This is a genomic window from Streptantibioticus parmotrematis, from assembly GCF_019890615.1.
In the GTDB taxonomy this organism is placed as follows: Bacteria; Actinomycetota; Actinomycetes; order Streptomycetales; family Streptomycetaceae; genus Streptantibioticus_D; species Streptantibioticus_D parmotrematis.
The window spans coordinates 57,672-114,108 of the sequence record NZ_JAINVZ010000009.1; the positions used below are offsets into that span (position 1 = coordinate 57,672).

General features: G+C 72.8%; 53 protein-coding genes and 1 riboswitch (1 of these 54 running past the window's edge). Of the genes, 20 read left to right on the forward strand and 33 right to left on the reverse strand.

Features of this window, described 5'->3' with window-relative positions; genetic code table 11:
- Window positions 1-141 precede the first annotated feature (141 nt).
- Window positions 142-921: a class I SAM-dependent methyltransferase gene (locus K7472_RS15125; RefSeq protein ID WP_222978163.1), complete on the reverse strand. Its 780-nt coding sequence runs from the start codon at window positions 919-921 to the stop codon at window positions 142-144.
- A 352-nt stretch (window positions 922-1,273) separates the two neighbouring features.
- Between K7472_RS15125 and K7472_RS15130 the strand changes: the two genes are divergently transcribed.
- The 4 genes from K7472_RS15130 to K7472_RS15145 all read left to right on the forward strand — a co-directional run bounded on the left by K7472_RS15130 (window position 1,274) and on the right by K7472_RS15145 (window position 6,676).
- Window positions 1,274-2,104: an ATP-binding cassette domain-containing protein gene (locus tag K7472_RS15130; protein ID WP_222978165.1), complete on the forward strand. Its 831-nt coding sequence runs from the start codon at window positions 1,274-1,276 to the stop codon at window positions 2,102-2,104.
- Window positions 2,076-4,289, forward strand: a complete 2,214-nt coding sequence (locus K7472_RS15135; protein WP_222978167.1) for a YhgE/Pip family protein — start codon at window positions 2,076-2,078, stop codon at window positions 4,287-4,289. Before K7472_RS15130 ends, K7472_RS15135 begins: the two co-directional genes overlap by 29 nt.
- A 36-nt stretch (window positions 4,290-4,325) precedes the next feature.
- On the forward strand, window positions 4,326-4,934 hold the full coding sequence (locus K7472_RS15140; RefSeq protein WP_222978169.1) for a TetR/AcrR family transcriptional regulator: 609 nt from the start codon (window positions 4,326-4,328) through the stop codon (window positions 4,932-4,934).
- Between the two features lie 317 nt (window positions 4,935-5,251).
- Entirely contained in the window at window positions 5,252-6,676 is a 1,425-nt protein-coding gene (locus K7472_RS15145; protein WP_222978171.1) for a phytoene desaturase family protein, read from the forward strand.
- A gap of 63 nt (window positions 6,677-6,739) precedes the next feature.
- Here K7472_RS15145 and K7472_RS15150 read toward each other — a convergent pair whose 3' ends face one another.
- From K7472_RS15150 to K7472_RS15170, 5 genes are all read right to left on the reverse strand, one after another.
- Entirely contained in the window at window positions 6,740-7,876 is a 1,137-nt protein-coding gene (locus tag K7472_RS15150; RefSeq protein WP_222978173.1) for a hypothetical protein, read from the reverse strand.
- A gap of 74 nt (window positions 7,877-7,950) precedes the next feature.
- The gene (metF, locus tag K7472_RS15155; RefSeq protein WP_222978175.1) at window positions 7,951-8,868 is read right to left on the reverse strand and encodes a methylenetetrahydrofolate reductase [NAD(P)H]; all 918 of its coding nucleotides are present in this window, start codon (window positions 8,866-8,868) and stop codon (window positions 7,951-7,953) included.
- 148 nt (window positions 8,869-9,016) lie between these two features.
- Window positions 9,017-9,784: a thiamine phosphate synthase gene (gene thiE, locus K7472_RS15160; protein ID WP_222978177.1), complete on the reverse strand. Its 768-nt coding sequence runs from the start codon at window positions 9,782-9,784 to the stop codon at window positions 9,017-9,019.
- Between the two features lie 111 nt (window positions 9,785-9,895).
- Window positions 9,896-10,261 carry an Rv2175c family DNA-binding protein gene (locus K7472_RS15165; protein ID WP_222978178.1) on the reverse strand — a complete coding sequence of 122 codons (366 nt, stop codon included), beginning with the start codon at window positions 10,259-10,261 and terminating at the stop codon, window positions 9,896-9,898.
- Between the two features lie 198 nt (window positions 10,262-10,459).
- Entirely contained in the window at window positions 10,460-11,680 is a 1,221-nt protein-coding gene (locus K7472_RS15170) for an NAD(P)/FAD-dependent oxidoreductase (protein WP_222978179.1), read from the reverse strand.
- Between the two features lie 120 nt (window positions 11,681-11,800).
- Window positions 11,801-11,913, forward strand: a riboswitch (TPP riboswitch).
- Between K7472_RS15170 and thiO the strand changes: the two genes are divergently transcribed.
- The 5 genes from thiO to K7472_RS15195 all read left to right on the forward strand — a co-directional run bounded on the left by thiO (window position 11,910) and on the right by K7472_RS15195 (window position 17,352).
- The gene (gene thiO, locus K7472_RS15175; protein WP_252395644.1) at window positions 11,910-13,292 is read left to right on the forward strand and encodes a glycine oxidase ThiO; all 1,383 of its coding nucleotides are present in this window, start codon (window positions 11,910-11,912) and stop codon (window positions 13,290-13,292) included. (Overlaps the previous riboswitch by 4 nt.)
- Window positions 13,289-13,489: a sulfur carrier protein ThiS gene (gene thiS, locus K7472_RS15180; RefSeq protein WP_222978180.1), complete on the forward strand. Its 201-nt coding sequence runs from the start codon at window positions 13,289-13,291 to the stop codon at window positions 13,487-13,489. Before thiO ends, thiS begins: the two co-directional genes overlap by 4 nt.
- Before the next feature lies 1 nt (window position 13,490).
- Window positions 13,491-14,327: a thiazole synthase gene (locus K7472_RS15185; RefSeq protein ID WP_222978181.1), complete on the forward strand. Its 837-nt coding sequence runs from the start codon at window positions 13,491-13,493 to the stop codon at window positions 14,325-14,327.
- A 129-nt stretch (window positions 14,328-14,456) separates the two neighbouring features.
- Window positions 14,457-16,415, forward strand: coding sequence for a Stk1 family PASTA domain-containing Ser/Thr kinase (gene pknB, locus K7472_RS15190; protein ID WP_222978182.1), 1,959 nt, complete (start codon window positions 14,457-14,459; stop codon window positions 16,413-16,415).
- Window positions 16,416-16,464: 49 nt separating this feature from the next.
- Entirely contained in the window at window positions 16,465-17,352 is an 888-nt protein-coding gene (locus tag K7472_RS15195; RefSeq protein WP_308013925.1) for a deoxyribonuclease IV, read from the forward strand.
- A 98-nt stretch (window positions 17,353-17,450) separates the two neighbouring features.
- On the opposite strand, the gene K7472_RS15200 is transcribed toward K7472_RS15195, so the two are convergent.
- Window positions 17,451-18,065, reverse strand: a complete 615-nt coding sequence (locus tag K7472_RS15200; RefSeq protein WP_222978183.1) for a sulfite oxidase-like oxidoreductase — start codon at window positions 18,063-18,065, stop codon at window positions 17,451-17,453.
- Between the two features lie 176 nt (window positions 18,066-18,241).
- Between K7472_RS15200 and bfr the strand changes: the two genes are divergently transcribed.
- On the forward strand, window positions 18,242-18,724 hold the full coding sequence (bfr, locus tag K7472_RS15205; protein WP_222978184.1) for a bacterioferritin: 483 nt from the start codon (window positions 18,242-18,244) through the stop codon (window positions 18,722-18,724).
- A 58-nt stretch (window positions 18,725-18,782) separates the two neighbouring features.
- On the opposite strand, the gene K7472_RS15210 is transcribed toward bfr, so the two are convergent.
- The 3 genes from K7472_RS15210 to K7472_RS15220 form a co-directional block, all read right to left on the reverse strand.
- Window positions 18,783-19,124 carry a (2Fe-2S)-binding protein gene (locus tag K7472_RS15210; RefSeq protein ID WP_222978186.1) on the reverse strand — a complete coding sequence of 114 codons (342 nt, stop codon included), beginning with the start codon at window positions 19,122-19,124 and terminating at the stop codon, window positions 18,783-18,785.
- Between the two features lie 214 nt (window positions 19,125-19,338).
- Entirely contained in the window at window positions 19,339-20,688 is a 1,350-nt protein-coding gene (locus K7472_RS15215; protein WP_222978188.1) for a class II 3-deoxy-7-phosphoheptulonate synthase, read from the reverse strand.
- A 105-nt stretch (window positions 20,689-20,793) separates the two neighbouring features.
- Complete coding sequence (locus K7472_RS15220) at window positions 20,794-21,216, reverse strand: ATP-binding protein (protein WP_308013926.1); 423 nt, start codon at window positions 21,214-21,216, stop codon at window positions 20,794-20,796.
- A gap of 78 nt (window positions 21,217-21,294) precedes the next feature.
- Here K7472_RS15220 and K7472_RS15225 point away from each other — a divergent pair, with 78 nt between their 5' ends.
- From K7472_RS15225 to K7472_RS15235, 3 genes are read left to right on the forward strand one after another with little or no spacing between them, the layout of a single operon-like run.
- Window positions 21,295-22,140 (forward strand): helix-turn-helix domain-containing protein, encoded by an 846-nt coding sequence (locus tag K7472_RS15225; protein ID WP_222978190.1) that lies wholly within the window; start codon window positions 21,295-21,297, stop codon window positions 22,138-22,140.
- Window positions 22,100-22,381: a DUF397 domain-containing protein gene (locus K7472_RS15230; RefSeq protein WP_222978192.1), complete on the forward strand. Its 282-nt coding sequence runs from the start codon at window positions 22,100-22,102 to the stop codon at window positions 22,379-22,381. Before K7472_RS15225 ends, K7472_RS15230 begins: the two co-directional genes overlap by 41 nt.
- Complete coding sequence (locus K7472_RS15235) at window positions 22,378-23,046, forward strand: hypothetical protein (protein WP_222978194.1); 669 nt, start codon at window positions 22,378-22,380, stop codon at window positions 23,044-23,046. The genes K7472_RS15230 and K7472_RS15235 overlap by 4 nt, the downstream gene beginning before the upstream one ends.
- Here K7472_RS15235 and K7472_RS15240 read toward each other — a convergent pair.
- On the reverse strand, window positions 23,038-23,433 hold the full coding sequence (locus K7472_RS15240) for a YunG family protein (RefSeq protein ID WP_222978196.1): 396 nt from the start codon (window positions 23,431-23,433) through the stop codon (window positions 23,038-23,040). The two genes, K7472_RS15235 and K7472_RS15240, sit on opposite strands and share 9 nt — an antisense overlap.
- 150 nt (window positions 23,434-23,583) lie before the next feature.
- On the reverse strand, window positions 23,584-24,420 hold the full coding sequence (locus tag K7472_RS15245; RefSeq protein WP_252395679.1) for a LysR family transcriptional regulator: 837 nt from the start codon (window positions 24,418-24,420) through the stop codon (window positions 23,584-23,586).
- Window positions 24,421-24,516: 96 nt separating this feature from the next.
- On the opposite strand from K7472_RS15245, the gene K7472_RS15250 reads away from it, so the two are divergent.
- Together K7472_RS15250 and K7472_RS15255 are read left to right on the forward strand one after the other, a co-directional pair.
- Window positions 24,517-25,011 (forward strand): cupin domain-containing protein, encoded by a 495-nt coding sequence (locus K7472_RS15250; RefSeq protein ID WP_222978200.1) that lies wholly within the window; start codon window positions 24,517-24,519, stop codon window positions 25,009-25,011.
- A 68-nt stretch (window positions 25,012-25,079) separates the two neighbouring features.
- Entirely contained in the window at window positions 25,080-25,439 is a 360-nt protein-coding gene (locus K7472_RS15255; protein ID WP_222978201.1) for a DoxX family protein, read from the forward strand.
- Between the two features lie 88 nt (window positions 25,440-25,527).
- Here K7472_RS15255 and K7472_RS33705 read toward each other — a convergent pair whose 3' ends face one another.
- The 5 genes from K7472_RS33705 to K7472_RS15275 are packed head-to-tail and all read right to left on the reverse strand — an operon-like array spanning window position 25,528 to window position 32,192.
- Window positions 25,528-25,719 (reverse strand): DUF6881 domain-containing protein, encoded by a 192-nt coding sequence (locus tag K7472_RS33705; RefSeq protein ID WP_372457968.1) that lies wholly within the window; start codon window positions 25,717-25,719, stop codon window positions 25,528-25,530.
- Window positions 25,691-26,434 (reverse strand): barstar family protein, encoded by a 744-nt coding sequence (locus tag K7472_RS15260; protein ID WP_222978202.1) that lies wholly within the window; start codon window positions 26,432-26,434, stop codon window positions 25,691-25,693. Before K7472_RS15260 ends, K7472_RS33705 begins: the two co-directional genes overlap by 29 nt.
- Before the next feature lie 29 nt (window positions 26,435-26,463).
- Window positions 26,464-31,128 (reverse strand): putative T7SS-secreted protein, encoded by a 4,665-nt coding sequence (locus K7472_RS15265; protein ID WP_222978203.1) that lies wholly within the window; start codon window positions 31,126-31,128, stop codon window positions 26,464-26,466.
- Entirely contained in the window at window positions 31,125-31,754 is a 630-nt protein-coding gene (locus K7472_RS15270) for a hypothetical protein (RefSeq protein WP_222978204.1), read from the reverse strand. Before K7472_RS15270 ends, K7472_RS15265 begins: the two co-directional genes overlap by 4 nt.
- Before the next feature lie 42 nt (window positions 31,755-31,796).
- The gene (locus K7472_RS15275; RefSeq protein WP_222978205.1) at window positions 31,797-32,192 is read right to left on the reverse strand and encodes an SseB family protein; all 396 of its coding nucleotides are present in this window, start codon (window positions 32,190-32,192) and stop codon (window positions 31,797-31,799) included.
- 282 nt (window positions 32,193-32,474) lie between these two features.
- On the opposite strand from K7472_RS15275, the gene K7472_RS15280 reads away from it, so the two are divergent.
- Complete coding sequence (locus K7472_RS15280; RefSeq protein ID WP_222978207.1) at window positions 32,475-34,481, forward strand: anthranilate synthase family protein; 2,007 nt, start codon at window positions 32,475-32,477, stop codon at window positions 34,479-34,481.
- Window positions 34,482-34,605: 124 nt separating this feature from the next.
- Here K7472_RS15280 and efeB read toward each other — a convergent pair whose 3' ends face one another.
- The 6 genes from efeB to K7472_RS15310 form a co-directional block, all read right to left on the reverse strand.
- The gene (efeB, locus tag K7472_RS15285; protein ID WP_222978209.1) at window positions 34,606-35,847 is read right to left on the reverse strand and encodes an iron uptake transporter deferrochelatase/peroxidase subunit; all 1,242 of its coding nucleotides are present in this window, start codon (window positions 35,845-35,847) and stop codon (window positions 34,606-34,608) included.
- Between the two features lie 84 nt (window positions 35,848-35,931).
- Window positions 35,932-38,046, reverse strand: coding sequence for an iron uptake transporter permease EfeU (efeU, locus tag K7472_RS15290; RefSeq protein WP_252395645.1), 2,115 nt, complete (start codon window positions 38,044-38,046; stop codon window positions 35,932-35,934).
- Window positions 38,047-38,271: 225 nt separating this feature from the next.
- Entirely contained in the window at window positions 38,272-39,300 is a 1,029-nt protein-coding gene (locus K7472_RS15295; protein WP_222978215.1) for a 6-phosphofructokinase, read from the reverse strand.
- A gap of 177 nt (window positions 39,301-39,477) precedes the next feature.
- Window positions 39,478-40,161, reverse strand: a complete 684-nt coding sequence (locus K7472_RS15300) for a response regulator (RefSeq protein ID WP_222978216.1) — start codon at window positions 40,159-40,161, stop codon at window positions 39,478-39,480.
- Window positions 40,158-41,450, reverse strand: coding sequence for a MacS family sensor histidine kinase (macS, locus tag K7472_RS15305; RefSeq protein WP_308013927.1), 1,293 nt, complete (start codon window positions 41,448-41,450; stop codon window positions 40,158-40,160). Before macS ends, K7472_RS15300 begins: the two co-directional genes overlap by 4 nt.
- Complete coding sequence (locus K7472_RS15310) at window positions 41,447-42,184, reverse strand: lysophospholipid acyltransferase family protein (RefSeq protein ID WP_222978218.1); 738 nt, start codon at window positions 42,182-42,184, stop codon at window positions 41,447-41,449. Before K7472_RS15310 ends, macS begins: the two co-directional genes overlap by 4 nt.
- 190 nt (window positions 42,185-42,374) lie before the next feature.
- Between K7472_RS15310 and K7472_RS15315 the strand changes: the two genes are divergently transcribed.
- The gene (locus K7472_RS15315; RefSeq protein WP_222978226.1) at window positions 42,375-43,169 is read left to right on the forward strand and encodes an alpha/beta hydrolase; all 795 of its coding nucleotides are present in this window, start codon (window positions 42,375-42,377) and stop codon (window positions 43,167-43,169) included.
- Window positions 43,156-43,701, forward strand: coding sequence for a hypothetical protein (locus K7472_RS15320; protein ID WP_222978228.1), 546 nt, complete (start codon window positions 43,156-43,158; stop codon window positions 43,699-43,701). Before K7472_RS15315 ends, K7472_RS15320 begins: the two co-directional genes overlap by 14 nt.
- A 72-nt stretch (window positions 43,702-43,773) precedes the next feature.
- Here the strand turns inward: K7472_RS15320 and K7472_RS15325 are convergent, their stop codons facing one another.
- From K7472_RS15325 to K7472_RS15350, 6 genes are all read right to left on the reverse strand, one after another.
- Window positions 43,774-44,526 carry an endonuclease/exonuclease/phosphatase family protein gene (locus tag K7472_RS15325; protein ID WP_252395684.1) on the reverse strand — a complete coding sequence of 251 codons (753 nt, stop codon included), beginning with the start codon at window positions 44,524-44,526 and terminating at the stop codon, window positions 43,774-43,776.
- A 91-nt stretch (window positions 44,527-44,617) separates the two neighbouring features.
- Window positions 44,618-45,559 (reverse strand): ROK family glucokinase, encoded by a 942-nt coding sequence (locus K7472_RS15330; protein WP_222978232.1) that lies wholly within the window; start codon window positions 45,557-45,559, stop codon window positions 44,618-44,620.
- A gap of 93 nt (window positions 45,560-45,652) precedes the next feature.
- A complete protein-coding gene (locus tag K7472_RS15335) occupies window positions 45,653-46,069 on the reverse strand; it encodes a DUF5304 domain-containing protein (RefSeq protein WP_222978234.1) in 417 nt (138 codons plus the stop codon).
- Window positions 46,070-46,310: 241 nt separating this feature from the next.
- On the reverse strand, window positions 46,311-47,474 hold the full coding sequence (locus K7472_RS15340; RefSeq protein WP_222978236.1) for an ArsA family ATPase: 1,164 nt from the start codon (window positions 47,472-47,474) through the stop codon (window positions 46,311-46,313).
- A gap of 5 nt (window positions 47,475-47,479) precedes the next feature.
- The gene (locus K7472_RS15345; RefSeq protein WP_222978238.1) at window positions 47,480-47,935 is read right to left on the reverse strand and encodes an SRPBCC family protein; all 456 of its coding nucleotides are present in this window, start codon (window positions 47,933-47,935) and stop codon (window positions 47,480-47,482) included.
- 130 nt (window positions 47,936-48,065) lie between these two features.
- Complete coding sequence (locus K7472_RS15350; RefSeq protein ID WP_222978240.1) at window positions 48,066-48,827, reverse strand: metallophosphoesterase family protein; 762 nt, start codon at window positions 48,825-48,827, stop codon at window positions 48,066-48,068.
- A 375-nt stretch (window positions 48,828-49,202) separates the two neighbouring features.
- Here K7472_RS15350 and K7472_RS15355 point away from each other — a divergent pair, with 375 nt between their 5' ends.
- Window positions 49,203-50,999, forward strand: a complete 1,797-nt coding sequence (locus K7472_RS15355; RefSeq protein WP_222978241.1) for an AMP-dependent synthetase/ligase — start codon at window positions 49,203-49,205, stop codon at window positions 50,997-50,999.
- A 75-nt stretch (window positions 51,000-51,074) separates the two neighbouring features.
- Here K7472_RS15355 and K7472_RS15360 read toward each other — a convergent pair whose 3' ends face one another.
- On the reverse strand, window positions 51,075-52,205 hold the full coding sequence (locus K7472_RS15360) for a glycosyltransferase family 4 protein (protein ID WP_222978245.1): 1,131 nt from the start codon (window positions 52,203-52,205) through the stop codon (window positions 51,075-51,077).
- A gap of 418 nt (window positions 52,206-52,623) precedes the next feature.
- On the opposite strand from K7472_RS15360, the gene K7472_RS15365 reads away from it, so the two are divergent.
- Window positions 52,624-53,682: a mannosyltransferase family protein gene (locus K7472_RS15365; RefSeq protein WP_222978246.1), complete on the forward strand. Its 1,059-nt coding sequence runs from the start codon at window positions 52,624-52,626 to the stop codon at window positions 53,680-53,682.
- 19 nt (window positions 53,683-53,701) lie between these two features.
- Here the strand turns inward: K7472_RS15365 and K7472_RS15370 are convergent, their stop codons facing one another.
- The 3 genes in view from K7472_RS15370 to K7472_RS15380 are tightly spaced (at most 43 nt apart) and all read right to left on the reverse strand, a layout consistent with a single transcriptional unit that may run on beyond the window.
- Window positions 53,702-54,829, reverse strand: a complete 1,128-nt coding sequence (locus K7472_RS15370; protein ID WP_222978253.1) for a M48 family metalloprotease — start codon at window positions 54,827-54,829, stop codon at window positions 53,702-53,704.
- A complete protein-coding gene (locus tag K7472_RS15375) occupies window positions 54,826-56,058 on the reverse strand; it encodes a hypothetical protein (protein WP_252395714.1) in 1,233 nt (410 codons plus the stop codon). Before K7472_RS15375 ends, K7472_RS15370 begins: the two co-directional genes overlap by 4 nt.
- Window positions 56,059-56,101: 43 nt before the next feature.
- Window positions 56,102-56,437, reverse strand: the end of a protein-coding gene (locus K7472_RS15380) for an NlpC/P60 family protein (protein ID WP_222978254.1). Its footprint extends 705 nt past the window's final position; only the last 336 of its 1,041 coding nucleotides appear in the window; its start codon lies off the right edge, out of view; the stop codon is at window positions 56,102-56,104.

Sequence of the window (56,437 nt, forward strand, 5' to 3'; positions counted from 1 at the left end):
ACGCTCCGGGCCCGCTCACGCCGCGCGGGCCCTGTTCGACCCGGCCTGCCTCGGCCCGGCCCGCCTCGGCGTGCCTCGGCCCGGCCCGGCTCAGCTCGGCCCGGGCCGCACCGCCAGCACCGCCAGCCCCGCCGGGCCCGCTCACGCCGTCCGACGTGCCGTGATCAGCTCGTGCAGGTACCGCTTGGTGACCCGGCCGCCGAACTCCCCCTCGATCAGCCCGCCCACGCAGTCCAGCAGCCCGCGCCGCGCGCCGGACGGCAGGGCGCGGTGGTTGGAGTAGGTCAGCAGCAGGTCGAGGTACTCGCGGGTGGAGTACGCGATCTCCTGGGCGTACGCGGTGACTTCGGCCTCGCCGAACCGCCCGGAGCGCTCCAGCTCCCCGGTGTCCGTTGCCACCTCGCGTTCGTCCGGCAGCCGCAGCCCTCGCGGCGTGCCCGGCGTCCAGCGCTCGTAGCAGCGCTGGACGCGTTCGAAGAACGGCTCCGTGCCGCCGGCCACGTGGTGCGTGGTCACCAGGGCCAGTGTGCCGCCGGGCACGAGCGCGTCGGCGGCCTTGACGACCCGCACGGCGGGGTCGATCCAGTGGAACGCGGTCGCGCTGACCACGGCGTCGAACGGTTCGGGCGGCAGCGGCCAGTTCTCGAACGCGGCCACCTCGACGCGGGCGCCGGGCCAGGGGGGGAGATTCCGGCGGGCGGCCCGGGCGAGCGCGGGACCGAGTTCGACGGCGACGAGCGTGCCGCCGAGGCGGGCCAGCGGAACGCTCAACTGCCCGGTGCCGGGACCTACTTCGAGGACGCGGGTGCCGGGCCCGAGGCGGGCGCGGCAAGCGAGTGCGGCGACCAGGGCGGACGGATACCGGGGCCTGACCCTGTCGTACCCCTCGGCCCCCTCGTCGAACGTCTCCCGCAACGACACGGCGTCACCCTCCTGTCCCTGTCCTGCCTCGAATCCCCGGCCCTGTCCAGTCCCGACTCCCCGGCCCCTTCCGAACCGCGAGCGCCCGCAGCCATCGCGCGCAACCTCAAGCGATCGCGACCCACCCCAAGCGAACGCGACCGACCCCGAGCGATCACGAACGGCCGCCGCCCCCCATCATCCGCGCCCTCCCGGGCACCCTCTCCGTGGCCAACCGCACACCCTCCCGCGCTGTTTCGACACTTCCGTCCGTGGCCGGTCATGATACTTTTAGACTGACCAGTCAGTTCAAAGAAGTTCGAAGGGTCAGGCCCGGGGAAGCCGACCGGGGCAGACAGCCAGGGAGGGGCAGATGACCGACCGCGACACCGGCGCCCCACGCGGGGCGGCCGTGCAGGCCGAGGGGTTCGGGCTCAAGGGGCCACGGGGATGGGTGTTCAGGGGCGTCACGCTGGACGCGCCACCCGGAACCCTGATCGCGGTCGAGGGCGCGTCCGGATCGGGCCGCACCTGCCTGCTGCTGTCGTTGACCGGCCGCATGCGGGCCACCGAGGGCCGCGCCGAGGTCGGCGGCGTGACGCTGCCCAAGCACCTCGCGGCGGTGCGGCGGTTCACCGCGACCGGCCCCGTGGAGGGCGTGGCGGAGCTGGACCCCGCGCTCACCGTCGCCGAGCACCTGCGGGAACGCGCGTTGCTGCAACGGCGGTTCGACGGTTCGCCGCTCTCCCTGCTGCGGCCCCGCAAGGAGCGTGCCGCGCGGGCGCGGGCGCGTATCGACGAGGCGCTGGAGAGCGCCGGGCTCGACCTGGACACGCTGCCGAAGGGCCCGCGCACCTCCGTGCGCGATCTGGAGCGGCTGGAGGCGCTGCGTCTCGGTGTCGCCCTCGCGCTGATCCAGGGGCCCCGGCTGCTCGCGGTGGACGACGCCGACCACAAGCTGGCCTCCGCCGACCGTGCGGCGGCGTGGGCGCTCCTGCGTGCGGTCGCCGACTCGGGGATCACGGTCGTCGCCGCCTGCACCGAGGCGCCGGAATCCGTGGAGGCGCTGACCGTACGGCTCGGCGCCGCGCAGGAACACGCGGAAGAGGACCCGCAGGACACCGGGGCCACCGAGAACACCGGGGACACCGAAGAGACCGAGGAGGGGGCGGCGGATGCGTACGCCGAGGCTGGCCGCGCTTGAGCTGCGCAAGTTCGGCAGGGGGCGGCTGCCCAGGGCGGCGATGGCGGCCCTGCTGCTGCTTCCGCTGCTGTACGGCGCGCTGTACCTGTGGTCCTTCTGGGACCCGTACGGGCGTCTGGACAAGGTTCCGGTGGCACTCGTCAACGCCGACCAGGGCGCCACGGTGGGCGGCAAGCGGATCGACGCGGGCGCCGACCTGGTGCACAGCCTCAACGGCAACAGCGAGAGCTTCGACTGGAAGACCACCGACGCCGCGCACGCCGCCAAGGGCGTCGAGAACGGCACGTACTACCTGTCGTTGACGATCCCCGCCGATTTCAGCCGCAGGATCGCGTCGAGTTCGGGGAACGACCCGCAGACCGGCGCGCTCCAGGTGCGCACCAACGACGCGAACAACTACATCGTCGGGCAGATCTCGCGCACCGTCTTCTCGGAGATCCGGTCGGCGGCGTCGGCGAAGGCGTCCCGAGGTTTCTACGACAAGATCTTCGTGTCGTTCGCCGACCTGCACGACAAGACGCAGCAGGCCGCCAACGGCGCGGGACAGCTCGCAGGCGGGCTCGGCCAGGCCAAGCAGGGCGGTGACAAGCTCGCCGGCGGACTGGGCACGGCCAAGAAGGGCGGCGACAAGCTCGCCGCGGGCCTCGGCACCGCCAAGCAGGGCAGTGACGCGCTCGCGGGCGGCGCGGGCGCCCTGAACACCGGTCTGGGCAAGCTGGAGAGCGGTTCGTCCACCCTGGCCGGTGGCGCCACCACCGCCGCGGACGGCACGCAGCAGCTCGCCGACAAGGTGAACGCGGTCGCCGGTCAGGTGGAGCCGTTCGTCAAGGACCACTACCAGGAGATCGGCGCCGCCGCGCAGCTGGTCGCCGACGCGTCGAAGACCATCGAGGACAACCTCGGGCAGCTGCCGAAGGCGGTCGACCAGGCGGACAGCCAGGCGAAGTCCGCGTACGAGGAGCTGCGCACGTCGTACACCACCCGGTGCGAGGGCGCGGCGACGCCGGACCCGGCGTGCCCGGCGCTCAAGCAGGAGGTGGCGGCCGGCAAGGTGGTCGCTTCGGTCGCCTCCCAACTCGACACCCTGGTGCACGAGAACTCCGGGACGCTGAGCGATCTGGGCACGCAGCTGGGCCAGTTGCACACCCTCGCCCAGCAGCTCGCGAACGAGGCGCCGCACCTGCCGGACGACATACAAACGGCCGTCAGCAAGGTCAACGAGCTGAACTCCGGAGTGCACGCCCTCGCCCAGGGCGCCAACTCCCTGCACACCGGCCTGACCTCGGCCAAGCAGGGCGCCGGGCAGCTCGACTCGGGGGCCGGGCAGCTCGACAGCGGCCTCGGCACGCTGAAGAACGGCGGCGACACCCTCGCCGGCGGCCTGGGCACGTTGCAGAACGGCGCGCAGACGCTGGACGGCGGCCTGTACAAGCTGGCGGACGGGTCCGACCAGCTGGCCACCGGGCTGCGCGACGGTGTCGGGCAGATACCGGACTACGACACGAAGCAGCGCGACGCGCGCACCTCCGTGATGTCGGATCCCGTGCAGCTGGCGGCGCAGGCGACGCACAAGGCGGACAACTACGGCACCGGTTTCGCGCCGTACTTCATCCCGCTGTCGCTGTGGGTCGGCGCCATGGTGGCGTACATGCTGATGCAGCCGCTCAACCGGCGCGCCCTCGCGGCCGGCGCACCGGCCTGGCGGATCGCGTTCGCCGGATGGCTGCCGGTGGCGGCGGTCGGGGTGCTCCAGGTGGCGGCCCTGCTGTCGGTGCTGCACTGGGCGATCGGTCTCGACATGGTGCGCACGACCGGGACGGTGGCGTTCCTGCTCCTGGTCACCTCCTGCTTCGCGGCGATCGTGCAGTGGCTCAACGCACGCTTCGGCCCGGCCGGACGCGTGCTGGTGCTGGCGCTGCTGATGCTCCAGCTCACCTCTGCGGGCGGCACGTACCCCGTGCAGACATCGCCCGGTTTCTTCAACGCCATCCACCCGTTCCTGCCCATGAGTTACATCGTCGACGGGCTGCGTCACCTGATCACCGGGGGCGAGATGTGGCCGGTGTGGCGGGCGTGCCTGGTGCTGCTGGCGTTCACCGCGGGCTCGTTGATGCTCACGGCGTGGACGGCGCGCCGCAAGCAGGTGTGGACGGTGGACCGGCTGCACCCGGAGATCAGCCTGTGAGCGGACGCGGGTGGCAGGGGGAGGAGAATCAGGGGCATGAACAGCGCGAGACGTGAGGCCACCCGGCAGAAGCTGTACGAGGCCGCGGTCACCCTCATCGCGGAGCAGGGGTTCTCCTCCACCACGGTGGACGAGATCGCCGAGCGGGCGGGGGTCGCCAAGGGCACCGTGTACTACAACTTCGCCAGCAAGAACGATCTGTTCGAGGAGTTGCTGCGGCACGGTGTGGGGCTGCTCACCGCGTCGCTGCGCGAGGCGTCCGAGGGCGCGGTGGCGTCCGGCGGGAGCAACGTCGACGCGCTCGACGCGATGATCAGGGCCGGGCTGGAGTTCATCGCCCGCTACCCGTCGTTCACGCAGCTGTACGTGGCGGAGCTGTGGCGCACCAACCGGGCCTGGCAGTCCACGCTGATGATGGTCCGCCAGGAGGCGGTCGCCGTGGTCGAGAAGGTACTCGGCGCGGCGGTGGACGCGGGCGAGCTGAGCGACGAGATCGACGTGCCGCTGACCGCGTCGGCGTTGTTCGGCATGGTCCTGGTCGCGGCGCTGGACTGGCAGGCGTTCCAGCCCGCCCGCAGCATCGACGACGTCCACGCGGCGCTGTCCCGGCTGTTGCAGGGGCGCGTCGGGGGCCCGAGGGTCTGAACGGCGTGCGCCGGTCGCGTGACACGGCCTGAAGGCCGGGAACGGGCGCGCCGGTCCGGTGCGGCTCCATCCCCCTTCGAGCCGCACCGGACCGGCGCTTCCCCCGTCTCCCCCGGTCGCGGACCGGCCGCCGCCCCGTTCCGCGGCCCCGTGCCCGCGGTGCCGGTGCGCGTCCCGTCCGTGGGCTCCACCCTCTCCCGTCACACCCGTCCCGCCATCCGCACTACTACTCATCCCGGCGCCTGAGTACGGGTACTCACGCGTTCCCTCGCCCCTGCCGCGCGGGGCTGTCAGTGGGTGCCGCTACAGTCCTCGGCATGGGACGGATTGCGGTGATCGGCGCAGGTATGGGCTCGCTGGCGACGGCCGCCCGGCTGGCCGTTCAGGGCCACCGGGTGGCGGTCTTCGAGCGCGCGGAGACCTACGGGGGCGCGGTGGGCGCCTTCCGCAGGGACGGCTTCGCGTTCGACACCGGCCCGGCCCTGCTGCATCTGCCCGCGGTCTACCGCGATCTGTTCGTCAAGACCGGCAAGCGTCCGCTGGAGGAGTGCGTCGAGCTGGTCCAGGTCGATCCCGCGAGCCGCCACCTCTTCCCGGACGGCACGGACCTCGCCCTGCCCAACGCCTCGCGCGCGGGCGTGATCTCCGCCCTGGACGCGGCGTTCGGCGCCGGAGTCGGCGAGCGCTGGGGCGACTTCCTGGGCCGGGCCCGCGTCGTGTGGGAGCGCACCCGCCGCCCGCTGCTGGAGGACACCCTGCGCGAGGACACCGCTCCTCTGGGCCGGGACCCGTACCCGGCGCTGAAGCGCGGGTTGCTGCGCCGTGCCCCCGCGACGGTGGCGGCCGTGGGCGAGCGGGAGTTGCGTCATCCCGGGCTGACCGCGCTGCTGTCGGAGTGCGTGCTGTCCTACGGGCTCGACCCGCGGCAGGCGCCGCCGAGCGCCGCCGTCCTGCCGTACATGGAGCAGACCTTCGGCAGCTGGTACGTGCGCGGCGGCCTGCGCGCGCTGGCCGACGCGGTGTACGAGCGGTGCGAGGAGCGCGGGGTCGAGTTCCGCTTCGGCGCCGAGGTGACCGGCGTCGTCGAGGAGGACGGCCGCGCGACGGGGGTCGAACTCGCCGACGGCACGCGGCAGGAGGCGGACGTCGTGGTGCGCGGCGCCCCCGGCGAGCCGCTCCCCGGCGACCTGGGCCGCTTCGTGGTGCTGCTGGCGCTGCGCGGGGCCCGTCCCGCCGACGCCGCCCACCGCACCGTCGTGCACGGCACCGACGCGCCGCACGACGGCTCGCCGGACGGCCCGGCGCCCACCGTGCGGGTGCTGCGGCCGGACGACGACCGCCTGGTCCCCGACGCCGGCCACGAGGCGGCCGTGCTGAGCGTCACGGTGCCGCCGCAGGGCGCGGTGGACTGGCGCGCCCCCGGATACGCCGACGCCTTCGCCGACCGGGTCGTCGCCGTCGCGGGCGCCGCGATACCGGGGCTGGCGGAGCGGCTGCTGTGGCGCGAGGTGCGCACCCCGGCCGACACCGAACGCGAGACGGGCGCGCCCGGCGGCGCGGTGCCCGCCCCGGCGCTGGCGGGCGCGGACGGCGCGTGGCTGCGCACCGCCAACCGCGGTGTCCCGCGCGGTCTTTACCTGGTGGGCGGCTCGGCCCATCCGGGCGGCGGGCTGGCGCACGCGGGCATGTCGGGCGCGATGGTGGCCGACCTGGTCGCGGGCGGCCCGGGCGGCAGCCGCTGAACGCCGCGCACGGCGAGGGCCGTTGAGCGCCGGGCATGAAGACGGCCGCCGAAGGGCCGAGTACTAGCCGTACGGATACGGCTCGTACGGGTCGGGCGTGCGCGTCTCGTGGTCGTGGGCGGGCGGTGCCTGCTGCGGGATGTGGGCCTGCTCGCCCGGGTGGCCGCCGGACGGCGTCCAGACGCCCTCGGGCGGGGTGTCGTAGCCGTACGGCTGCTGCTGCGGTGCCTGGCCGCCGTCCTGCTGCGGCGCGTACGACCCGTGGGGCGCGGCGTAGGGGTCGTAGCCGGGCTGCTGACCGTAGGGCTGCTGGAGGTACTGCCCCAGCGGGTCGCCGCCCGGCTGGTCGGTCCCGAACTGGTCAGTCCCGAACTGGTCGGCGTCGTAGGGCTGTTGGGCGAAGGGGTCCTGGGCGTAGGGCTGCTGTGCGTAGCCCTGCTGCGGTACGTACGCCTGCTCGTCGTAGCCCTGCGCCGCGCCCGCGAAGCCGCCGTAGCCGGGGGCGGCGCCCGCCGCGAAGACGTCGTCCAGCCCTTCCTGGCCGCCGAAGATGTCGTACCCGTACGCCGTGGCGGGCTGGGGCTCCGGCGCGTCGCTGCCGTAGCCGCCGGTGGCGTACGGGTCGGAGCCGTAGCCGGAGTGGTCGGTGTACGCCGGGTACTCGCCGCTGTCGTCGGACATCGGCACCGGTGAGTAGACCTGCGTGGAGTCGTCGCCGTCCCCGGTGGGGGCGGCGGCGTGGCCGTAGGCGCCGAAGGTGGCGAAGGCCGTCTCGTCGGCGACCGGGTCCATGACGCCGGTGGCCGCGAGGTCGTCGGCGTCCGCGTCGACGGGCGGCGTCACGGCGTCGCCCGCGGTGGCCGCCTCGACGGCCGACACCTCCAGGGTCGGCCCGGCCTGCCCTGCCGTCCTGCCACCGGTCTTGCGGCGGCGGCTGGTGCCGGGCCGCCCACCGACCGCCCAACCGGTGGAGAACCCGCGCCGGTGCGAGAGCGTGACGAAGGCCTGACCGGTGCCGAACGCGACGGCGCCCAGCGCGACGATCACCACCTCGTGCATGGCGACGCCGACGACGACGCACAGGAACCCGGTGAAGGCCGCCAGCCGCCAGCGCAGTCGCGCCTTGTGCTGGAAGAGCACCTCCCCCAGCAGCCACAGCGCGACGACACCGAACGCGACGTAGAGCACTGCGTAGCCCATGTCCGCACTTCCTCACCGATCACCGTCGCCGCCGCCGGGTTCTCCGGGACGACGGGCTCACCCACGCGAGCCTCTCACGACCTCTGGTGCAGACCGAGATTCTCGTAGATCTCCAGGGATGCCGTGGAGTGGTTCAGCGTAATGAAGTGGAGCCCGGGAATGTCCTCCGCCATCAGTCTGCGGCACATCTCGGTCGCGAACTCCACGCCGATCTCGCGCACCGCCACCGGGTCGTCGCTCACCGCCATGATGCGCTCGGCCAGTTCGGGCGGGAAGGGCGCGTTGCCGAGCTGCGAGAAACGTTCGATCTGGCGGACGTTGGTGACCGGCATGATCTCCGGGATGATCGGCGTGTCGCAGCCCGCGGCGGCCACCCGGTCCCGCAGCCGCAGGTACGCGTCGGCGTCGAAGAACATCTGGGTGATGGCGAAGTCGGCGCCCGCCCTGCACTTGTCGACGAAGTGCCGGGCGTCGGTGGCCGGGTCGGTGGACCGCGGGTGCGTCTCGGTGAACGCCGCGACGCCGACGCAGAAGTCGCCGGACTCCTTGATCAGCCGGACCAGGTCGGCGGCGTAGGTGAGGCCCTGCGGGTGCGGGACCCACTCCCCCATCGGGTCGCCGGGCGGGTCGCCGCGCACCGCGAGCATGTTGCGAATGCCCGCGTCCGCGTACTGGCCGATGATGTTGCGCAGCTCGGCCACCGAGTGGTTGACGGCGGTCAGGTGGGCGCAGGGGGTCAGCGTCGTGTCGGAGACGATGCGGTCGGTCGCGCGGACGGTGCCCTCGCGGGACGAGCCGCCGGCGCCGTAGGTGACCGAGACGAACGTGGGCCCGACCATCTCGATGCGCCGGATGGCGTTCCAGAGGGTCCGCTCGCCCTTCTCGGTCTTGGGCGCGGCGAACTCGAACGAGTACGAGCGCTCACCGGAGGCCAGCAGCTCACGGATGGTGACCGCGCGATCGGTCCTGGTGGAAGGTGTTCCAAGGGCCATATACGCAGGCTATAGGCGTCGCGGACGGTACGAGAGCCCGATTCACCATATGGACAACCATCGGTCGTCGGGTGGACGGAATCCGGACAACGGGGACGACGGGCATCCGGCGCCGCTCGCCTCCGGGAAGTCGCATACCGGCCCGCGTTCAGTCCGCGTTGCGCACCGCGGCCGCCAGGCGGGCGGTGGCGTCGGCGGGGTCGTCGGCGTCGGTGATGGCGCGGACCACGACGACGCGGCGGGCTCCCGCGGCCAGCACTTGGTCGACGGTGGTCAGGTCGATGCCGCCGATGGCGAACCAGGGCCGGTCGGTGCCGAGCCCGGCGGCGTACTCGACCAGCGGCAGCCCGGGCGCGGGGCGGCCCGGCTTGGTCGGGGTGGGCCAGCACGGCCCGGTGCAGAAGTAGTCGGCGCCCGGCTGGACGGACGCGGCGGCGGCCTCCGCCTCGGCGTGGCACGACCGTCCGATGATCACGTCGTCGCCCAGGATCGCGCGGGCGGTGGGCACCGGCAGGTCGCCCTGCCCGAGGTGGAGCACGTCGGCCCCGGCGGCGTGGGCGACGTCGGCCCGGTCGTTGACGGCGAGCAGCTTGCCGTGCCGGCGGCAGGCCTCACGGAAGACGGCGAGGTGGTCGAGTTCCTCCGCGGCCTCCATGCCCTTGTCGCGCAGCTGGACGACGTCGACGCCGCAGGAGAGCACCGCGTCGAGGAATTCCGGCAGGTCACCGCGGTCGCGGCGGGCGTCGGTGCACAGGTAGAGCCGGGCGTCGGCGAGGCGGGCGCGACGTTCGGCGCCCACGGCGGTCGCGTCGGGCGCCCCCGCGGCGGTCGCGGCGGGCGTCGTACCGGCGGTCCCGGGCGCCGTCCCCGAGGTCGTGCCGAGCGGCGTGGTCCCCGTGGTCCCGGATGAGGTCATGGCTGCGGCGCTCCCCTGGCCCTGGTCGGGCCCCCGTCGACGGGGGCGGCCGGTCCGCCCCCGGACGGGGACGGCCACCCGACCGCCCCCGTCATGGTCGAGGGGGAACGGTCACATGGCGAGCGCCTGGGCCCTGCGCTTCACCTCGGTCCCGCGATTCTCGCGCAGGGCCTGGACGGGGGTGCCGGGCAGGGTGGGGTCAGGCGTGAAGAGCCACTCCAGCGCCTCCTCGTCGGTGAAGCCGTCGTCCTTCAGGAGCGTCAGCGTCCCCGAGAGCCCCTTGATCACCTTGCCGTCGCCGATGAAGTCGGCGGGGACCATCAGCACCCGGTTCTCACCGCGGCGCACCGCGATGAGCTGGCCTTCCTTGATGAGCGGGCGGATGCGGGTCACTTCGAGGCCGAGTCGCTCGGCGACGTCGGGCAAGGTGAGCCAGGAGGGTACGAGGGAGTCAGTCTTGGTGTCGATCTCGGTCACAGGACAAGCCTGCCATCCGCCACGGACAACCGGAACCCGGACGGGTCCCGGCGGGCGACACGCCGCCGCCCACCAGGGTTACGGCGACAGCCCCCGCCAAGCCAAGGGCGACAGCCCCCACGCCCGCGCGCGAAGAGCCCCGCACGCCCCCACCAGGGTTACGGAACCACGGCCCGCCCCGGGATCACGCCCCCGGCGTCACGACACCGCGCTGCGCACCGCCGTCTTCAGCGGCACCGACGGGTCCGCCGCCGCCTCCGGGTCCAGCAGCGCGCCGCGTTCGATGAGCTTGCGGCCCTGCGCCAGGTCGCGCGGGCGTCCGACGGCCAGCAGCGCGGCGAGCGCGCCGTCCCGCAGCCAGCACACCGACCACGCCGTGCTGTCCATGTCGCCGCGTACGACCATCAGATCGTCCTCCGCGTGCCACCCCGCGTACTGCACGAAGCGGCCGAACTGCTCCGACCAGAAGTACGGCACCGGGTCGTAGACCTCGTCCGCCCCGAGCACGTTGGCGGCGGCGGTGCGCGGGCCCTGCACCGCGTTGTCCCAGTGGTGGACGAGCAGGCGGCGGCCGTAGCGCGCGGAGGGGAAGGAGGCGCAGTCGCCGACCGCGTGGACGTCGGGCACGTCGGCGCGCAGCCGGTCGTCGACGAGCACCGCGCGGTCGGGCCCGAGCGTGAGGCCGGAGCCCGCGAGCCAGCCGGTGTCGGGCCGGGCGCCCACGCCGACGACCGTGGCGTGCGCGGTCAGCCGCGCTCCGGAGTCCAGCACCACGGCTCCCGGTTCGACCTGCGCCACCCGGTGTCCGGTCAGCAGCGTGACGCCCGCGTCGGCGTACCACTGCCGCATCGGTTCGGCGACGGAGGCGGGCAGGACCGAGGCGAGCGGGCGGGCCGCGGCCTCGACGACGGTGACCGGGCATCCGGCCTCGCGGGCGGCGGTGGCGAACTCGGCGCCGATCCAGCCCGCGCCGACCACGACGACCTCGCGCCCGGCGGCCAGCACGGGCCGCAGCGCGTTGGCGTCGTCCAGCGTGCGCAGCACGTGGACCCCGGTGAGACCGGCGGCTCCCGGCAGGGTGATCGGCGCGGCCCCCGTGGCGATCACCAGCTTGTCGTACGGCAGCGCCCCCGCGGTGGTGACGACCTCGTGCTCGGCCGGGCGCAGCGCGTCGGCGTGCACGCCGAGCCGCAGGTCGATGCCGAGGCCGTCGAAGTCCACGTCGAACGCGGAGCCGTCGGCGGCGCCGAGCAGGACCGACTTCGACAGCGGGGGCCGGTCGTAGGGCGGATGGGATTCCTCGCCGATCAGGGTCACGGAGCCGGCGAAGCCCAGTTCGCGCAGGGACACCGCGGTCCGCACCCCGGCCATGCCGGCGCCGACCACCACGACTCGTCGCACGCTCCGTTCGTCACTCACGCGATCACGGTAACGCCGTACGGGCCGGATGCCGCAGCAGCGTGCGGCGAGATCTCTGACACACCGTCACCGTGGGCTCACTCTTCAGGGCGCCGGGACCGCGTACTACAGTGGCCGCCGTAGTGCACTCGCGGGAGCCCGGACGACCGGGCTGAGAGGGCGGCTGGGCGGCCGCCGACCGTAGGAACCTGATCCGGGTCATGCCGGCGAAGGGAGGAGCGGACCGGTCATGCGTGTTTCCGGAACGACGACGGCCACGACGAGGGCGGCGCCCGCCGAGCAGGCGGCGACGGCACCGCCTGCGACATCGGCGACGCCGGCACCCACGACAGCGCTCGCGAAGACGCCCGCGCCCGCCACGACACCGACACCGACACCGACACCCCCACGGTCGTCCGGGCGGTGCCCCGCCTACGACGTCGTGGTCGTCGGCGGTGGGATCATCGGCCTGGTCACCGGCTGGCGGGCGGCCCAGCACGGCCTGAGCACGGCGGTGGCCGACCCGGATCCGGGTGGCGGCGCGGCGCGGGTGGCCGCCGGGATGCTGGCGGGGGTGACAGAGCTGCAGTACGGCGAGCAGACGCTGCTGGCGCTCAACCTCGCCTCCGCCCGCCGCTATCCGGCCTTCGCCGAGGAGCTGACCGGGGCGACCGGGCTCGACCTCGGGTACCGCCCGTGCGGCACGCTCGCCGTCGCCCTCGACGCCGACGACCGCTCGGAGCTGCGCGAACTGCACGCGTTCCAGCGCTCGCTGGGCCTGGACGCGCAGTGGCTGACCGGCCGCGAGTGCCGCCGCCTGGAACCGATGCTGGCGCCCGGGGTCCGCGGCGGCCTGCGGGTGGACGGCGACCACCAGATCGACCCGCGCCGCCTGGCCGCCGCCCTGCTGAAGGCCGCCGAGGGCGCCGGGGTGGCCTTCCACCGCGAGCCGGTGGAACGGATCACGGTGGCGCGCGACCGTGCCGAGGGTGTGGTGCTGCGGGACGGCACCGCGCTGTCCGCCGGGCGGGTCGTGCTGGCGGCGGGCAGCCGCAGCGGCCGGATCGCCGGGGTGCCGCCGCGCGTGGTGCCTCCGGTGCGGCCGGTCAAGGGGCAGGTGCTGCGGCTGCGGGTGCCGCCCGCGTACGCGCCGTTCCTGTCGCGGACCGTACGGGCGGTGGTGCGCGGCGGGCACGTCTACCTGGTGCCGCGGGAGAACGGCGAGCTGGTGATCGGCGCGACCAGCGAGGAGCTGGGCTGGGACACCACCGTCACCGCGGGCGGGGTCTACGAACTGCTGCGGGACGCGCACGAACTCGTCCCCGGGATCACCGAACTGCCGCTGGTCGAGACGCTGGCCGGACTGCGCCCCGGCTCCCCCGACAACGCGCCGCTGCTCGGGCCGACCGGGCTGCCCGGGCTGCTGCTGGCCACCGGTCACCACCGCAACGGGGTGCTGCTGACGCCGGTCACCGGGGACGTGATGGCGCACGCCCTCACCCACGGCGGGCTGCCGCCGTACGCGGAGCCGTTCACGCCCGGGCGCTTCGGCGGCGCCGACGCCCCGGGGGCCCCGCCCGCGTACGGCCTCCCGCCCTCCGCGACACCCTCACCCCAGGAGCAGACCGTATGAACCTCTCCGTGAACGGCGAACCGCGCGAGGTGGCGGACGGGCTGACGCTCGACGGCCTGGTCGCGACGCTCACCACCGCGCGCTCCGGGGTCGCCGCCGCCGTCAACGAGGCGGTGGTGCCGCGCGGCGCGTGGGGCCGTACGCCGCTGGGCGACGGCGACCGGGTGGAGGTCCTGACCGCGGTGCAGGGAGGCTGACGTGGCGGTCGTGACGCAGGAGACGGCCGACGGCGATCCGCTGGTGATCGCGGGGACCGCGTTCGGCTCCCGGCTGATCATGGGGACCGGCGGCGCGACCGGCCTGGACGTGCTGGAACGGGCGCTGCTGGCGTCCGGCACCGAGCTGACGACGGTGGCGATGCGCAGGCTGGACCCCTCGGTCCAGGGTTCGGTGCTGAGCGTGCTGTCCGCGCACGGCATCCGTCCGCTGCCCAACACCGCGGGCTGCTTCACGGCGGGCGAGGCCGTGCTCACCGCGCGGCTGGCCCGGGAGGCGCTGGGCACCGACTGGATCAAGCTCGAAGTGGTCGCCGACGAGCGCACGTTGCTGCCCGACCCGGTCGAACTGCTCGACGCCGCCGAGACGTTGGTGGACGACGGCTTCACCGTGCTGCCGTACACCAATGACGACCCGGTGCTGGCGCGGAAGCTGGAGGACGTCGGGTGCGCGGCGATCATGCCGTTGGGCTCGCCGATCGGTTCGGGCCTGGGCATCCGCAATCCGCACAACTTCCAGCTGATCGTGGAGCGTTCGGGCGTCCCGGTGATCCTGGACGCGGGCGCGGGCACCGCCTCCGACGTGGCGCTCGCCATGGAACTCGGCTGCGCGGCGGTCATGCTGGCCTCCGCGGTCACCCGGGCGCGGGAACCGGTGCTCATGGCTCGGGCGATGCGGCACGCGGTCGAGGCGGGCCGCCTGGCGCAGCGCGCGGGCCGCATCCCGCGCAGGCTCCACGCCCTCGCCTCCTCCCCCGCCGAGGGCGTCGCGGACCTGGCCGCGCCCGTCTCGTACGACCCGGAGCGCCCGGCGTTCTGAGCCTGACCGGACGCGGCCCGGCCGATCCGCCCGCCCCCGTCACAGTTCTGTCGCAGTAGCGCATCGGCCCGGCGCGGGAGCCGACCGGGGGCGCGGCGGGGCGCCCCGGTCCTCGTAGACTCACGTTCCGTGGACACGACCTTGCACGACCCCCTCGTCGGCCTGGTGCTGGACGGCCGGTACCGGATCGAGGAGCGGATCGCCGTGGGTGGGATGGCCACGGTCTACCGGGCCGTGGACACCCGCCTCGACCGCGTGCTCGCGCTGAAGGTGATGCACCCGGCGCTCGCCGCCGACGCGGTCTTCGTCGAGCGCTTCATCCGCGAGGCGAAGTCGGTGGCCCGCCTGGACCACACCAACGTCGTCGGGGTCTTCGACCAGGGCGCGGACGGCGGTTACGTCTATCTCGCGATGGAGTACGTGGCGGGCTGCACGCTGCGCGACGTGCTGCGCGAGCAGGGCGCGCTGCCGCCCAGGGCCGCGCTCGACATCCTGGAGCCGGTCCTTGCCGCGCTGGGCGCCGCGCACCGGGCGGGCCTGGTGCACCGGGACATGAAGCCGGAGAACGTGCTGATCGGCGACGACGGCCGGGTCAAGGTCGCCGACTTCGGCCTGGTACGGGCGGTGGGCACCGAGACCACCAGCTCCACCGGTTCGGTCCTGGGCACGGTCTCCTACCTCGCCCCGGAGCAGATCCAGGACGGCACGGCCGACCAGCGCACCGACGTCTACGCGTGCGGGGTGCTGCTGTACGAGATGCTGACCGGCGCCAAGCCGTACGACGGCGCCACGCCCGCGACCGTGCTCTACCAGCATCTGCACGAGGACGTCCCGCCGCCGTCGGCCGCCGTGCCGGGGATGGCCGAGGAGCTGGACGCGCTCGTGGAGGGCGCCGCGGCCCGCGACCCGAAGGCGCGTCCGGCCGACGCGGTCGAACTGCTCGGCCTGCTGCGCACGGTCCGTGCCGCGCTCACGCCCGCCCAGCTCGACGCGGTCCCGCCGGGCGCGGCGTCCGGCAGGGCGTCCGGTGCGGACGACCGCACGACGGTCCTGCGGCGCGGCACGTCCGCCGACGCCGAGCGGACCGACCGCCTGGAGCCGCACGGCGGCGGCGAGCTGAACCGCACGAGCCGCTACCAGGTTCCGCCCGACCTCGTCAGGCCGGACGACACCGACGCGACGGCCGCCTCGTCCGGGCGGGGCCGTCGCGGGATGCCCCGGCGCGGGGTGATCGCGGTGCTGGTGGCGCTGGCGGTGCTGCTGTGCGGCGGCGCGGTGGTCTGGTACGTGGGCGCGGGGCAGTTCACCAACGTGCCCGCGGTCCTGGCGATCCCGAAGGCGCGGGCCGAGCAGAAGCTGCACGCGGCGGGCCTGGGCGTGCGCGTCACCGAGGACTACAGCGCGACGGTGGCCAAGGGCGACGTGATCTCCACCGACCCCGGTCCGGGCGGCCGCATCCGGGGCAACGGCACCGTGCACGTCGTGGTCTCGCGGGGCGTACGCCACGTGGACGTGCCGAAAGTCGCCGGTGAGCCGCTGGACCAGGCGCGCAAGAGCGTGAAGGCGGCGGGTCTCACGCCGGGGACGGTGGCGCAGGCGTTCAGCGACACGGTTCCGGCGGGCTCGGTCGTCTCGACGGACCCGCCCGGCGGCACGCCGCGCAGCACGGGTGACGCGATCGCGTTCACGGTCAGCAAGGGCAAGGCGGTCTCCGTGCCCAGCGTGATCGGCTCGTCGGTCAGCGACGCGCAGCAGAAGCTCCAGGGGCTCGGCCTGAAGGTGCGGATCGCGGGCACCCCGGTCTTCTCCGACGACGTGCCGAAGAACGCGGTCGCCCAGCAGTCCCCGGCGAACGGCCAGGTGGCGCAGGGCGACACGATCACCCTGACGATCTCCAAGGGCCAGCAGCTGTTCAAGGTCCCGGACGTCACCGGCCAGGACGTGGACACGGCGAAGCAGACCCTCCAGGCGGCGGGCTTCAAGGTCAGCGTGATCCAGCTGTTCTTCACCGGCAAGGTCTTCAACGAGGACCCGGCGGGCGGAAGCATGCAGCCGAAGAACACCACGATCACCCTGTGGGCCCGCTGACGCGAGCCCGCACCCCGTAGCGGCCCCGGGCGCATGACATCCTGGACGCGTGAGCAGCGACATCCTCCGTTCCCCGTCCCGCAACCCCATCGGGGGGCACGTGCCCGTCGCCGGTGGGCTGGCCTCGAACGGGCTGGCGTACGGGCGGGAGATGGGGGCGGAGGCCGTGCAGGTCTTCGTGGCCAATCCGCGCGGGTGGGCCACCCCGCAGGGCAACCCGCGCGAGGACGCCGCGTTCCGTGAGCAGTGCGCGGCCGAGGGCGTTCCGGCCTACGTGCACGCGCCCTACCTGATCAACTTCGGCTCGCACACCGAGGCCACCGTCGACAAGTCGGTCGAGTCGCTGCGGCACTCGTTGCGCAGGGGCCGGGCGATCGGCGCGCTGGGCGTGGTCGTGCACACCGGCTCCGCGACCGGCGGCCGCACCCGTGAGGTCGCGCTCGCGCAGGTACGCGAACGCGTGCGCCCCCTGCTGGACGAGCTGACGCACGACGACGACCCCTGGCTGCTGCTGGAGCCGACCGCCGGGCAGGGCGCCTCGCTGTGCGCGCTCGCCGAGGACCTCGGCCCGTACTTCGAGGCCCTCGACCGCCACCCGAGGCTCGGCGTCTGCCTCGACACCTGCCACGCTTTCGCCGCCGGGCACGACATGGCCGCCCCGGGCGGCACGAAGGCCCTGCTGGACGAGCTGGTGGACGTCTGCGGTCCCGGGCGGCTGCGGCTGATCCACGCCAACGACTCCAAGGACGTCGCGGGCGCGCACAAGGACCGCCACGAGAACATCGGCGCCGGCCACATCGGCTCGGGCCCGTTCGGCGACCTGTTCGCCCACCCGGCGACCGAGGGCGTCCCGCTGGTCATCGAGACGCCGGGCCCGAAGGAGCAGCACGCCGTGGACGTGGCGCGGCTGAAGGCGTTGCGGGACGGCGAGGCGTAAGCCCGAAGGGGCAAGGCGTTGCGGGACGGCGAGGCGTAAGCCCGAAGGGACAAGGCGTTGCGGGAAGGCGAGGCGTGAACCCGGGAGCGCCCTGACGGCTACAGTTCCGGGCCGTCGCCCGGCTCCTCCTGGTAGGAGTAGCGCTGCTCACGCCACGGGTCGCCGAGGTTGTGGTAGCCGCGTTCCTCCCAGAAGCCGCGGCGGTCGGCGACCATGTACTCCACGCCGCGCACCCACTTCGGCCCCTTCCACGCGTACAGATGCGGCACTATCAGCCGCACCGGGAACCCGTGTTCCGCGATGAGCGGCTCGCCCCCGCGGTGCGTGGCGAATATCGACTTGTCGTCGGCGAAGTCCTCGATCCGCAGGTTGGAGCTGAAGCCGTACTCCGCCCACACCATGACGTGGGTGACCCCGGGCGCGGGAGGCGCGAGTTCGAGGAGTGTCGCGGCGGAGACCCCGCCCCATTCCACCCCGAGCATCGAGAACTTGGTGACGCAGTGGAAGTCCCCGGTCACCGTGGTGAACGGGAGCGACGAGAAGCCCTCGTGGTCCCAGCAGTGCTTGTCGCCGTCCTTCGTGGCGCCGAAGACCCGGAACTCCCAGCGGTCCGGCTTGAACCGCGGCACCGGGCCGTAGTGCAGAACGGGCCAGCCCCGCTGGAGCCGCTGACCGGGAGGAAGCTCCCCTTCGCGGCGTTCCGACAGACCCATGTCTCCATGGTGACAGACCGGACGGCATGCTCCCTCACCAGCCCGTGAGCATCGAGGACAAGCCAGGTTAAGTGTGTGCTTACTGGATCGTGTGGGGCCACCGGTGCGAGGATGCGCGGACGTGGCGCCGCAGCAGGCGCACATGCCCCACCGGACTGAGGAAGGACGGCCGCGTCATGCAGGGCGATCCCGAGATCATCGAGTTCCTGAACGAGCAGCTGACCGGCGAACTGACCGCGATCAACCAGTACTTCCTGCACGCCAAGCTCCAGGAGAACTACGGCTGGCTGAAACTCGCCCGGCACACCAGGGCCGAGTCCTTCGACGAGATGCGGCACGCGGAGGTCCTCACCGACCGGATCATCTTCCTGGAGGGCCTGCCCAACTACCAGCGGCTCTTCCACGTCCGCGTCGGGCAGACGGTCACCGAGATGTTCGAGGCGGACCGGCAGGTCGAGGTCGAGGCGATCGACCGCCTGCGGCGCGGCATCGAGGTCATGCGCACCAAGGGCGACATCACGTCGGCCAACATCTTCGAGTCGATCCTCGCCGACGAGGAGGAGCACATCGACTACCTGGACACGCAGCTGGAGCTGTTGCAGAAGCTCGGCGAGCCGCTCTACATCGCGCAGCTGATCGAGCAGCCGTCGCAGAGCTGATCCCTCGCGGGGCGGAACGCGGGGTGCTCGGCCGGAAGGGCCGGAGGGGTCGCGGCCGTCAGGCGGCCACGGACGCGGACACCGTGCCGACGGCCTTCCCGACGACCGCGGCGACGGCCGGAACCGGCCTGGTGACCGGAGCCGGCTTGGTGACCGGCACGGACCTGGCGGTCGGTGCGGGCTTCGCGGTCGGCGTCAGCCGGGTCTGAAGGTCCTCGCGGGACGGCTTGCACCGGGCGGCGGGCTCACGCCCGAGCAGCGCCTGTATCCGGCGGACGCAGGACCCGCAGTCCGTCCCCGCCTTGCACGCGGACGCGACCTCACGCGGCGTGCAGGCCCCGGCCTCCTTGTGCGCGTGCACCTGAGCCTCGGTGACGCCGAAGCAGTGGCATACGTACACCTGGGACTCCCGGGTCGGGCGGGCGTGGGCGTCGGGCAGTCGCCCGATCCGTTGATGAGGTTAACCTAACCTTACCCAGCCCGCCAGCCCGCAGAAACCCCGAAGGGGTGCGGATCGATGTGATCCGCACCCCTTCGTCGTACGTACGCACCAGGCGCCGCGGGCACGCCCGCCCACGCCAGGCGTCGCGGGCAGAATCGCGCCGCAGACGGGCTCACTGCCCCCGGTACATCTCCGCGACCAGGAACGCCAGGTCCAGCGACTGGCTGCGGTTGAGCCGCGGGTCGCAGGCGGTCTCGTAGCGCTGGTGGAGGTCGTCGACGAAGATCTCGTCGCCGCCGCCCACGCACTCGGTCACGTCGTCGCCGGTCAGCTCCACGTGGATGCCGCCCGGGTGGGTGCCGAGGCCCTTGTGCACCTCGAAGAAGCCCTTGACCTCGTCCAGCACGTCGTCGAAGCGCCGGGTCTTGTGGCCGGAGGCCGCCTCGAAGGTGTTGCCGTGCATCGGGTCGCAGACCCAGGCGACCTGGGCGCCGGACGCGGTGACCTTCTCGACCAGCTCGGGCAGCCGGTCGCGGACCTTGTCGGCTCCCATACGGGTGATGAACGTCAGCCGGCCCGGCTCGCGCTCCGGGTCGAGGCGCTCGATCAGGGTCAGCGCGTCCTCGGCCGTCGAGGCCGGGCCGAGCTTGACGCCGAGCGGGTTGCGGATGCGGGAGGCGAACTCCAGGTGGGCGCCGTCCAGCTGCCGGGTACGCTCGCCGATCCACACCATGTGGCCGGAGACGTCGTACAGCTGGCCGGTACGCGAGTCGACGCGGGTCAGCGCCGACTCGTAGTCCAGGATCAGCGCCTCGTGCGACGAGAAGAACTCGACCGTGCGGAATTCCGCCGGGTCGGTGCCGCACGCCTCCATGAAGTTCAGCGCGTTGTCGATCTCGCGGGCGAGCGCCTCGTAGCGCTGGCCAGACGGGGACGACTTCACGAAGTCCTGGTTCCAGGCGTGCACCTGCCGCAGGTCGGCGTAGCCGCCGGTGGTGAAGGCGCGCACGAGGTTCAGCGTGGCGGCGGACGCGTGGTACATCCGCTTCAGCCGCTCCGGGTCCGGCGTGCGAGCCTCAGGGGTGAACTCGAAGCCGTTGACGCTGTCGCCGCGGTACGTCGGCAGCGTCACGCCGTCGCGCGTCTCGGTCGGCTTGGAACGCGGCTTGGAGTACTGCCCGGCGATCCGGCCGACCTTGACGACCGGCACGGAAGCCGCGTACGTCAGGACCGCGCCCATCTGGAGCAGGGTCTTGAGCTTGTTGCGGATCTGGTCGGCGGAGACGCCGTCGAACGCCTCGGCGCAGTCGCCGCCCTGGAGCAGGAACGCCTCACCACGGGCGACGGCTCCCATGCGGGCGCGCAGCTGGTCGCACTCACCGGCGAACACGAGGGGCGGATACGACTCCAGCTCCGCGACGACGTCGCGCAGAGCCTCGGGGTTGGGCCACTCGGGCTGCTGCGCCGCGGGAAGGTCGCGCCAGGTGTCACGCCTGGCAGTGGTTTCAGCGTTCACGGTCACGAGCCAAGCCTACGGTGTCCGTGCCGCGCCCCCGGTCGGCGCTCAGCAGATGAGACGGTCGCTCTCACGCACGCCGGGGCGCGCGGGCCGTCTTCGTGCGCGCCGTCATTCCGCGCTGTCCGCCTCCTCTCCCCCGATCTCGCACCACACCGTCTTCCCCGGCGCGTGCGCGTCCCGCTCGATGCCCCACGCCCGCGAGACCAGCCCGACCATGGCCAGCCCGCGACCGCCCTCGTCCAGCACGTCCGCGTCCCGTACGCGCGGCAGGCCGGCGAAGTCGTCGGACACCTCGATCCGCAACGCGTCCCCGCGCCTGCGCAGCACGATCGTGCAGCGGCGCCCCGGCACGTGCCGCACCACGTTGGCGACCAGTTCCGTCACCGCCAGCTCGGCGGCGTCCGTCAGTTCGCGCAGGCCCCACAGCCGCAGATGCGCGCGGACGATACGCCGGATGTGCCGCGCGGAGTGGGCGCCCACGACGAGGTGGAGGCGGTAGTGGGTGCGCGGCGAGTGGATGAGTTCGTTCACGGGACGAGAGTGCGCCGCGCTCGCTACGCTCGGCTACGGAACAGAGACAACCCGTCACGGAGTTGGGGAGGCCACGCCATGACGAACGTCCGCGAACTCGATCCGAGCGCGTCGCCGCTGGACTACTACGGGGCGGAGCTGCGCCGCTTCCGCGAAGCGGCCGGACTCACGCTGAAGCAGCTCGGCGCGTGCGTCTTCTGCACGGGCAGCCTGATCGGCCAGATCGAGACGGCACGCAAGGTCGCCACGAAGGATTTCACCCTGCGGGTGGACACGGCGCTCGACACGGAGGGTGCGCTGATGCGCATCTGGCGGTTGGTGATGCGAAGCCAACTGCCCGCCTGGTTTCAGCCGTACGCGGACCTGGAAGCGAAGGCGACGCACATCCACAGCTTCCAGCTGCACCTGGTCCACGGCTTGTTGCAGACGGAGGAGTACGCACGCGCCGTGCTGGGCGTCCTGGAGCACGACAAGCTGGACGAGCGCGTGGCGGCCCGGATGGAACGCCATCACATCCTGGAACGCGAAGACCCGCCGCTGTTCTGGGCGATCATGAGCGAAGCAGTCCTTTATCAGGAGATCGGCGGTAAGGAGGTGATGCGAGGCCAACTGGCGCATCTGTTGTCCTTCCTCGACAACCCGTGGGTCAACATCCAGATCCTCCCGTTCTCGGCGGGAGCGCACACAGGTATGGCCGGGTCGTTCAACATCCTGCGTTTCGAGGACGACCCCGAGATCGTCTACGACGAGCACTACGAGCCCAGGATGACCGCGAATCCGGAGGAGTTGCGTATGCGTTCGCTCCGTTACGATCACCTGCAAGCCGCCGCGCTGTCCGTGGAGAAGTCGGCGGAGTTGATCGGCCGGGTGATGGAGGAGCGCTATGGAGAGCAGCACGGAGCTGATCGGAGCGTCGTGGCGTAAGTCCAGCTACAGCGGCGACCACGGCGGGGAGTGCGTAGAGGTGGCCGCGCTGGGCAACGTCCAGTGGCGCAAGTCGACTTACAGCGCAGATCACGGCGGGGACTGCGTCGAGGTCGCCGAACTCCCCGACCTCGTCGCCGTCCGGGACTCCAAGAACCCCACCGGGCCCGCGCTCGGGTTCTCGCCGGAGGCGTTCCGCGCGTTCGTCGGGGCCGTGGCGAGGGGCGAGTTGGGCGCGTGAGCGTACCGCCGCAGGTGCCGCCGTCCCCGAAGCGGCGAAGAACGTGGGTCGTGGTGGCCGCGGTCGCGGCGGCGGTGGTGGTGGTCGCGGGGGCGACGGCCGCGGTGACGACGGGCGGGCGGCACACGGTGTCGGCGAGCGTCCGGCACGCGTCGCCGTCGGGCGTGGCGTCGTCGGCGAGTCGTCCCCGGTACGAGATCACGTTGCCGAAGGCGCTGGATGGCGGCCGGTACACGCTGGCGCGGGACGACAGTTCGCAGTTGACGAAGGCGGTCGGGACGAGCGGCCACACGTGGCGGAGCGGCCAGTACACGGCGGCTGACGGGACCGTGCTCCAGGTGACCGGCGCGTACGGCGAGGTGAACACCGACCCGGCGCACGACCGGGCGCAGTTGCTGAGTGGTTCGGCGAACGCGCCGGACACGGCGGTCACGGTGAAGCCGAGCGATTTCACGGTGGCGGGCGCGGCCACCACGTTCACGTGCCAGGTGGTGGCGTTCAGCAAGAACGGGCGGAGGACCGCGTTCCCGGAGTGCGCGTGGGCGGACGCGGACACGTGGGGGACGGTGCTGGAGACGACGCCAGGGTCCCCGGCAGCGCTGCCGTTGCGGAAGATGGCGGACCTGACGGCCGAGATCCGGGACGAGGTGCGGGTGTCATCGTGACGAAGGCGCGGCGAGGCGGAGCAGGACGCGGGCCCGCAGGAGTTCGTATTCCGCGTTGAGCCGCCGGGGCGGGCCGGGCGGACGCGGCACGACGACGCCGGGGGTGACGGTTTCCTCGGGCCGGAACTGCTCGCGGGTGAGGTCGATCTCGACGCCTGCGCCGAGCCGGTTCCACCAGTGGTAGTCGGTGCGTCGGCCGTCGACGTGGACCTCGCCGCGCAGAAGGTCGCCGCCGAGCAGGTCGTGCAGGACGAGAGCGGTGACACCGCATTGCCCGCGGGCCGGATTGCGGGGATCGAACGAGGTCGCCGCGTCGGAGGGAAAGGTGTCGGGCCCCCATCCACCGCGAATGGCCGCCTCGACGTCGGTAAGCAGCAAGGTAGTCACGCCGCCACCCTGCCAGCCCCCACTGACAGCGCCCCGTCGTGACGTGTGCCGCGTGCGGGGGCCACCGCGGTCGGGACGCCCACCCGGCCACGCCGCCCGGCCCCCGGATCGTCCGGGTTCACGCGTCGCGGCAGCCGTGGCCGCCGGTGCTCAGTGGCGGTACGCGGCTGTCGCGGTCTCGGTGAAGGAGCGGATCAACGGGTTGGTGTCGCCCTCGTTCCACACCGCCACCACCCGGCTCGGCGGCATGTCGGTCAGCGGCACCAGGGCCAGTTCCACCGGCAGGTCGTGTCCGAGCGGGGCCAGGCCGACCGTGCCGTTCCACAGCACGGCCTGAAGGCACTCCTGGACGGCGCGCACCACCGGGCCCTCGCGCGGGCTGCCGCCGTTCCAGTACGACTGCCAGACGGGGTCGGTGCCCGGCGGGAACTGGAACCAGCGGCGGTCGCTCAGTTCGGCCAGCCGCAGTCCGTCATGGCGGGCCAGCGGGTCGTCGGCGCGCAGGACCACGCCGACCGGATCGCTCCGCAACGTACGCACCGTCAGGGCGGTCTCGTCGAACGGCGCCCGGGTCAGCGCGACGTCGACCAGCCCGGCGCGCAGCCCGCAGGTCGGGTCGGTCAGATCGGTGTCGCGGACGCGGATGTCGACGCCGGGGTGGTGTCGGCGGAAGGCGGCGGCCAGCCTGGCCACGCCCGGGTCGGTGCCGTCGCCCAGAATGCCGACGGTGATGCTCGCGACGCCGGCCGCCGCGCTCACGCGTGCCCGGACGCGTTCGGCATGGTCGAGCAGGCTCCGCGCCTCGTCGAGCAGCACCGAGCCCACCGGCGTGAGCGTGACCCCGGCCGGGGAACGGGTGAGGAGCAGGGCCCCGACATCGGCCTCCAGCCGCTTGATCGCCCGGCTCAGCGGCGGCTGGCTGATGTGCAGCCGGGCGGCGGCCCGGCCGAAGTGACGTTCCTCGGCGACCGCCACGAAGTAGCGCAAGGTCCGTAGCTCCACGCTGCAACGATACCCACGAGGTATCGGCGTCGCAGGACAGGTCTTGGACAGCCCCGGGGACCCGGCGGTGAACTCGTGAACATGACCGGAGAAGCGAAGGCCGACGAGCCGCAGATCCATCCCGCCGTTTCGGTGGTGGGCCCCGACGAGGGCGAGGTGATGGTTCTGGGCACCACGCGCATGCGGGTCCTGGAGGACGGCAGCCACACCGGCCACCGCCTCGCGATCGCCGAATCCGTCCTCGCCCCGCACACCCAGGGCCCCCCGCAGCACCGCCACGCCCGGCACGACGAGGGCTTCTACGTCCTCTCCGGCACGATCCGCTTCACCGTCGGCGACGAGAACCACGACGCCACCGCGGGCACGCTGGTGATGGTGCCGCCCGGCACCCCGCACACGTTCGCCAACCCGACCGACGAACCCGCGGTCATGCTCAGCACGTTCACCCCCGACCTGTACGTGCAGTACTTCCGGGACCTCCGGGACGTACTCGCCGGCGGCCGCGCGATGACGCCACAGGCCAACGTCGAAGCGATGAGCCGCTACGCGACCGAGCCCGCCACCGACCTGGCCTGAAGCCGGCCGCACCACACGATCGCCGCAATCGACCGGCCCCGGGACCCGGCGGCCCATGAACGGGAACCATGAACATCGCCTACTGGATCGTCGCGGGCCTGCTCGCGCTCTTCTACGCCTACGCAGGCACGCTGAAGGTGACCCGCACCCGCGACCGACTCCGCCCGATGATGGCCTGGGTGGACCGCGTGCCCCTGCCTGCCGTCAGGACGCTGGGGGCGGTCGAAATACTCGGCACGGCGGGCCTGATCCTGCCACCCCTGACCGGCATAGCCCCCGCACTGGCGTCAGCCGCCGCCATAGGCTTCGTACTCCTGCAAATCGGAGCGGTAGCCGTCCACTTGACAATCGAAGACCGCCGCATAGCCCTCAACGCCGCACTCATCGTCACCGCGGCCCTGACCCTCTACCTGTCCACCCAGCTGTGACCGACCACAGTCCCATGCTGCGGGCCGCAGTGCCCCCGCACGATCCCCTCACGGGTCGGACAAGGCAGCCTCGCCCGTGATCACATCATCACGCACTGCGGTGAGCGTGCACCCAGGCAGCCTCGAACTCCGCTTCCGTGATGGTCACCGCGTGGAACTCCTCCTGAGAGTTGATCTCTTCCAGCCCCGGGCACGGAATCTCGCCCAAGCCGATCGTGTCCGTGTCGCGGCCGGTTATCCTCACAACTCGGTTATTCCTGGAGACAGAGGTCGACACCACGCTCCCTCAACACTCTCACCATCCCCTCGACCTCGTCCCGCCCGAGCTGCTGTCGCGAGTCCGCATAGTCATGCCAGACAAGCTGGAACGTATCCCCGTTGCCGTTCGGCCCGTGAGCTGACAGGCAGTCGTCGAGCCCCGCGAGATTGGCCCCGAAGTACCCCCCGGGCCCGTTGATCACTTCCCCCAACGCACAATAGAACCCTGCCATTGTGCCCAGGTCGCGCCCTTCGAGGACGTATGGCGACGTGTTCGTATACCGCATGGCCCGGCGTCCGGCCTCGAACCAGGCCGTCTGCACGACGTGCAGCCAGCTCTCGTAGGAGTCGACTCCGAGTTCTTTCCACTCCCCCACTGACCGGGGGCGGGATCTCGCCCAGCGACGCCAGATAACGCCCGCATATGGAAAGGGTAGAGAGTATCCGGTCACGTCAAGCATCAGGTTCTCCCCGTCGCCACTACTGCCGAGCACGTCGAGTTCCCTCAGGTAGTAGGAAGCCATGGCCTCGGAGTTGGCGTCAAGCACCTGCATTTCAACCTCTTGGAAGGAGTCGCCCCTCACCCCGTCAGCCCATTCAGCATCAACCAGACGCAAGCTGGATGAGACCGACTCGACGTCACAGAAAAAACCTTCGACATCCCTCGCCGCCACGATCGGCTGCTGGGATTCCTCCCATACAAATTGATAGAGGAACAAACGGTGGCGCGCCAACATACTTCTTCTCCTCGGAGGCCAAAAAACCACTATTTCCATCCGTCATCAGGAAAGTGTGGTGCCGTGAACTTACGGATTGTAACGTAATGATCGACAGTCCAACCCATCACTTTTCTCCCGTCAGGCAAGGTCTTGACGAGAATCCGCGCCGAGTCACCTTTTGTTCCCGGCACCCTGTACTCCTTGGCACCAGACCACCATCGCTCATGCGTTTTCCGACCCTCGAACGTCTTCTGCAGCCCGGTGCTACCGTCGACTTGGGGCACCCCGTTCCCGGCCCGGATTTCTTCATACGCGTTGATGAAGTGCTTTGAGAGCCTGGGGTCAGGAAGCGGATCGGATAGCCTTCCTCCATTTTTCGGACACGGTGCCAGTCCCAGGGGATCCACCCAAGCGTGCGGGTTCGGGACATACGTCGCCGGGTTCGGGGCCGGGTCGAGGCCCAGGGGGTCCTGGGTGGTGTAGCGGGCTGTTTCGGGGTTGTAGTAGCGGAAGACGTTGTAGTGGAGGCCGGACTCCGGGTCGAAGTACTGGCCCGGGAAGCGCAGCGGCGTGTACGCCGTGCTGCCGGACGCCCACGCCGTCGTTCCCCACAGCGTCGCGCGCGTGCGCCACGCCATCTCCCCGTCTTCACTGAGGAGTTCGGTCGGCGTGCCCACCACATCACTGACGATGGCGAAGAAGCGGGAGTCGGTTTCCTCCTGGGACACACCCGCGCGTTCCGTCTGGGTCAGCGGGCGCAGGCCGTCGTGGTCCCAGGTCAGGCTGACCGGCCTGGGCAGGTCACCGCCTTCCGCCGTCTCCTCCGCGAGCGTCGCGCCGTCCCAGGTGAACGCGGTCCGCTCCAGGACCGCGACCCCGTCCGGGGCCACCCGCTCCTTCGCGATCCGCCGCCCCAGCGGATCGTAGACGTACCGCCACACCTGCCCGTCCGGCGTGGTCAGCGCGACCAGCCGGTCCTCCGCGTCCCACTCGTACCGCCAGGTCTCCGGCTTGCGCGACAGCCGGGTGCGCTGCCGCAGGACCAACCGCCCCTGCGCGTCGTACTCGTACCGCGTACGGCCCGCCCGCGTCAGCAGCGTCCCGCGGTAGGCCCGCTCGCCCGTCGCCTCGTTCGACGGGTGCCCCTGCGGCCACTCCCCTGACGTCTGCCCGCCGATGGCGTCGTACGCGTACCGCTCCACCCACCCCTCGGCCCGCACGGCGGTCACGCGGCCCGCCGGGTCGAGATCGAAGGCACGGTGGCCCTCGGCGCTGTCCTCGACGGCCGTCAGGTTGCCGTCCGCGCGGTAGGTGTAGGCCCGGCTGCGCAGCACTCGTTCGCGACGTGACACGGTCTGCCCGGCCAGTCGGCCACCGGCGTCCCAGGTCTGTCCGAAAGCGAGCAACTCACCCACAGACCGGGAGACTTCGCGGCCCGCTGCGTCGTACGCGAAGTCGACCACCCGGCCCGACGTGGTGAGCCGTGTCCGCCGGCCCGCCGCGTCGTGGTCCCAGACGCTCACCGCTCCCGACGGGGTCACCCGCCGGACGCGCCGCCCCAGCGCGTCGTGGGTGAAGCTGATCGTCCGGCCGTCGCACGTCTCGGAGGTGACGCGTCCCAGCCGGTCACGGCGCTGGACGAGGGTGACGTCGTCGGTGACGGCGCGGACCAGGTCGCCCGCGACGTCGTACGCGAAACTCGTCAGCCGCCCGTCGGCGTCCTTGGACGTCATCCGGCCCAACGCGTCGTACGCGTAACGGACGCTCTGCCCCAACGCGTTGACCCGCCGCACGAGTTGCCCGGCCGGGTCGTGGGCGTACGTGGTGCGCCTGCCGTCGAAGTCGGTCTCCGCGATCAGCCGGCCGGCCGCGTCGTAGTCGTAGGTCCAGGTCAGGCCCAATGGGTTGCGGACCGCGCGCAGTCGCAGTTCGGTGTCGTGCGTGAACTCGTAATGGGCTCCGTCCGGATCGGTGCGGGCGGCGAGCCGGTCGAAGTGGGTGTACGCGAAGCGTGTGACGGCGCCCACCGCGTCGGTGTGGGTGAGGCAGTTGCCCTCGCCGTCGTAGGTCCAGCGCTGCGTCGCGCCGTCCGGATCGGTGCGTGAGGCGAGCAGCCCTTCGACGGTCCACGCCGACCTGGTGACCGCGCCCATCGGATCGGTGACCGCCACGACGCGGCCGAACGCGTCGCGTTCACACGTGGTGACGGCGCCCAGCGGGTCGGTGACCTCGACGGGGAGCCCGGCGGCGTCGCACCGCACCCGGGTGGTGTGGCCCAGCGCGTCGGTCACGCCGGTGAGACGGCCGCGGGCGTCGTAGGAGTACCGGGTGGCCGACCCGCGCGGGTCCACGGTCGCCACCACGTTGCCGCGCTCGTCGTACTCCCGGCGCCACACCGAGCCGTCCTCGGTGGTCACCGTACGGGGCAGACCCTCAGCGGTGTACTCGGTGGAACGGACCCGCCCATCAGGACGAGTGACCGTCATCAGGCGGCCGTTCGCGTCGTAGCCGAGAGAGGTCGTCCGGCCCACCGCATCCGTGTGGGACAGCAGCCGGTCGTAGCGGTCCCAGGTGGAGCGCTCGACGGCCCCCGACGGGTCGACCCGGGCGATCACCTGCAACGCACTGTTGATCACGTAACGCGTCGTGTGGCCGAGGGAGTCGGTGACGGAGGTGACGCGTTCGCCGGTCGCCTCGTCCCGCCGTCCGTGGTCGAAGGCGTACCGCAGGTGGCCCGCGTCGCCCGACTCCCTGACGCACCGGCCGCGTTCGTCGTACTCGTAGGTGTAGCCGTGGCCGTTGCGGTCGGTCCAGGAGGTGACGCGGCCCGCCGCGTCGTACGTGAAACGCAGGGGCGTCCCGGAGGAGTTGACCACCTCGGTCAGGCAGCCGTCGCGATAGCCGTACCGCAGCAGTTCGGTGTCCGGTTCGTCGCCACGGCCGACGAGCGCGAGCGCCGTGATGCGGCCGTCTTCCGTCGTGATCCGTAGCCGGTGGCCACCGTCGTGGACGATGCCGGTGGGGGTGCCGTCGTCCGCGTAGTCGAAGCAGATCCGCAGGCCGTTGCGGTCCGACACCTCGGTGAGGAGCGCGGCGGTGTCGCCGTACGGCGTGAAGTACGACCGTCGTCCCGTGTCGGGATCGCTGACGGTGTACCCGCCGTCGGCACACCGCTCCAGCGGCAGGCGCGGCCCTTCGGCGGGCAACGTGGGCACGCCCACCGCCGGGTGCGGGTAGGACAGCAGGAGACCGTCCTCCGCGACGAGGATCACGCCCTCGTCGTCGATCTCCAGCCGCTGGTCGGCGGTGCTGGACCAGGAGGGCCCGAACCAGCGCCCGGCCCGATAGCCGGAATCCGTCCTGCGGGTGAAGCAGAGCGGGAGCAGACCGTCCAGCGTCACGTCCGTCTGCGCCAGGTACATCCGGCCGCTGGCGACGTCGACCGGGTCACCGCAGTCCGTCACCGCGTCCTGGGGGCGGGCCGAGGTCCGGGGCCCGTCCTGCGCCAGCTGGTCGCGCGCGGCGCCGCCGGCCGTGTCGCCCGCGTCGGCGGCGGCCCGGTCGGCGGCGATCCCGGGAGCGTCCCCTCCGTCGCCCGCCAGCATGCCGAGGAGGTTGGTGACGAAGTACCCCGAGGCCTGGTCGGGGTCGGACGTCCAGCCCGTGCCGACGACCGACTTCGCCAGCATCTGCGGGTGGTCGGCCGCCAGCAGGAGCCCGGCCAGCGTGTCGGTCGTGTGCTCCTGGTACTCGGCGGGGTGCGTGAGGTTGTAGGGGTCGGTGGGTGACAGTCCGCGCAGGAAGTCCACCATGTCCCCGGCGCTCAGGGCCGCGCCGCCCAGCACGTGTTCCGCGTGCACCGGGTTGGCCAGGTCGACCGCGTCGAGCCGGAGGCGTTCGGTGAACGCCGGTGTCCTGGGCGCCAGTCGGGTGCCCGCATCGACAGCCTTCTGGGCTTCGCGGGCCGCCTCGTCGCGCTGCCCGCGGGCGGCGGCCAGGGTCTCCTTCGCCAGGCTGACCGCCTCGTCCCCGGGGCGTCCCGGGGGTGACGGCTCGGTGGGCGGCGTCCCGGGGTCGTGCCCGTCGCGCAGCGTCGCGTTGTAGGCGTCGGCGGCGTCGTTGTAGCGGCGTACCCGCTCGTTGTAGTCGTTCACCGCGGCCTGGTTGTCGCGGCGACCCGCCTCGTAGTGCTCGATGGCACGCTCCGCCTGCTTCTGTGCCCACTCCACCGTGTCCGCGTAGCGGTCCAGGGCCTCACCGGCACCGGAGCAGGCGTCCGCCGCGTTCAGCCACTGTCTGGGGTGTGCGGCGAACTTCTCCCGGAAGGCGTCGGCGCCCTCCCCCGTCCAGTTCTCCGGGCTGAGGCCGGCCATGCCCTTGTGGGCGGTCTCGAAGGCCGAGCGGAACGTTCCGAGGTGTCCCGCCAGCTTGCGTATCGCCGCGGGATCGCCATGGACCAGCTTCGTGGGATCGTCGCTCTGGCCCAGCTCGCACTCGGCGACCGCACCACCCATGCCGGACGCGAGGTCGTCCCCCTCGTCGTCCACCCACTGCGCCGCGTCGTGCAGTCCCACGTGGTCCAGGTATCCGCCCACCTCGTGGGCGGCCTTGTCCACGCCGGTGCCGACGGTCTTCTTCAGGCTCGACCAGTCCCGCCCCAGCGAGTCCCCGGCCTGGTCGGCCTCGTGCTCGAACCAGCCCCACCCGGTCACTGGTCACCGTCCTGGGCCGGAGTACCGCCCAGTCGCTCGGTCGGAGGCGTCAAGTCCTTGACCACGCGGTCGAGTTGGCCATCGCCACTGGCCAGCCCGGCGAGCCGGCCGGCGGGCGAGTTCCGCGCCAGGTCGCGCGCGGCGACGTCCAGGGTCTTCCGGTCGTGCTGCTGGGCCTGCTCGACCGACGCGGCGCTGTAGTCGGGGTGCTGGAGGTCGGTGACCGTGTTGCGGGACAGGACGGTGTGCCAGGAGGAGTTCTCGACCTGATCGTGCGTCAGGTAGGGGTCCCCCGCCGCCGCGTTCACGTCCACCTTGAAGGTGTCGCTCGCGTACGTGTCCATCGCGTAGTACGTCCCCGCGGACAGGCCGAGGCGGTCGGCGAACTCGGTGCCGTCGTTCACGAGCGTGCGCACCCCCCACTCCCAGCGGTCGCAGAACCCGCCGAGGGCCGCGGTCAGGCCCTCGTGCCCGAGCTGGAGCCCGTCGAGGGCCAGATCCTTGAAGCCGCGCCCTAGGGTGCCGTCGGCCGCGCCGCCGACCGACTGGAGTTCGTGGATGACCCCGTTGATCCCGTCGGCGGCGTCCTCGAGGTCGTCCGGGCTGACACCCAGGTCCTTCGCCATCGCGTTCCCCTCCCCGTGTACGCGTCCGTCCCCGCGTACGTCCTATCCGTCCACCGCCGCCGCGTCCGGCACGATCCCCCTCAGAGGCGGCAGCAGGAGCGGCACGGGGCCCGCCACGTCCACCACGACGCCCGTCGGCTCCGGTGCCGCGGGCACCACCACGTCGAGCAGCCGTGCCCCGCTGAGAGCGAGGTACGTGGACCGCTCGCGCCACGGTGTGCGCTCCAGCCGCGCCGCGAACGACGCCATGGCGCGCTCGTCCGTGAAGGCGTAGATCCAGCGGACCCCGCCCCGGTGTCCTGACCACAGGTCGCCATTGGCCGCCGTGGGGACCAGCGCGACACCGCGCCGGAAGCTCCCCAGGCGCACGGCGAAGGCGCGGCGTGCGTCGGGCTCCGGCACCGGCTCACCGGCTCGCACCGGCTCACGGGCTCTCATCGCCGGTTCACCAGCTCGCGTGCTTCCCCCGGGCCCGTTCACGGCGATCATGGTCTCACGCGGGACCGGCCCCCCGCCCGTCGCTTTCCGGGCGTTCCGCCTACCGCGCATGCGTTATCGTGTGGCTCGTGTACGTGACGCAGACTCACTCCATGTGGTGGTGGACCGCTCATCCGGCGGCCCACTGATCGCGCGTACGCAATCACACTTCGCGAAGGCCGCCCGAGGGCGGCCTTCGGCGTTTGCGCGGGGCGTCCTCCTCACCGGAAGGAAACCCCCACGATGACGACCACCGACACCCCTGCCCCCGACCTCGTACGGCGACTGCTGGAGCCCGGGGCGCCGCCGTTCGCCCTGCTGCGCCGCCGTACGCCGGGGCGACCGGAGGATCTGGTCGAAGTGCTGATCGGGCCGGTCGGGCCGGTCGAGCGGCTCGCCGACATCCCGTTGCCGGACGACGCCGTGCCCGGGCGGGCCGAGGCGCTCGCGCTCGTGCCGTTCCGGCAGATCCGCGAGCGCGGGTTCGACGTGCGTGACGACGGGACGCCGCTGCTCGTCCTGCGGCCGGACGAACACCACGAACTGCCGCTCGCCGACCTGCTCGACGCGCTGCCCGCGCACCCGGTGCGCGTCGAGGGCGGCGCGTTCGACCTGGACGACGACGCGTACGCCGAGGTCGTCGAACGCGTCGTGCGCGACGAGATCGGGCGCGGCGAGGGCGCCAACTTCGTGATCCGCCGCACCTTCCGCGGTGACGTCCCGGGCTTCACCGCGCGCGACGCCCTCGCCCTGTTCCGGCGGCTGCTGGACGGCGAACGCGGCGCGTACTGGACGTTCGTCGTGCACACCGGTGACCGCACCCTGGTCGGCGCGAGCCCCGAGGTGCACGTGCGGATGGCGGGCGGCACGGTCGTGATGAACCCGATCAGCGGCACCTACCGCTACCCGGCCTCCGGGCCGACCGCCGAAGGGCTGCTGGACTTCCTCCACGACCCCAAGGAGGTCGAGGAGCTGACCATGGTGGTCGACGAGGAACTGAAGATGATGTGCACGGTCGGCGACCTCGGCGGCCAGGTCGTCGGCCCGCGCCTGAAGGAGATGGCCCACCTCGCGCACACCGAGTACGAACTGCGCGGCCGCAGTTCGATGGACGTGCGCGACGTGCTGCGCGAGACGATGTTCGCGGCCACCGTCACCGGCTCCCCCGTGCAGAACGCCTGCCGCGTCATCGGGCGCCACGAACGCGACGGCCGCGGCTACTATGCGGGCGCGCTCGCCCTGATCGGCCGCGACGGCGGCGGCGCCCGCACCCTGGACTCCCCCATCCTGATCCGCACCGCCGACATCGATCGCCACGGCGCCCTGCGGGTCGCGGTCGGCGCGACGCTGGTACGCCACTCCGACCCGCGCGGTGAGGTCGCCGAGACGCACGCCAAGGCGGCCGGCGTGCTGGCGGCGCTGGGGGTACGGCCCCAGGCGGCTCCGCACCGGAACACCGCTCAACGCCCGCGCCTGGCCGACGACTTCCGGGTGCGGGCCGCGCTGGACGCCCGCCGTGCCAACCTCGCGCCGTTCTGGCTGCGCATGCGCGACCGCGGCGCCGGCGCCGGGACGGTCACGGGCCTCAGCACCCGCACCCGCACCGGCACCGCCCCCGAGAACACCCCCCTCACCGGCCACGCGTTCGTCGTCGACGCCGAGGACACCTTCACCGCCATGCTCGCCCACGTCCTGCGCTCCTGCGGCCTGGAGGTGACCGTGCGCCACTACGACGCGCCGGGCTTGCGCGAGGCCGTGCTCGCCCACCACGGGCCCGTGGTGCTGGGCCCCGGGCCGGGCGACCCGCGCGACGCCGCCGACCCCAAGATGCGCGCCCTGCGCTCCCTCGCCGCCGAGCTGATCGCCGGGCGCCACGACGGCGACCGCGACGGCCACCGCGGCGGACTGCTCGGGGTGTGCCTCGGGCACGAACTGCTCGCCGCCGAGATGGGGTTGGACATCGTGCGCAAGGACGTGCCGTTCCAGGGCGCCCAGGAACGCGTCGACCTCTTCGGCGACGTCGAGACGGTCGGCTTCTACAACACCTTCACCGCCCGCTGCGACGACCGCACCGCCGACGAACTCGGCATGCACGGCGTCGAGTTGAGCCGCGACCCGGTCACCGGTGACGTCCACGCGCTGCGCGGGCCCGGCTTCGCGGGCGTGCAGTTCCACCCGGAGTCCGTGCTGACGCTGCGCGGCACCCGCATCGTGGCGGACCTGCTGGCCGCCGTCACCGTCAGCCCGTGAACGACGTCCCCTGAACGACATCCCGTGAACGACGCCCCATGAACGCTGTAAGGGGCGGTCACCATGGCGACCGCCCCTTACACGACACCCTACGTGCCGAAAAGCTCCGAAAACGCGCGTGGCGTCAGGCCTTCATCAACCCGCTCGCGAGGTAGTCCGAGCCGTCCTTCACACCCGGCGGCACGAAGAAGTACCCGCCGCCGAACGGCTGCACGTAGTCGATGAGCGGCTCGTCCACCAGCCGCTTCTGCACGGTCTCGAACTGCCGCTGGATGTCCTGCTGGTAGCAGACGAAGGTGTGCCCGACCTCCATGTTGCCGTTGGCGTCGATCCCGGTGTCGAAGTTGTACGAACGCCGCACCAGCCGCTGGTTGTCGGTGGCGTGGGTGCGCGGGTTGGCCAGCCGGATGTGGGAGTCCAGCGGGATCACGTTGCCCTGCGGGTCGGCCTTGTAGTCCGGCGTGTCGAACTCGTTGTTGCCGTCCAGCGGAGCGCCGCTGTCCCGGCGGCGGCCGAACATGCCCTCCTGCTCGTTGATCGACACCCGGTCCCAGAACTCGACCAGCATCCGGATCAGCCGGACCACCTGGTACGTGCCGCCCCGGGTCCACGACGGCTCGGCGGAGTCGTCCACCCACACCAGGTCCTGCGCGGTCGAGCCGGTCGGGTTCGCGGTGCCGTCCTTGAAGCCCAGCAGGTTGCGGCCGGTGCCGGACGGGCGCGGCGGCGCGGCGAAGCCGTCCATCCGCCAGCGCATCTGCATCGCGCCGCGGGTGTGCTTGGCGATGTCGCGCAGCGCGTGGTGGACGGTGTCCGGGTTGTGCGCGCACAGCTGCACCATCAGGTCGCCGTGCATCCAGGCCGCTTCGGGCGAGTCGTTCTTGAAGATCGTCATCGGCGTGAGCTTGGCCGGCTTGTGCGCGCCGAGGCCGAAGCGGTCGTCGAAGAGGCTGGCGCCCAGACCCAGCGTCACCGTCAGGCCGTCCGCGGGCACGACCGGGCCCAGCACGTCGCTGTCCGACGGCGGCTGGCTGACACCGAGGTCCGGCGGGGTACCGCCCGCGGTCAGGAAGCGCGCCCGGTCGGTGAGGGTCTTCATCAGCTCGACCAGCTGGGCCTTGTTCGCGGCGGTCACGTCCATCGCGACGTGACAGGCGAACGCCTGCTTCTGCGCCGGGCCCGGGGTGAGGATGCCGGACTGGTTGGCGCCGTGGAACGGGTACGAGGCGGGCTTGCCCGCGTCGCCCGAGCCGTTGCCGTTGCGGGCGTCGGCGTGCGCCCCGCCGGCGATCAGGCCACCGGCGAGAGCCGTTCCGGCCGCGCCGGCGGTGCCACCCTTCAGGAAACTGCGGCGACTTACGCTCATCGGTTCTGGCTCATTCCTGATCTGTGCTCGGGGTTCGTGCTCGACGTCGTGCTGGGCACGTGCGGTACGGGGACGGGGTCGGCGTCAGTGGCTCGGCGGGACTTCCAGCAGGTCCGGCACCGACGAGAGGGTCTGGAGGGCCGCGCCGATGGCGGCGTTGACCTGCTCGCGCTGGGCCTGCGGGGTGTTGTCGGGCGACTGCCAGGTGTTGCCGTCGCGGGTGGCCTGGAGCGCCTTGTCCAGCGTGTCGAGCTGGCCGGTGACGGTGCCGATCAGCTTCGGCGAGCGGGCGTCGATCAGCGGGGTCAGCTCGCCCAGCACGGTCCGGGTCACGTCCACGTCGGCGGCGGTCTCCGCGTACGCCATGCCGGAGCCCTGGTCGTCGATGCCCGACAGGTGGTCACGCAGGGCGTCCTCCAGGATCTCGTGGGCCCGGATCGGCAGGTTGGTCGGGTCGCCCGCGAGGTCGTCGGAGGTCAGGTTCTTCTGGATCTTGGTGATGTTCGCGGTGAGGGTGTCGGCCACCGGCACCAGGTCCTTGGCGCTCTGGCCGTGGTAAAGGCCGTACTCCAGGCGGTGCAGACCGGTGAAGCCCGGGTCGTTCACGCCGCCCTGGAGGCCGTCCGGCAGGCCGTCCACCGCGAGGCCGTCGTCGCCGAAGCTGTCGTACGAGGCGCCGACCCGCTCCCAGTCGAGCTGGGCTGCGAGCCAGTCGGTCTTCGCGGCTCCGGTGTCGTTCCTGCCCAGGTCGGCCTTGATCTTGGCGACATCGGAGGCGAGCGTCTTCAGGACGCCCGCGGCGTAGCCCTGGTACTGGCCGTTGGGCCCGGTCAGGTCCTTGAGGGTGACCGGCTTGACGGCGGCCACGGTGGTGGCGTCGCCGTGCCCGGAGGCCTGCACGGTCGCCGACTGCGTGACGCCGGTGGAGCCCATCATGCACTTGAAGGTGTACGTGCCCGGGCCGAGGGTGGCGGCCATCTCGGCGGTGGTGCCGGGGCCGAGGGTCTCGATCTCGGCGACGATCGCCCCGGCCGCGTTGTCGAGGTTGATCTCGCCGGCCTTGCCGGACTTGTTGTCGACCGAGAACGTCTGCTTGCCGGTGTGCGCGGACGCGAACTCCGGCGCGCAGTCCTTGCCGGTGACGGTGACGTCGGTCTCGTCGGAGCCCTTGGAGCCGGGCAGCACCGTGATGGCGACGGTCGCGGCCACCACCGGGACCAGCACCAGGGCCGAACCGACCGTCCAGGGGCGCTGGTTGAGCGCGCCGCCGACGCCGGAGCGCACCCGCCGCACCCAGACCGGGGCGCCGGACGACTCACCGTCCGGGCCCTCCTCGGCCCGCGGCACCGCCGGGCGGTCGGCGCGGACGAAGGCGGGGATGACCACGAGCAGGTAGGCCAGCCAGGCGGCGACCTGGAGCACCGTCATCTTGACCGACAGCTCGGTGACGCCGCTGATCAGCGTGACCCACCAGGAGTTGGCGTCGATGTGCGAGGACAGGTCGAAGGCGATCCAGCTCTGGCCGGGCAGCAGGCCCGCGTCCTGCACGTCGCCGAGGCCGTAGGCGAGGACGCCCGCGGCGATGACGATCAGGGCGAGCGCGGTACGGGAGAAGAAGGTGCCGAGGTTGATGCGGATGGCGCGCTGGTAGAGCAGCCAGCACAGCACGACCGCGGCCACGATGCCGACGCCGGCGCCGACCAGCGGCGCGACCGTGTCGTGCGCGGTGCGCGCCGCGGTCCACAGGAACAGGGTGGTCTCCAGGCCCTCCCGGCCGACCGCGAGGAACGCGGTGACGGCCAGCGCGCCGGTGCCGAACTTCAGCGCGTGCTCGACCTTGCCGCGCAGTTCGCCGGAGAGGGTGCGGGCGGTGCGGCGCATCCAGAACACCATCGCGGTGACCAGGCCGACCGCCAGGACGCTGAGGATGCCGCCGACGGCCTCCTGGCCGGTGGAGGACAGCACGCTGGTGGAGAAGGTCAGTACGGCGGCGAAGCTGCCGGCCAGCGCGACGGCGCCGATGACGCCGAGCCAGATGGGGGCGGAGGACGGGGCGCGGCGCTCGCCGTCCGTCTCGGCGGTGTCGCCTTCCGCGGTCCCGCTCTTACGGAGGGCCGCGAGCAGGATCGTGACGATCAGGCCCGCTTCGAGCCCCTCACGAAGACCGATGAGCAGGTTCGGTACTCCGTCGGCCCACATTGGCATTCCCCAGCACTCAAAAGACACGCCCAAGCGTTCTTAGGCGTGCCTAAGCTAAGTCTCCTCATCATGCACGTCAACTCGGCGTGAATCAAATCACCCTGAGTGATACCCCTTGGCGACCCGGGTCGCGCGAACGCGTCCACAGGGCCGCCACAGGGCGCGCACAGACCACGCGGTCGGTGGCCGGGGACGTGGGCCGGACAAGCCTCAGCCTCAGGCGCCTCAGCCGAAGAAGACCGACGCCTCCGCGTACAGCTTCGGGTCGACCGTCTTGAGTTTCGCCGTCGCCTCGCTGAGCGGGACGCGCACGATGTCCGTGCCGCGCAGCGCCACCATCTGCCCGAAGTCGCCCTCGTTGACGGCTTCGATGGCGTGCAGGCCGAAGCGGGTGGCGAGCCAGCGGTCGAACGCCGACGGCGTGCCGCCGCGCTGGATGTGGCCGAGCACGGAGGTGCGGGCCTCCTTGCCGGTGCGCTTCTGGATCTCCTTGGCCAGCCAGTCCCCGACGCCGGACAGCCGCACGTGGCCGAAGGCGTCCAACTCGTCCTCCTTGACGATGAGTTCGCCCTCCTTGGGCATCGCGCCCTCGGCGACCACCACGATGGGCGCGTAGTGCGTCCGGAAGCGGGTGCGCACCCATTCGCAGACCTGGTCGACGTCGAAGCGCTGCTCGGGGATGAGGATGACGTTGGCGCCGCCCGCGAGTCCGGCGTGCAACGCGATCCAGCCGGCGTGGCGGCCCATCACCTCGACCACCAGGACCCGCATGTGGGACTCGGCGGTGGTGTGCAGGCGGTCGATGGCCTCGGTGGCGATGTTGACGGCCGTGTCGAAGCCGAAGGTGTAGTCGGTGGCGTTCAGGTCGTTGTCGATGGTCTTGGGCACGCCGACGCACCGCACGTCGTGCTCGGCCCACAGCTTCGCGGCGACGCCGAGGGTGTCCTCGCCGCCGATCGCGACCAGCGCGTCCACCTCGAACTCGGCGAGCGTCTCCTTCACCCGCCGCACGCCGTCGTCGACCTTGAACGGGTTGGTGCGCGACGAGCCGAGGATGGTGCCGCCGCGCGGCAGGATGCCGCGTACGGACGGGATGTCGAGGGGGCGGACGGCGCCTTCCAGCGGGCCGCGCCAGCCGTCCCGGAAGCCGATGAACTCGTTGTCGTACTCCTGGGTGCCCTTACGCACTATGGCCCGGATGACCGCGTTGAGCCCGGGGCAGTCACCGCCACCGGTCAGTACTCCTACGCGCATGGCTCTTCCCTTCCGCTGTGGTCGCCCGTGATCTGCCTGTGTCACCGGCAGCCGACACGGCCCACGCTAGCCGTGATCCAGGTCACACGGGATCGCCCGGAACGCGGATTCCGGTCAACCACGGGGAAGGGGACGGCGATGATCACCCGATAGAGATCACGTACCGAGCCGGCGGAGTCAGTCTCCGTCCAGGCCGCGTTCGATCGCGTAGCGGACGAGTTCGACGCGGTTGTGCAACTGGAGCTTGCCCAGGGTGTTCTGGACGTGGTTCTGCACGGTGCGGTGCGAGATCACCAGCCGTTCGGCGATCTGCCGGTAGCTGAGCCCCTTGGCCACCAGGCGCAGCACCTCCGTCTCGCGCTCGGTCAGCCGGGGCACGTCCGGTGCGTCGGCCGCCCGCGCGGCGGCGGTGCCGGCGGCCAGCCGCCGGTACTCCCCCAGCACCAGCCCGGCGAGTCCCGGGGTGAACACCGCGTCCCCCGCGGCCGTGCGCCGCACCGCCTCGACCAGCTCCTCGCGGGCGGCCGACTTCAGCAGGTAGCCGGTGGCACCGGACTTGACCGCCTCCAGCACGTCCTCGTGCTCCCCGCTCGCGGACAGCACCAGCACCCGCAACGACGGCTCGACGGCGACCAGTTGACGGCAGACCTCGGCGCCGGGCAGCCCGGGCAGGTTGAGGTCGAGCACCAGTACCCCGGGCCGCACCGCCCTGGCCCTGCGCACCGCCTCGGGGCCGTCGCCCGCGGTCGCCACCACGTCGTACCCGGCCTCGGCCAGGTCACGGGCGACCGCGTCGCGCCACATCGGGTGGTCGTCCACCACCATGACCCTGACGGGCGCGGCGGCCGGCGGCTCGGTCATGACGTGCGTTCCCTCCGGTCGTGACGGCGTACGGCGTCGTGGGCGCCGGGGCGTCGCGGCACCCGCAGTTCGACCTCGGTGCCCTGCCCGGGTACGGAGACCACCTCGGCGGTGCCGCCCAGGTCGCGCAGGCGGCCGCGGATGGACTGGGCGACGCCGAGCCTGCCCTCGGCCGCGGCGTCCGCGAGGCGTCCCGCGGGGATGCCGGGGCCGTCGTCGCGCACGCTCACCAGCACCGCGTCCGGCTCGTCCTCGACGAGGATCCAGGCGCGGGCGCCGGGCCCGGCGTGCCGGGTGACGTTGTCCAGCGCGGCGCCGACCGCCGCGGCGACCTCGGCGGCGGTACGCGGCTCCAGCGGCACGGGGTCGGCGGGCGCGGCCACGGTGACCTTCGGCCCGGCGTGGCGGCCGATCAACTCCCTCAGGTCGCGAGGGCCTTGGGGGCCGTGATCCGGGTCGGAGGCGCCGCCGGGCGCGTTCACCGGGCCGGTGGCGAGGCCGCCCGCCGGGTCACCGCCGTGGCCGCCCGCCGCGGCGACCGCGACGCCCGGCGCCCCGGCGCCCCGCACCAACGCCCGCAGCGCCGCCTCCTGTTCGCCCGCCAGCCTGCCCAGCTCGGCCGCCTCGCCGCCGATCTCGCCGCCCCTGCGCTGCACCATCGCCAGCACCTGGAGCACGCTGTCGTGGATGTCGCGGGCCAGCCGCTCGCGTTCCCTGGTGGCCGCGTCCACCCGCAGCGCCCGGGCGAGCGCGGCCTCGCTGCCCCGGGCCACCTCGACCACGTAGCCGATGCCGGTGCTGACGAAGAACAGCAGCACGATGCTGTGCACGTTGCCGCCGGTGAGCGCGCCGCGTTCCACCACGTTGGACACGCCGATCACCGCCGAGGCGCCGGCCGCCCAGCGCCAGCCGCCCTTGATGGCGAAGGCCAGCACCGCGCCCGCCGTCCAGATCGACGGCAGCGTGTTGTCGCCCGCGACCACCCGGGCGTGGGTGTCGAGCGCGTCGGTGAGCAGGATGCCGGTCAGCGCGACCGCCAGCTCCGCCAGCAGGAAGCCCTTGGTGCAACGCAGGGCGGAGCCGGTCCTGCGCAGCGTCGCGAGCGTCCACAGGGCGAGCGCGCCGAGGTAGAGCCAGCCGCCGAGCGGATGCGCGTACTTCCCGCACGTGTGGCAGTAGCGGGCGATCGCGTAGCACAGCGCGAGGACGCGGAACGCGGTCAGCGCACGCCACAGCGGCCGCTCCACGGATATCCGGGAAATGCCGCCCTTCCCGACGACGCCGTTCACTCGCTGCCGGGGTCGCCCGCCGGGTCCTCGGCGGCCTCGGCCTTCTTCTTCGCCTCCGCGATCTGCCGCTTGGCCGCCGTCGCGTAGATGTCCACGTACTCCTGGCCGGAGAGCTTCATGATCTCGTACATGACCTCGTCGGTCACCGAGCGCAGGATGAAGCGGTCGTTCTCCATGCCGTGGTAGCGGCTGAAGTCCAGCGGCTCGCCGATGCGGATGCCGGGGCGCATCAGCTTGGGCACGACCTTGCCTGGGGGCTGGATCTTCTCGGTGTCGATCATGGCGACCGGGATCACCGGCGCGCCGGAGGCCAGCGCCACCCGGGCCAGGCCGCCGGGCTTGCCCCGGTACAGCCGCCCGTCCGGGGACCGGGTGCCCTCCGGGTAGATGCCGAACAGCTCACCGCGTTCCAGTACCTCCAGGCCGCTCCTGATCGCCGCCTCGCCCGCGCCGCGCGCGCCGGAGCGGTCCACCGGCAACTGCCCGACGCCCTTGAAGAAGGCCGCCGTCAGCTTCCCCTTGACTCCGGGGGAGGTGAAATATTCGGCCTTGGCGATAAAGGTCACCTTGCGGTCGAGCATGGCGGGCAGGAAGAAGGAGTCCGAGAAGGACAGGTGGTTGCTCGCCAGGATCGCCGGGCCCTCCTTGGGGATGTTCTCCAGCCCCTCCACCCAGGGCCGGAAGGCAAGCCGGAGCCCCCCGCCGACCGACAGCTTCATCATGCCGTAGAACAACCCAGGACCTCCTGTAGGCGACGGCAAGACCTTATCCCGCCAACGGCCCGCCCTCCCCTCCTGGTGCCCGACCGCCGGACCTACCGGGTGCCCGATCCTCCGCGTACTGTGAAGTACCTGTCGGGTGACGAGGATTTGTGCCCCGGCCCCACGTGACACCACACCGCACCTCATCCCTAGGAGACCCACGGTGCCGCTGCTGCCCGGAGCCGAGCCGTACCGCCACGACGGCGGCGGGACCGGCGTCCTGCTGTGCCACGGATTCACCGGCTCCCCGCAGTCCATGCGCCCCTGGGGGCAGTACCTCGCGGAGCACGGCCTGACCGTCTCCGTGCCGCTGCTGCCGGGGCACGGCACCCGGTGGCAGGACATGCAGGTCACCGGCTGGCAGGACTGGTACGCAGAGGTCGACCGCGAGCTGCGGGCGCTGCGCGAGCGGTGTGCGCGGGTCTTCGTCTTCGGGCTGTCCATGGGCGGCGCGCTCACCCTGCACCTGGCCGCCCGGCACGGCGACGCGATCAGCGGCATCGTGCTGGTCAACCCGTCGGTCAAGGCGGACAGCGCGCAGCTGAAGGCGGTCGGCCTCGTCCGGCACGTCGTGCCCTCGGTCAAGGGCATCGCCAGCGACATCGCCATGGGCGGCACCGAGGAGCTGGGCTACGAGCGCACCCCGCTGCACGCCGTGCACTCGATGACGAAGCTGTGGGAGACCGTGCAGGCCGAGCTGCCGCAGGTCACCCAGCCGCTGCTGCTGATCAACAGCCGCACCGACCACGTCGTGCACCCCTCCAACGCGGAACTGGTCGCCGACCGCGTCTCCTCGGCCGACCTGACCCGGCGGGTGCTGGAGCGCAGCTACCACGTGGCCACGCTGGACCACGACGCGCAGGAGATCTTCGCGAGCAGCCTGGCGTTCGTCAGGCGGCTGGCGCCGGAGGCCTCGCCGGCGTCCGGCAAGGACGAGGTGGCCAGTGGCGGAGCGTGACGGGAGCCCGCCGCAGGACGGCACGGGCGGCGACGGGCTGGACGAGGAGGCGGTCTGGGCCCGGATCGTCGCGGCGTACGAGGACGGTCCTGAGGACGGCCAGCCGTCGTGGCCCGAGGCGGAGAACGTCCCGGAGGACGACGGCGGCGATGACGACGGCGACGCGCGGGACTCGTCCCTGCCGGTGAACGACGGGATCCCGGTGATCCCGAGGGCGTTCGTCGTCCGGGCCTCGACGCCTGGCCCGCGCGACTACGGCGTCGACGACGGGAGCTCCGGCGACGAGGGCCACTTCGTGCCCCCGGAGCCGCCGCCGTTGCCGCAGGCGGACGTCACGACGAAGTTCGCGTGGCTGGCGGTCGTGGGCGGCCCGGTGCTGCTGGTGCTGTACGTGCTGCTCCAGGAGCCGGTGCCGTGGTGGGCGATGGTCGTCGGCGTCGGCGGCTTCCTGGGCGGCTTCGGCACACTGGTGGCCCGCATGCGCGACCGCGACGAGGAGGACGACGACCCGCACGGCGGGGCGGTCGTCTGAGGACGGCGGGGGCGACCGCGGGGCGGCTCTTGAGGGGGCGGTCCTCAAGAGGGCGGCCTTAAGGCGCGGTCCTCAAGGGCGCGGTGCGAGCCGCAGAGCCGCCAGGACGGGCAGGTGGTCCGTCGCGGCCCGCAGGTCGGACTCCGTGACGCCGGGCAGGCCGCGCGGCACCCCGCAGCCCAGCACCTCGACCCCCTTGCCCACGAACACCGCGTCGATCCGCTGGACGGGGTCGCCGGGGCGCGAGGTGTACTCCCCGCCCCAGCCCCGTACCGCCCACGCGTCCCGCAGCTCCGCCGCGATCCGGTCGAACGCGGGGCTGCCGGGGCGGGCGTTGAAGTCGCCGCCCACCACGGTGGCCGCCGCGTCGTCCGAGGTGGCGACGCGCTCCAGCAGCAGGCCCGCCTGGTCGTAGCGTTCCGCCGCGTTGACGCTCAGGTGGCAGCTGACGACGTCGAGCCGGGCCGCGCCGAAGCCCAGCACGGCGGTCGCGAAGCCACGCTGGTGCAGCCCGGGAGTACGCGGCAGCAGCACGTCCTCGGTGCGCAGCACCCGCGCGCGCAACGACGCCAGGATCATCGGTCCCGACGCCGTCGCGCCGCCGGTGACGGTGACCAGGCCGCTCTCCCGGGCCAGCCGGACGGCCTTCTTGCGCCAGCGGAAGAACCGCGGCGCCTCCTGCACGCACACCACGTCCGGCGCGCAGGCCCGGATCACCCGGACCAGCGCGTCGTGGTCGTCGCGCAGGGAGCGGACGTTGTAGCTGAGCACCCGGACGACCGCCGAGCCGTCCGCCTCCGTCGCCGACTCCGGCAGGTCGTCCAGTGCTGTCACCGCGTCACCGTCTCCGAATCCGTCAGAACGTGCCAGAACGTGTCAGAACCCGTCGGGCCGGTCAGCCCGGGCGGGCCGCCGGTCAGCCCTGGCGGGCCAGGTCCGCCGCGCCCACCAGGCCCGCCTCGCCGCCCAGCTGGGCCGCCAGCACCTGGGCGTGCGGCCGCCACTGGTTGCCGACCAGCCAGCGCCGGAAGGACTTGCGGATCGGGTCGAGTACGAGGTCGCCCTCGTCCGAGACGCCGCCGCCGACGATGAACGCGGACGGGTCGAAGAGCGAGGCCAGGTCGGCCAGGCCCGCGCCCGCCCAGCGGGCCAGCTCGCGGAAGGAGTCGACGGCCACCGGGTCGCCCGCGCGGGCGGCCTCGCTGATGTGCTTGCCCTCGATGGTCTCCGGGGTGCCGTCGCCGAGGCCGAGCAGGACCTCGGCGTTCTCCGGGGTGGCCGCGGCGCGCTGCCGGGCGTACCGCACGAGGGCGCGGCCGGACGCGTACTGCTCCCAGCAGCCCTGGCTGCCGCAACCGCACAGCAGGCCGTCCGGCACCACCCGGATGTGGCCGAACTCGCCCGCCACGCCGAAGCGCCCGCGGTGCAGGCGTCCGCCGATGATGATGCCGCCGCCGAGCCCCGTGCCGAGGGTGATGCACACGACGTCGTCGTGGCCCTGGCCGGCGCCGAAGCGGTACTCGCCCCAGGCGGCGGCGTTGGCGTCGTTCTCCACCACGACCGGCAGGCCGACGCGCTGCTCGACCTTGTCCTTGAGCGCTTCGTGACGCCAGTTGATGTTCGGCGCGAACAGGACGGTCGCCCGCTTGTTGTCGACGTAGCCCGCCGCGCCGATGCCCACGGCCTCCGCCGGGTGGCTCGCGCTCACGGTGCGCACCGCGTCGGCGATGGCGTCGATGACGCCCTCGGGCGTCGGCGGGGTCGGCACCTTGCAGGTCTCCAGGATGGAGCCCTCTTCGTCGACCACGCCGGCCGCGATCTTGGTACCGCCGATGTCGACGCCGATGGTGAGTCCCATATGTCCCTCAGATTTCGTCGAACCCCGCTGAGGCAACCGTACCCGAGGCGCGGTGCCGGGGGACCGGGCCTCAAGCGATCATCGTCCGAGCGGTCAGTCGAGGTCGATGCGCTCGGGTCCCGGGCCGTCGTCGCCGGGGGCGTCGGTGGTCCGGGTCGCCCGCGTCCAGCGGCTCTCCTGGCCCGTGACGGCGGCCCGGTAGGCGGCGAGCAGCTCGGAGCCCGCGCCGGCGAGGTGCTCGAAGACGTCGGGGTTGCGGTCCTTGATCGGGGTGACGACGGCCTTCACCTGGGAGATCACGGCCTGCGCGGCCATCTCCGCGGCGGGGGAACGCAGTTCCGCGACCTTGTCGGCGACGGCCTCGGCGAGCTTGCGCAGCTCGTCGGCGGCGCTGCCCGGCCGGTAGCCGGCCTGCTCACGGCGCCGGGCCTTCTCCCGCGCGAGGTCCTCCGCGCACGCCGTCGACCACGCGTCGGCGTCGGTCTGCGGACGGTCAAGGCCATCGCTCATGGGGAACTCCCTCGCAACGTGTGTCCTACCGACGGTACCGGACGCGTGCTGCTCCGCAGGTCCGAAAAGGGGCGCAGGGAACTGCGCGCTCAGCCCCCACCGGCCGGTGGTCGGCGACACCGCCCTGCCACCCAGCCCAGTGGCCATCTCCCCCACCGTCGTGGCTCGTCGCGCAGTTCCCCGCGCCCCTAAAAGCAAAGCACCACCGCACCGCGCCCCTTTCGGACCTGCGGAGCAACACTCACCGGGGCCACAAAGACGGGTCCGGGGTGAAGCGGACCTGTAGGGCGCCGTCTCGGAGGGCTGCGCCCTCCACTCGGCAGCGGCGCAGGGCCGAAGGCAACGGCAGCACGCGTCGGAAACCCGCCGCGTCCACCACGAGTTCGTCCCCCCGCCGCACCAGGTCGAGCCGGTCGCGGCTCGCGCCGGGCAGCGGGAGCCGCCACAGCAGCAGGCCCTCCTGCGACAACCGGTCCTCGACCGACCACGGATCCGGTGCCGGGGTGTCCGGAAAACCTCCGCCCGCCGGCGCGGTGACCCCGAGTTCCTCCAGGTCCCGTACGCCGTGCGGATCGCGCCCGAGGTGCGGCAGCTCGGCGACCGCGACGTCCTCGCGGTCGCCGAACTCCCCGCGCAGACCCTTCAGGTGCTCGCGTTGCTGCCCGGTCAGCCGCGCCAGGAACGGGTCCGGCGACCCGGTCGGCAGCAGGCGGTTGGCGGCGACGGATTCGAGCCGGAGGCCGTACAGCGCGAGCCCGGTACGTGCCGTCCGCAGCGTGGCCGCGGACCGGGCCCCGGGTTCCACGACGAGCCGTACCCCGGTGGAGGCCGCCGCGACGACCGCCTGGACGGAGGCGAGTTCGGCGTCCCAGCGGGCGGCCGCGTCGTACAGCCACTCGGCGGGCATCGGGACCCCCGCGAGCTGCGCCAGCATGGGCCGCAGCGCCCTGGCCGCCTGCCGTTCCGAGGGCAGGAGGCGGTCGAGGTAGCGGCGCAGCTGCTCCGGCAGCGCCAGCAGCCGCAGCGCGCCCGGCACCGGCGGCAGGTCGACCACCACGGTGTCGTGGCCCGCGTCCGCCGCCACGCCCAGCGCCTGGAGCAGCGCGAACTCCTGCGCGCCCGGCAGTTCGGTGAACTCCTCGTCGTCCAGTGGGGCCGCGCCCAGCAGGTCGAAGACGACGCCGAAGCGGCCCTGGAGTTCGCGGGCCCGCTCGCGGAAGACCGCGTTCGCGTCGACGCGTTCCACGGTGAGACCGGGCGCGGCGCCGGTGGCCAGGCCGCCGGGCGCCTCGTCGCAGCCGAGCAGCAGGACGCGTTCGCCCTCGCGGGCGGCGGCGAGCGCCGCGGCGGCCGCGACGGTGGTGGTCCCGGCGCCGCCGGGGCCGGTGACAAGGAGGGTGCGCATGTCGGTCAGGCGGTTTCCGTGCCGCCGCCCTCGACGCGCTTCTTCAGCCCGGCGAGCGCGCGGTCGATGATCACCTTCTCGGCCTTGCGCTTGATCATGCCGAGCATGGGGATCTTGACGTCGACGGTCAGCTGGTAGGTGACCTCGGTCCGCTTGCCGCCCTCCAGCGGGGCGAGGCTGTAGGAGCCGTCGAGGGTGCGCAGCATCTGGGACTTCACCAGGGACCAGCTGACCTGGTCCGGGCCGCTCCAGGTGTAGGCGAGGGTGTGGTCGTCCTTGATGGCGCCCGCGTCGAGGACGAGGCGGACCTTCTCGGCGCGGCCCTGCGCGTCGGTGGCCAGGATCTCGGCCTCCTTGACCTCACCGGTCCACTCCGGGTAGCGGGCGAAGTCCGAGATCACCCCCATGACCTCGGCCGGGGCCGCGTCGATCGTGATGCTCGACCTGGTGTGTTCCGCCATCGCCGTGGCCCCTCCGGGACTTCGCGTCGTGTCTGTGGGTGTCAGTGAAGGTCAGTGAAGATGGGTGTCACTCGGGTGGTGACAGTGGTGATGGTGCAGGTTATCGCGCACTCGTGCGGCGCGGGACGCGCTACCACTCCAGCACGTAGGGGACGCGGGTGGCGTTGAAGTGCCCCACGTTGACGCATTCCGTGGCGCCGATCCGCATCCGCTGGGTGAGCGGCTGGTGGACGTGGCCGAAGAAGGAGTACCGCGGGCGCACCGCGTGGATGGCGTCCAGCAGCGCCTGGCTGCCGCGCTCGAAGCGGCGCGCCACGGTGTCGTAGCACAACTCCGGTACGGCGGGCGGGATGTGCGAGCACAGGACGTCGACCTCGCCGAGCGCGGCGATCTTCGCGGCGTACGCCTCGTCGTCGATCTCGTACGGGGTGCGCATCGGGGTGCGCAGGCCGCCGCCGACGAAGCCGAAGACCAGGCCGCCGAGTTCGACGGTCGTGCCGTCCAGCACGGTGGTGCCGTCACCGGCGTATTCCGGCCACAGCGACGGCACGTCGACGTTGCCGTAGGTGGCGTAGGTCGGGGTGGGCAGGACGGCGAACATCTCGGCGTACTGCTTGCGCACCGCCGCGTCCATGGCGCTGTCGCGGTCGACGCCCTCCCACAGGCTGCGGCCGAACGCGCGGGCCTCCTCGAAGCGGCGGGCGGTGCGCAGTTCCACGATGCGGTCGGCGGCCTCGACGCCGAACAGGTCGGGGAAGATGCCGCGGGTGTGGTCCGCGTAGTCGAGGAAGAGGATCAGGTCGCCGAGGAGCACCAGCGCGTCCGCGCCCTCCCCCGCCCCGGCCAGGGCCTCCACCGCTCCGTGGACATCGCTCACCACATGCACCCGCATGGCCTTCACCATACGGTCACCGCCTCGTGCGCCGGTGGGCGGACCCGTCACGCGCACCGGGCGCATGATGTCGACTAGGGTTCGCGACATGCCGCGCGGGCGTCGCCGGACGCCGACGCGGCCGGCGCGGCAACCCGCACGCGCCGCTGGGACGGGATCAGGGCCGTACACCGTACGTGCCACACGGACGTCACCCCGATGTGTCATCCGTGTGACGCGCCGAACATCTGTGCCCGACCCCCTACCCCCGCGGTCTACCGATGGGTAACGTCCGGGCAGTCCGAATATGGCTCTTGATCAACGGCTCGGCCGGCTCCGGCCACTGGTCACGGGCGCAGCCGACGACGAAGCCGGCGCCGACGAGGAGCAGCAGTCTTGCGCGAGTTCAGCCTTCCGGCCCTGTACGAGGTCCCCGCTGACGGCAACCTGACGGATCTGATCCGCCGCAACGCCGCCCAGCACCCCCAGGTCGCCGTACTGGCCAGAAAGGTCGCCGGAAGCTGGCGGGACGTCACCGCCACCACCTTCCTCGCCGAGGTGCGCGCCGCCGCCAAGGGCCTGATCGCCTCCGGAGTCGAGCCGGGCGACCGCGTGGCGCTGATGTCGCGCACCCGCTACGAGTGGACGCTGCTGGACTTCGCGATCTGGAGCGCGGGCGCGGTCACCGTGCCGGTCTACGAGACGTCCTCCGCCGAGCAGGTGGAGTGGATCCTGTCCGACTCCGGCGCGGTGGCGGTGCTGGTGGAGTCGGCCGGCCACGAGGCGCTCGTGGAGTCGGTGCGCGAGCGGCTGCCGCGGCTGAAGCACGTGTGGGGCATCGACTCCGGCGCGGTGGAGACCCTGGGCACGGCCGGCAGTGACGTCTCCGACGCGCAGGTCGACGAGCGCAGCGCGATCGCCGACGCCGACACCCCGGCGACCATCGTCTACACCTCGGGCACCACCGGCCGCCCCAAGGGCTGCGTGCTCACCCACCGCGCGTTCTTCGCGGAGTGCGGCAACGTGGTGGCCCGGCTGAAGCCGCTGTTCCGCACCGGCGACTCCTCGGTGCTGCTCTTCCTGCCGCTGGCGCACGTGCTGGGGCGGCTGGTGCAGGTCGCCGCGCTGATGGCGCCGATCAAGCTGGGGCACGTCAGCGACATCAAGAACCTCACCGACGACCTCGCCGGTTACCGCCCGACGCTGGTGCTGGGCGTGCCGCGGGTCTTCGAGAAGGTCTACAACTCGGCGCGCGCGCAGGCCCAGGAGGGCGGCAAGGCCAAGGTGCTGGACAAGGCGGTGGCCGTCGCCATCGACTACAGCCGCGCCCTGGACACCACCGCGGGTCCCGGTCTCGCGCTACGGCTGAAGCACAAGGCGTTCGACCGGCTGGTCTACAGCAAGCTGCGCGGCGTGCTCGGCGGCCGCACCACGCACGCCATCTCCGGCGGCGCGCCACTGGGCGAGCGGCTGGGCCACTTCTACCGGGGCATCGGCTTCACCGTGCTGGAGGGCTACGGCCTCACCGAGTCCTGCGCCGCGACCGCGTTCAACCCGTCGGACCGGCCGAAGATCGGCACCGTCGGGCAGCCGCTGCCGGGCAGCGTCGTGCGGATCGCGGACGACGGCGAGGTACTGCTGCACGGCGAGCACCTGTTCACCGGCTACTGGAACAACGAGGCCGCCACCGCGGAGGCGCTGGCGGACGGCTGGTTCCACACCGGGGACATCGGCACGCTGGACGAGGACGGTTATCTGACCATCACCGGCCGCAAGAAGGAGATCATCATCACGGCGGCCGGCAAGAACGTGGCGCCCGCGGTGATCGAGGACCGCGTCCGGGCGCACGCGCTGATCGCCGAGTGCATGGTGGTCGGCGACGGCAGGCCGTTCGTGGGCGCGCTGGTGACGCTGGACGAGGAGTTCCTGCCGCGCTGGGCCGAGCAGCACGGCAAGCCCGCGGGCTCCACGGCGGTCACGCTCAGGGACGACCCGGACCTGCTGGCCGAGGTGCAGCGGGCGGTCGACGACGGCAACGCGGCGGTCAGCCACGCCGAGGCGGTCAAGAAGTTCCGCGTGCTGCCGGGCCAGTTCACCGAGGAGTCCGGCCACGTCACCCCGTCCCTGAAGCTCAAGCGGAACGTGGTGCTGCGCGACTACGCGGACGAGGTCGAGGCGCTGTACGCCTCCTGAGCGCGGCCGCTCCAGCGGGTGTGTGTGGCGGGGTCCGCATGGGCCCCGCACACCGATCGCCAGAGCAGGCCGCTGCTAGAGCAGGCCGCGCAGGCGGTCCGCCAGCAGGTCCCAGCGCCAGGACTCCTCCACCCAGCGCCGCCCGCGCGAGCCGAGGCGTTCGCGCAGCTCCGGGTCCTCCAGCAGGGTCGCGACGCGGTCGGCCGCCTGGCCGGGCTCGCCGCCGCGCACCACCCAGCCCGTCTCGCCGTCGAGCACCGCGTCCGGCGCGCCGCCGGAGTCGCCCGCCACGACCGGCAGCCCGGTCGCCGACGCCTCCAGGTAGACGATGCCCAGGCCCTCGACGTCGAGCCCGCCCCTGCGGGTGCGGCACGGCATCGCGAAGACGTCACCCGCGCCGTAGTGCGCGGGCAGTTGCGCCCACGGGACGGAGCCGGTGAAACGCACCGCCTCGGCGACACCGGTGTCGGCGGCGAGCTTCTCCAGCTCGGCGCGGTACGGGCCGTCACCGACGATCAGCAGGACCGCGTCCGGAACCCGGCGCAGCACGTCGGGCATCGCCCGGATCAGCGTGTCCTGGCCCTTGCGGCGCACCAGCCGGGAGACGCACACCACGACGGGCCGGTCGGTCAGGCCGAGCCTGCCGCGCACCACGGCGCCGCCGGAGCCGGGGTGGAAGGCCTTCTCGTCGACGCCGGGCGGCAGTTGGACCATGCGGGAGGCGGCGGGGGGGGTGAGCGCCCCGGCGATGCGGGAGCGGGTGTACTCGCCGAGGTAGGTCACCGTGTCGGTGGCCTCGCCGATCCGGCGCAGCAACTGCCGGGAGGCGGGCAGCTGGGCCCAGGCCGCCTCGTGCCCGTGGGTCGTCGCCACGATCCGCCGGGCGCCGGCCGCGCGCAGCGCCGGGGCCATCAGCCCGAGCGGCGCCGCCGCGCCGAACCACACCGAGGAGCAGCCGTGCTCGCGCAGCAGCCCTGCCGCCCGCCGGGTCACCCGGGGCGTCGGCAGCAGCATCGAGGTGCGGTCGCGGACCACCGGGAACGGCTGGTCGGCGTCGAAGGCGGCAACCTCGGAGCCGTCCTTCCAGGTGGAGGCGTAGACCACCACCTTCCCGGGGTCCAGCCGCAGCGCCATGCTGTGCACGAAGGCCTGGATGCCGCCGGGGCGGGGCGGGAAGTCGTTGGTGACGATCAGGGTCTTGTCCATCGGGTCCGACGTTATCGGGTGCGGGTTTTCTCCGACAGGATGCCTCGGTCCGGGGGCGTGCGGTCGTGTCGGGACCCACCGGCCGGTGGGGGCTGAGCGCGCAGTTCCCCGCGCCCCTTTCAGGGGCGCCCGTCAGGGGCGCGGGGAACTGCGCGACCAGCCACAGCGCACCCGCGGACGAGCGACGTCCCGAGCCCACGCGCCGCCCCACGCCACCGCCCCAAGGGACCGCGTGACGTAACCTGAGCCGAACCCCTGACCGACCCCCGCCCGACCCCTGGCAGAAAAGGAGACCGCTCTGCCGGTCCTCACCAGCCCCGACAGCCCACCGCGCGAGACGCCGGGCGCCGCGTCCGGCTCCCGGATCAGGGAGTGGGCCGAGCTGGCCTGGCCTCCGCTGGCGGTCTGGGCGGGCGCGATGGTGCTGCAACTGGTGATGCTGGCCTGGCTCGCCAACCGTCCCGACTGGCTGCACGCAACACTCACCCCGTGGGACAACCAGTGGTACGTGCAGATCGCGCAGCAGGGCTACCCGCACGGCTTCAGCTACGACGCGCAGGGGCACCTGACCGGCAACACGCTGGCGTTCTTCCCCCTCTACCCGGCGCTGATCAAGGTGATGAGCGCGGTCACCGGGCTCGGCGGGCAGAGCGCGTCGGTGGCGGTGAGCTGGCTGGCCTCGGCGGGCGCGGCGGTCGCCACGCACCGGCTGGGCGCGCGGCTGTGGGGGCCGAGGGCGGCCCTGTGCCTGGTGCTGGTGGTCTTCACCCAGCCGATGGCGATCACGTTGTGGATCGGGTACAGCGAGAGCCTGTTCCTGCTGCTGGCGGCGGTGTGCCTGTTGGCCGCGCACCGCGAACGGTGGCTGACGGCGGGCGTGTTCGCGTTGCTGGCGGGGCTGAGCCGGTCCACCGGCGTGGCGTTGTCGGCGGCGCTCGCGGTGGCGGCGGGCACCGCGATGTGGCGGGCCCGGCGGATCGACCGGCGGGCGCTCGCCGGAGTGGTGATCGGCGGGCTCGGCGTGCCGGGCTACGTGGCGTGGGTGGGGCTGCGGGTGGGGGAGCCCACGGCGTGGCTGACCATACAGAACGCGGGCTGGAACACCGCGTGGGACTGGGGTCTGGCCACCTGGCGGTTCCTGGAGACCACCCTCCAGCGCGGCAGCGACTGGGTGCCGGTGTCGATCGCGGTCCTGCTGCTGCTCGGCGCGGTGGGCTGCGCGACGGCCGTGCTCCAGCGCACCTGGCCGCCGCTGGTCGTCTACGGCCTGCTGGTCTTCGTCCTGACCATCGGGCAGACCAACTACTACCACTCCAAGCCCCGGTTGCTGGTGCCCGCGCTGCTCACGCTGCTGCCGCTGGCCCGGGCGTTCGGGAAGGCCGGGGTGCGCTCGGCGGGCCCGGCGATGGCGCTGTACGCGCTGTTCGGCACCTGGTTCGGCGCGTACATGCTGACCAACTGGATGTACGCGATCTGACCGGCCGCCCGGCCCCCGGTCAGCTCCCCGGCGCGAACTCCCGTGCGGCGGCGATGCGCTGGACCGCTGTCGGATGGGTGCCGAACAGCAGGTGCAGGGCGCGCGGCGGGTCGGGGTCGCCGACGTTGGCCACGGTCAGCCGTCGCTGCATCGCGATGAACTCGGGCGCGTCGCCGGTCAGCCGCAGCGCGTGCAGGTCCGCCCGGCGCTCCACCCGGCGGCTCACCGCGCAGGTGAACGGCCCGGCGAGCGCCGACAGCAGGGCCGCCACCGCCGCCAGCAGCGGGATCGAGCGGGGGTCGGCGAAGCGGTGCACGCCGGAGGCCGCCAGCAGGGGGTGCCACTGGCAGACGGCCGCCAGCAGCAGCACGCCCGCCGCCGCGCCGACGGCGCCCAGCGCGGTGCCCCGGGTGACGTCGCGGTGCTTGACGTGGCCGAGTTCGTGCGCGGCGATCAGCTCGATCTCGCGCTGCGGCGCCGCCGCGAGCAGGGTGTCGTAGACGACGACGCGGCGGGTGCGGCCGAAGCCGGAGACATAGGCGTTGAGGGCGGTGGTGCGGCGCGAGGCGTCGGCGACCAGCACGTCGCGCACCGCGATCCCGTCGCGGTCGGCCAGCGCCAGCAGCGCGGCGCGCAGCGGTCCGGCCTCCATCGGCGTGAAGCGGTTGAAGAGCGGCTCCAGGACCACGGGCGCCACCCAGGACAGCGCCACCACGACCAGCGCCGCCGCGAGCGCCGTCCACGCCCACCAGCGCGGCGTCGCGGACGCGGTCGCGTACAGGCCGAACAGGGCGCCGGTGACCAGCGGCAGGCTCACCGCGAGCCCGCGCGCACGGTCGGCGAACCAGCCCGCCCAGCCTTGCGTCACCAGCCCGAACCGGGCACGCACCACCCGTACCCGGGCGGCGAACGGCAGGCTCAGCGCCTCCTGCGCCAGCACCAGCGCCACCGCGCCGCCCAGCACCCGCGCCCACCACGCGCCGCCGAACGCGGACACCAGCGCGGCGCCGGCCGGTGTCAGGCCCAGAACGAGCAGCAGCGCCAGCACGAGCGCCCGTTCCGCCAGCAGCCACGACCACTGCGTCCGCCGCAGCGTGCGTCCCCTGGCGATCTGCTCCGCGGTGAAGTCGCCCTCCGCTCCCGTCACCCCAACTCCTTCGCCACGTAAGCCTTCCAGCGGTCGGTGAACTGCCCGCCGCTGACGCCCAGCACCGAACGGGTCGCCCGCTCGACGCCCTCGCGCCCGGTCGCCTGGTAGAACGCGACCAGCTCGGCGTGCCCCCACTGGGCGTCGATCATGCGGCAGGCCAGCCACGCGCCCTCGTACGCCTGCGCGATGCCCGCGGAGCCGGGTGCGAAGTCGGCGGTGGTGGGCAGGGCGGTGGGGGCGCGGCCCGCGCGGACGTCGGCGGCGAGTTCGGGGGCGACGCGCCCCGGGGTCAGCCCGCTGTCGCTGTAGCCGACGAGGTCGGCGAAGCCCTCCGACAGCCAGGTCGGGGTCCGCGAGGTGGTCGCGGTGCGGGTGGCGACGTGGGTCAGTTCGTGGGTGAGCACCACCGAGCGGCCCAGCGCGCTCAGTTCGGCGAACGCCTGCGGGTTGACGATGACGCGGTCGGCGGGCGCGGTGCCGGTGCCGCGCAGTTCGGCGGTGGTGACGGCGGCGATGCCCTGGTAGGTGCCGGCCGGCGCGCCCAGCAGCGCCGCCATGTCGGCCTCGCTGCCCGGGACTTCGACGATCGCCCGGTCGGCCCAGATGCCCGGCCACTGACGGCGCACCACGGGCACGGCGGCGTCCGCGAGCCGCGCGGAGGCGGTCAGCGACGCGGCGGTGCCCGCGCCGAGCACGAGGCTGTGCGCGCCGTGGACGACGGTGACCGGGCCCTGGTCCCACGGCTGGACGTCCGAGCGCTTGCCGGAGGTGTCGCCGTCGGTCTGCGAGGCGACGTACCAGCGGCCCGCGCGCTCGGTGAACGTCAGGTACTCGGTGGAGGCCACCGGCGCGCTGTCGTAGCCGCGCAGCGCGTAGTCCAGCTCGACGCGGGCGGCGACCTGGTGGGCGCTGTCGGCGAGCGGGAACGCGCCGGTGGAGCGCAGCCGGTAGGACCAGGAGGCGAGCGGGACGTCGGCCAGGTCGGCGAAGACCCGGTGCTGGCTCGCGAGGTAGCCGGTCGCGTCCGGGTCGACGGTGCCGATATAGGCACCGCGGTCGTGGTGGAGCACCGCCCGCGCCCGCACGTCCAGCACCCCCTGGACCGCGCGGTCGGTGCGTCGCGCCGCACCGCCGCCCGCGCTCCCGGAGCAGCCGGACACCAGCACGGCGAGGGCCGCCACGCAGCCCAGCGCGGCGGCCCCCGCTCGCCGGATCCGTGGGCCCATGCGTCGATCGTACGGCCGGGGGCTGATCACCCCCGGCGCGGCCTCAGGGACGCACGACGGCGTCGACGGGCAGCATGTTCACCGGGTCGTAGCGCACCCGGGCGCCGGGGTAGGGGGCGTGGATGACCTTGCCGCCGCCGACGTACATGCCGACGTGCGAGGCGTCGCCGCGGTAGATCACCAGGTCGCCGGGGCGGGCCTCGGCGAGGGGGACGTGCTGCCCGGCGTGCAGCTGTTCCTGGGAGGTGCGCGGCAGGGTGATTCCCGCGTGCTGGTAGGCCCAGTACATCAGGCCGGAGCAGTCGAACGCGGTCGGGCCGGTGCTGCCCCAGGAGTACGGCATGCCCAGCGCCGCGCGCACCGCGGCGACCGCCTCGGC

Coding starts and splice junctions, on each gene's coding strand:
- K7472_RS15145 (WP_222978171.1), top strand. CDS start 5,252: ATGGGACGGATTGCGGTGATCGGCGCAGGTATGGGCTCGCTGGCGACG.
- K7472_RS15280 (WP_222978207.1), top strand. CDS start 32,475: ATGACGACCACCGACACCCCTGCCCCCGACCTCGTACGGCGACTGCTG.
- efeB (WP_222978209.1), bottom strand. CDS start 35,847: ATGAGCGTAAGTCGCCGCAGTTTCCTGAAGGGTGGCACCGCCGGCGCG.
- K7472_RS15250 (WP_222978200.1), top strand. CDS start 24,517: ATGACCGGAGAAGCGAAGGCCGACGAGCCGCAGATCCATCCCGCCGTT.
- K7472_RS15260 (WP_222978202.1), bottom strand. CDS start 26,434: ATGTTGGCGCGCCACCGTTTGTTCCTCTATCAATTTGTATGGGAGGAA.
- K7472_RS15360 (WP_222978245.1), bottom strand. CDS start 52,205: ATGGACAAGACCCTGATCGTCACCAACGACTTCCCGCCCCGCCCCGGC.
- K7472_RS15130 (WP_222978165.1), top strand. CDS start 1,274: ATGACCGACCGCGACACCGGCGCCCCACGCGGGGCGGCCGTGCAGGCC.
- K7472_RS15135 (WP_222978167.1), top strand. CDS start 2,076: ATGCGTACGCCGAGGCTGGCCGCGCTTGAGCTGCGCAAGTTCGGCAGG.
- K7472_RS15200 (WP_222978183.1), bottom strand. CDS start 18,065: ATGGGTCTGTCGGAACGCCGCGAAGGGGAGCTTCCTCCCGGTCAGCGG.
- K7472_RS15225 (WP_222978190.1), top strand. CDS start 21,295: ATGACGAACGTCCGCGAACTCGATCCGAGCGCGTCGCCGCTGGACTAC.
- K7472_RS15335 (WP_222978234.1), bottom strand. CDS start 46,069: ATGAGCGATGGCCTTGACCGTCCGCAGACCGACGCCGACGCGTGGTCG.
- K7472_RS15345 (WP_222978238.1), bottom strand. CDS start 47,935: ATGGCGGAACACACCAGGTCGAGCATCACGATCGACGCGGCCCCGGCC.
- K7472_RS15300 (WP_222978216.1), bottom strand. CDS start 40,161: ATGACCGAGCCGCCGGCCGCCGCGCCCGTCAGGGTCATGGTGGTGGAC.
- K7472_RS15270 (WP_222978204.1), bottom strand. CDS start 31,754: ATGGCGAAGGACCTGGGTGTCAGCCCGGACGACCTCGAGGACGCCGCC.
- K7472_RS15275 (WP_222978205.1), bottom strand. CDS start 32,192: ATGAGAGCCCGTGAGCCGGTGCGAGCCGGTGAGCCGGTGCCGGAGCCC.
- K7472_RS15140 (WP_222978169.1), top strand. CDS start 4,326: ATGAACAGCGCGAGACGTGAGGCCACCCGGCAGAAGCTGTACGAGGCC.
- K7472_RS15150 (WP_222978173.1), bottom strand. CDS start 7,876: ATGGGCTACGCAGTGCTCTACGTCGCGTTCGGTGTCGTCGCGCTGTGG.
- thiE (WP_222978177.1), bottom strand. CDS start 9,784: ATGACCTCATCCGGGACCACGGGGACCACGCCGCTCGGCACGACCTCG.
- bfr (WP_222978184.1), top strand. CDS start 18,242: ATGCAGGGCGATCCCGAGATCATCGAGTTCCTGAACGAGCAGCTGACC.
- thiO (WP_252395644.1), top strand. CDS start 11,910: ATGCGTGTTTCCGGAACGACGACGGCCACGACGAGGGCGGCGCCCGCC.
- K7472_RS15350 (WP_222978240.1), bottom strand. CDS start 48,827: ATGCGGGTGCATGTGGTGAGCGATGTCCACGGAGCGGTGGAGGCCCTG.
- metF (WP_222978175.1), bottom strand. CDS start 8,868: ATGGCCCTTGGAACACCTTCCACCAGGACCGATCGCGCGGTCACCATC.
- thiS (WP_222978180.1), top strand. CDS start 13,289: ATGAACCTCTCCGTGAACGGCGAACCGCGCGAGGTGGCGGACGGGCTG.
- K7472_RS15295 (WP_222978215.1), bottom strand. CDS start 39,300: ATGCGCGTAGGAGTACTGACCGGTGGCGGTGACTGCCCCGGGCTCAAC.
- K7472_RS15230 (WP_222978192.1), top strand. CDS start 22,100: ATGGAGAGCAGCACGGAGCTGATCGGAGCGTCGTGGCGTAAGTCCAGC.
- K7472_RS15330 (WP_222978232.1), bottom strand. CDS start 45,559: ATGGGACTCACCATCGGCGTCGACATCGGCGGTACCAAGATCGCGGCC.
- K7472_RS15255 (WP_222978201.1), top strand. CDS start 25,080: ATGAACATCGCCTACTGGATCGTCGCGGGCCTGCTCGCGCTCTTCTAC.
- K7472_RS15365 (WP_222978246.1), top strand. CDS start 52,624: ATGGTGCTGCAACTGGTGATGCTGGCCTGGCTCGCCAACCGTCCCGAC.
- efeU (WP_252395645.1), bottom strand. CDS start 38,046: ATGTGGGCCGACGGAGTACCGAACCTGCTCATCGGTCTTCGTGAGGGG.
- K7472_RS15340 (WP_222978236.1), bottom strand. CDS start 47,474: ATGCGCACCCTCCTTGTCACCGGCCCCGGCGGCGCCGGGACCACCACC.
- K7472_RS15375 (WP_252395714.1), bottom strand. CDS start 56,058: ATGGGCCCACGGATCCGGCGAGCGGGGGCCGCCGCGCTGGGCTGCGTG.